The 57,671-nt window shown below is 46.5% G+C and carries 43 protein-coding genes (2 of these 43 cut by a window edge); 22 read left to right on the top strand and 21 right to left on the bottom strand.

What is annotated here, in order from left to right; translation table 11 throughout:
• A protein-coding gene (locus tag C9991_RS10955; RefSeq protein ID WP_106812824.1) for a hypothetical protein crosses the window boundary here: on the top strand, positions 1-393 show its final stretch. Its footprint begins 423 nt before the window's first position; only the last 393 of its 816 coding nucleotides appear in the window; the start codon falls outside the window, past its left edge; its stop codon occupies positions 391-393.
• 283 nt (positions 394-676) lie between these two features.
• Here C9991_RS10955 and C9991_RS10950 read toward each other — a convergent pair whose 3' ends face one another.
• The 6 genes from C9991_RS10950 to dnaN all read right to left on the bottom strand — a co-directional run bounded on the left by C9991_RS10950 (position 677) and on the right by dnaN (position 9,038).
• Positions 677-2,341 carry a tetratricopeptide repeat protein gene (locus tag C9991_RS10950; protein WP_106812539.1) on the bottom strand — a complete coding sequence of 555 codons (1,665 nt, stop codon included), beginning with the start codon at positions 2,339-2,341 and terminating at the stop codon, positions 677-679.
• A 77-nt stretch (positions 2,342-2,418) separates the two neighbouring features.
• A complete protein-coding gene (recN, locus tag C9991_RS10945) occupies positions 2,419-4,089 on the bottom strand; it encodes a DNA repair protein RecN (protein WP_106812538.1) in 1,671 nt (556 codons plus the stop codon).
• Between the two features lie 6 nt (positions 4,090-4,095).
• On the bottom strand, positions 4,096-4,974 hold the full coding sequence (porD, locus tag C9991_RS10940) for a type IX secretion system protein PorD (protein ID WP_106812823.1): 879 nt from the start codon (positions 4,972-4,974) through the stop codon (positions 4,096-4,098).
• 112 nt (positions 4,975-5,086) lie between these two features.
• Positions 5,087-6,295, bottom strand: a complete 1,209-nt coding sequence (gene coaBC / locus C9991_RS10935; protein WP_106812537.1) for a bifunctional phosphopantothenoylcysteine decarboxylase/phosphopantothenate--cysteine ligase CoaBC — start codon at positions 6,293-6,295, stop codon at positions 5,087-5,089.
• A gap of 100 nt (positions 6,296-6,395) precedes the next feature.
• A complete protein-coding gene (locus C9991_RS10930; protein WP_106812536.1) occupies positions 6,396-7,250 on the bottom strand; it encodes a 3'-5' exonuclease in 855 nt (284 codons plus the stop codon).
• 660 nt (positions 7,251-7,910) lie between these two features.
• Positions 7,911-9,038: a DNA polymerase III subunit beta gene (gene dnaN, locus C9991_RS10925; RefSeq protein WP_106812535.1), complete on the bottom strand. Its 1,128-nt coding sequence runs from the start codon at positions 9,036-9,038 to the stop codon at positions 7,911-7,913.
• Between the two features lie 232 nt (positions 9,039-9,270).
• On the opposite strand from dnaN, the gene C9991_RS10920 reads away from it, so the two are divergent.
• Complete coding sequence (locus tag C9991_RS10920) at positions 9,271-9,669, top strand: DUF3127 domain-containing protein (RefSeq protein ID WP_106812534.1); 399 nt, start codon at positions 9,271-9,273, stop codon at positions 9,667-9,669.
• 217 nt (positions 9,670-9,886) lie between these two features.
• On the opposite strand, the gene C9991_RS10915 is transcribed toward C9991_RS10920, so the two are convergent.
• The 3 genes from C9991_RS10915 to C9991_RS10905 form a co-directional block, all read right to left on the bottom strand.
• On the bottom strand, positions 9,887-10,918 hold the full coding sequence (locus C9991_RS10915; protein WP_106812533.1) for an alcohol dehydrogenase: 1,032 nt from the start codon (positions 10,916-10,918) through the stop codon (positions 9,887-9,889).
• Between the two features lie 111 nt (positions 10,919-11,029).
• Positions 11,030-13,300, bottom strand: coding sequence for a TerD family protein (locus C9991_RS10910; protein WP_106812532.1), 2,271 nt, complete (start codon positions 13,298-13,300; stop codon positions 11,030-11,032).
• A 2,233-nt stretch (positions 13,301-15,533) separates the two neighbouring features.
• Positions 15,534-15,923 carry a rhodanese-like domain-containing protein gene (locus tag C9991_RS10905; protein WP_106812531.1) on the bottom strand — a complete coding sequence of 130 codons (390 nt, stop codon included), beginning with the start codon at positions 15,921-15,923 and terminating at the stop codon, positions 15,534-15,536.
• A gap of 156 nt (positions 15,924-16,079) precedes the next feature.
• Between C9991_RS10905 and tamL the strand changes: the two genes are divergently transcribed.
• The 4 genes from tamL (at position 16,080) to C9991_RS10885 (ending at position 25,396) form a co-directional block, all read left to right on the top strand.
• Complete coding sequence (tamL, locus tag C9991_RS10900; RefSeq protein WP_106812530.1) at positions 16,080-18,335, top strand: translocation and assembly module lipoprotein TamL; 2,256 nt, start codon at positions 16,080-16,082, stop codon at positions 18,333-18,335.
• Positions 18,336-18,475: 140 nt separating this feature from the next.
• Positions 18,476-22,378, top strand: a complete 3,903-nt coding sequence (locus C9991_RS10895; protein ID WP_232823314.1) for a glycoside hydrolase family 31 family protein — start codon at positions 18,476-18,478, stop codon at positions 22,376-22,378.
• Positions 22,379-22,542: 164 nt separating this feature from the next.
• Entirely contained in the window at positions 22,543-23,748 is a 1,206-nt protein-coding gene (locus C9991_RS10890; protein ID WP_106812529.1) for a DUF4421 family protein, read from the top strand.
• A 205-nt stretch (positions 23,749-23,953) separates the two neighbouring features.
• Positions 23,954-25,396 carry an alanine/glycine:cation symporter family protein gene (locus C9991_RS10885; RefSeq protein ID WP_106812528.1) on the top strand — a complete coding sequence of 481 codons (1,443 nt, stop codon included), beginning with the start codon at positions 23,954-23,956 and terminating at the stop codon, positions 25,394-25,396.
• Positions 25,397-25,440: 44 nt separating this feature from the next.
• Here C9991_RS10885 and C9991_RS10880 read toward each other — a convergent pair whose 3' ends face one another.
• The 7 genes from C9991_RS10880 to C9991_RS10850 form a co-directional block, all read right to left on the bottom strand.
• Positions 25,441-26,232: a ZIP family metal transporter gene (locus C9991_RS10880; protein WP_438269200.1), complete on the bottom strand. Its 792-nt coding sequence runs from the start codon at positions 26,230-26,232 to the stop codon at positions 25,441-25,443.
• A 77-nt stretch (positions 26,233-26,309) separates the two neighbouring features.
• Positions 26,310-26,696 (bottom strand): SMU1112c/YaeR family gloxylase I-like metalloprotein, encoded by a 387-nt coding sequence (gloA2, locus tag C9991_RS10875; protein ID WP_106812527.1) that lies wholly within the window; start codon positions 26,694-26,696, stop codon positions 26,310-26,312.
• Positions 26,697-26,703: 7 nt separating this feature from the next.
• Positions 26,704-27,258 (bottom strand): YaaA family protein, encoded by a 555-nt coding sequence (locus C9991_RS10870; protein ID WP_255414800.1) that lies wholly within the window; start codon positions 27,256-27,258, stop codon positions 26,704-26,706.
• A 39-nt stretch (positions 27,259-27,297) separates the two neighbouring features.
• Positions 27,298-29,268, bottom strand: a complete 1,971-nt coding sequence (locus tag C9991_RS10865; RefSeq protein ID WP_106812526.1) for a KUP/HAK/KT family potassium transporter — start codon at positions 29,266-29,268, stop codon at positions 27,298-27,300.
• A gap of 132 nt (positions 29,269-29,400) precedes the next feature.
• Positions 29,401-30,654: an MFS transporter gene (locus C9991_RS10860; RefSeq protein ID WP_198643791.1), complete on the bottom strand. Its 1,254-nt coding sequence runs from the start codon at positions 30,652-30,654 to the stop codon at positions 29,401-29,403.
• Between the two features lies 1 nt (position 30,655).
• A complete protein-coding gene (locus C9991_RS10855) occupies positions 30,656-31,960 on the bottom strand; it encodes a Y-family DNA polymerase (RefSeq protein ID WP_368356633.1) in 1,305 nt (434 codons plus the stop codon).
• On the bottom strand, positions 31,957-32,400 hold the full coding sequence (locus C9991_RS10850) for a LexA family protein (protein WP_106812525.1): 444 nt from the start codon (positions 32,398-32,400) through the stop codon (positions 31,957-31,959). The genes C9991_RS10855 and C9991_RS10850 overlap by 4 nt, the downstream gene beginning before the upstream one ends.
• 673 nt (positions 32,401-33,073) lie before the next feature.
• Between C9991_RS10850 and C9991_RS10840 the strand changes: the two genes are divergently transcribed.
• From C9991_RS10840 to C9991_RS16900, 10 genes are all read left to right on the top strand, one after another.
• Positions 33,074-33,526, top strand: a complete 453-nt coding sequence (locus tag C9991_RS10840; RefSeq protein ID WP_106812524.1) for a Fur family transcriptional regulator — start codon at positions 33,074-33,076, stop codon at positions 33,524-33,526.
• A 50-nt stretch (positions 33,527-33,576) separates the two neighbouring features.
• Positions 33,577-34,137 carry an NADH peroxidase gene (locus C9991_RS10835; protein WP_106812523.1) on the top strand — a complete coding sequence of 187 codons (561 nt, stop codon included), beginning with the start codon at positions 33,577-33,579 and terminating at the stop codon, positions 34,135-34,137.
• A gap of 206 nt (positions 34,138-34,343) precedes the next feature.
• Entirely contained in the window at positions 34,344-37,676 is a 3,333-nt protein-coding gene (locus C9991_RS10830; RefSeq protein WP_106812522.1) for a glycosyltransferase family 117 protein, read from the top strand.
• Positions 37,673-38,284: a polysaccharide deacetylase family protein gene (locus C9991_RS10825; RefSeq protein WP_106812521.1), complete on the top strand. Its 612-nt coding sequence runs from the start codon at positions 37,673-37,675 to the stop codon at positions 38,282-38,284. The genes C9991_RS10830 and C9991_RS10825 overlap by 4 nt, the downstream gene beginning before the upstream one ends.
• 47 nt (positions 38,285-38,331) lie before the next feature.
• On the top strand, positions 38,332-39,258 hold the full coding sequence (gene queG, locus C9991_RS10820; RefSeq protein ID WP_106812520.1) for a tRNA epoxyqueuosine(34) reductase QueG: 927 nt from the start codon (positions 38,332-38,334) through the stop codon (positions 39,256-39,258).
• Between the two features lie 486 nt (positions 39,259-39,744).
• Positions 39,745-41,778, top strand: a complete 2,034-nt coding sequence (locus C9991_RS10810; RefSeq protein WP_106812519.1) for a site-specific DNA-methyltransferase — start codon at positions 39,745-39,747, stop codon at positions 41,776-41,778.
• A 15-nt stretch (positions 41,779-41,793) separates the two neighbouring features.
• Positions 41,794-43,131 carry an AAA family ATPase gene (locus C9991_RS10805; RefSeq protein ID WP_106812518.1) on the top strand — a complete coding sequence of 446 codons (1,338 nt, stop codon included), beginning with the start codon at positions 41,794-41,796 and terminating at the stop codon, positions 43,129-43,131.
• 1 nt (position 43,132) lies between these two features.
• A complete protein-coding gene (locus C9991_RS10800) occupies positions 43,133-43,909 on the top strand; it encodes a hypothetical protein (RefSeq protein WP_106812517.1) in 777 nt (258 codons plus the stop codon).
• A gap of 4 nt (positions 43,910-43,913) precedes the next feature.
• Complete coding sequence (locus tag C9991_RS10795; RefSeq protein ID WP_106812516.1) at positions 43,914-46,931, top strand: type III restriction-modification system endonuclease; 3,018 nt, start codon at positions 43,914-43,916, stop codon at positions 46,929-46,931.
• A gap of 63 nt (positions 46,932-46,994) precedes the next feature.
• Complete coding sequence (locus C9991_RS16900) at positions 46,995-47,147, top strand: C-GCAxxG-C-C family protein (protein WP_198643790.1); 153 nt, start codon at positions 46,995-46,997, stop codon at positions 47,145-47,147.
• A 57-nt stretch (positions 47,148-47,204) separates the two neighbouring features.
• On the opposite strand, the gene C9991_RS10790 is transcribed toward C9991_RS16900, so the two are convergent.
• From C9991_RS10790 to nudC, 5 genes are all read right to left on the bottom strand, one after another.
• Positions 47,205-47,537, bottom strand: coding sequence for a hypothetical protein (locus C9991_RS10790; RefSeq protein WP_106812515.1), 333 nt, complete (start codon positions 47,535-47,537; stop codon positions 47,205-47,207).
• A gap of 48 nt (positions 47,538-47,585) precedes the next feature.
• A complete protein-coding gene (locus tag C9991_RS10785) occupies positions 47,586-48,542 on the bottom strand; it encodes an N-acetylmuramoyl-L-alanine amidase-like domain-containing protein (RefSeq protein WP_106812514.1) in 957 nt (318 codons plus the stop codon).
• Between the two features lie 25 nt (positions 48,543-48,567).
• Positions 48,568-49,533, bottom strand: coding sequence for a DUF4421 domain-containing protein (locus tag C9991_RS10780; protein ID WP_368356632.1), 966 nt, complete (start codon positions 49,531-49,533; stop codon positions 48,568-48,570).
• Positions 49,534-49,814: 281 nt separating this feature from the next.
• Positions 49,815-50,798, bottom strand: coding sequence for a Gfo/Idh/MocA family protein (locus C9991_RS10770; protein ID WP_106812511.1), 984 nt, complete (start codon positions 50,796-50,798; stop codon positions 49,815-49,817).
• A gap of 108 nt (positions 50,799-50,906) precedes the next feature.
• Positions 50,907-51,692, bottom strand: a complete 786-nt coding sequence (nudC, locus tag C9991_RS10765; protein ID WP_198643812.1) for an NAD(+) diphosphatase — start codon at positions 51,690-51,692, stop codon at positions 50,907-50,909.
• Positions 51,693-51,940: 248 nt separating this feature from the next.
• Between nudC and C9991_RS10760 the strand changes: the two genes are divergently transcribed.
• From C9991_RS10760 to atpB, 6 genes are all read left to right on the top strand, one after another.
• Positions 51,941-53,335: an SLC13 family permease gene (locus C9991_RS10760; RefSeq protein WP_106812509.1), complete on the top strand. Its 1,395-nt coding sequence runs from the start codon at positions 51,941-51,943 to the stop codon at positions 53,333-53,335.
• Between the two features lie 38 nt (positions 53,336-53,373).
• Entirely contained in the window at positions 53,374-54,351 is a 978-nt protein-coding gene (gene pfkA / locus C9991_RS10755) for a 6-phosphofructokinase (RefSeq protein ID WP_106812508.1), read from the top strand.
• 152 nt (positions 54,352-54,503) lie between these two features.
• On the top strand, positions 54,504-56,030 hold the full coding sequence (gene atpD, locus C9991_RS10750) for a F0F1 ATP synthase subunit beta (protein ID WP_106812507.1): 1,527 nt from the start codon (positions 54,504-54,506) through the stop codon (positions 56,028-56,030).
• A 29-nt stretch (positions 56,031-56,059) separates the two neighbouring features.
• Complete coding sequence (gene atpC, locus C9991_RS10745) at positions 56,060-56,302, top strand: ATP synthase F1 subunit epsilon (protein ID WP_106812506.1); 243 nt, start codon at positions 56,060-56,062, stop codon at positions 56,300-56,302.
• A gap of 15 nt (positions 56,303-56,317) precedes the next feature.
• Positions 56,318-56,746, top strand: a complete 429-nt coding sequence (locus tag C9991_RS10740; RefSeq protein WP_106812505.1) for a hypothetical protein — start codon at positions 56,318-56,320, stop codon at positions 56,744-56,746.
• A gap of 6 nt (positions 56,747-56,752) precedes the next feature.
• On the top strand, positions 56,753-57,671 hold the 5' portion of the coding sequence (gene atpB / locus C9991_RS10735; RefSeq protein WP_106812504.1) for a F0F1 ATP synthase subunit A. 137 nt of this gene lie beyond the right edge of the window; only the first 919 of its 1,056 coding nucleotides appear in the window; it begins with the start codon at positions 56,753-56,755; its stop codon lies beyond the right edge, outside the window.

Raw genomic sequence — 57,671 nt, 5'->3', positions numbered from 1 at the left:
TTCGACATCAGCACAACAACACTTCCTAAGGACCGTCTGCACAAGCCAGGCGGCATGTACGAGAAGAAGGTGAATGATGGTTTCGAGGTGCTGGAGATTACTAAGGGCGCTTGGGTTGAGGCTATCTTTGCCAAGGAGAAGCCTGAGGTAGAGAAGCCAGTGGCCAAGGTTGACGACGACGATTTCCGCGACAAATACGACCGTGAGGACGACGAGGAGGACGACGAAGAAGAGGACTTGCCAGACGACAAGTATGGCGACGACGATGACGACGACGATACCTTCGACGAGGACAAGCTCACGGAGGAAAGTTATCGTACAACATTCGATACAGATCCAGAAGACCTTAACCTTGAGGCGGAGGATGTTACGGATGATGACGATAATTATTAAATTAGGATTGTAATCATGCCTTAAGGTGGTGGCCTTAAGGATATAAGGTTGGGCGCTTGGAGGGAGTGATCTTTCCAAGCGTTTTTTTTGTTGTTCTGTAGGATTGTTACTTTTATTTTTGAATACGAGTTATCGTAAATTTTCCACGAATAGAACACGAGTTATCGTAAATTAATCACGAATAGAACACGAGTTATCGTAAATTAACCACGAATTAACCATAAAACCAAATGGCTATTAACGATCACAATAAGTGATGATTAATAGCCATGAAAAATGTTGCTTATTTGCTTGAGTACTTCTTGATGTATTCGTCGCCACGCTTGTCGCCCAGTTCGGCAGCCTTCTTCAGGCACTCTATTGCTTCGGCCTTGCGCTTAAGAGCGTTTAGCGCCACACCCTTTATAACAAGAGCGTCGGTAGACTTTGGGTCCAGGTTAAGACATAGGTCGGCCGTCTTGACAGCATCCTCGAGCTTGTTGACGCGCAACTGAAGCGAAGCCAGCTCGGCAAGATAAGGCGGACGCATGTCTGGTTGGGCCACAACAGCAGCATGGGCTATGTCGTTAAGGGCCTGCTGATATTGGCGCAGATTAACCTCGCATGTGTAGCGAGTGTAGTAGAAGTCGGCAGACGCACGGCCTAACATCAGGGTGTCGTAGGTGTTGTAGTCGGCCAGGGCACCACGATAATCCTTCATGGCATCGCGCAAGTGGCCTCGTGTGAGGATGTAGGGAGCCGAAATCGTGGTAAGAGGTTGTGGACAACGTGCCACGCAACTATCGAGCAACACTAAAACCTGCTCGTTGGGCGCTCCAAGCTGGGTTTTGCATTGGGCAGCCTCGAAGAATATCTCGCTGTTGCAGATTGGCGTCTTTGTAAGAGCATCGAACATGTCGTAAGCCTTCTGATACTCGCCCTTGGTGTAAAGAATCTGTGCCATGCGATGCTGGTAGGCAGGTTGGGCGTCGAGCTTGTAAGCCTTTTCGGCCTCGTTGTAGGCGCGGTCTAATGTCCAGTCGTTGTAGAGCGAGTCGTTGCTGTAGACCAGTTTCTGATACATAACGCGCGAATATTCCGAGTGAGCCTCGGCCTTGTTGGTGGCCTGCTTCAAGGCAGTCTGCATTTGGCTGTCGGCTCCGGCATAGTCGCCATAATTCACGCGGCGCAAGGCGTCCATCGAATAGCCGTCCACATCGTGTGGAAACTGCGAGATGTAGTCGGAAATATAGCCGGCATACTTTGCCGAATCGCCCTTGTCGGCTGCAAACATCACCATAAGCTGAGCGTCCTTTTTATCGGCAGGTAGCTGCAAACGAATGCCCGAGCTGGTGTAGAGAGGGTTGTTGATGGTAAGCGCGTCGAACTTGAGCTGGGCTGCATAGCGGGCATCTACGGCGCTTGGGGCCGACTGGAACAATCCTACCAGCTCGCCGTTAGCATTTACCATAGCGCTACCCGGAATGCCCTGGCTGTCGCGGAAGGCAAGCACATAGTAGCCATACTTGTCCATAAATGTTTCCTGGCGCTCAATCTCGTATTGGGCTGCTGTAGGTTTCTTCTGCTCCGAGCCTACAAGCCAAAGCTTTGAGTCCTTGGGCATTAAGGCCTTGGCAAGGGTTGCGGCCTGAGCCTTCTGGGTGCCAACCTTAAAGCGGCAAACGTCGTAAATCTCGTTGGCTCCTATAAGTTTTTGTACGGGATAAGTCTTGCCGTTGAAGTCGGTTACTACAGCCGAGGCAGCCGACGATAAAGCCGACCACGAACCGATGGCCTCGCCGTCGGCCGTTACAAACACGCCACAAGTAGAACTCGTAGCGTTGCCGTTAGAGTCGTAGGCGGTAAGCTTGAAGGTCGATTTTGCCGCTTTCTTAACTTGTGCCGACTGGGCATTAACACTACACGCAGCAAGCAATAGAACGCATACTGATGTTAAAAAACGATTCATTTGTTTTTATTTGTTACTATTATTTTCTTTTTCTAAGGATTTTGTTTGAGGTTTCTTTTCTTTCCTTCTAAAAGTCTCTATTTCATTTTAAGCAACGTTTTGGCGTTGTCAATGGCAGCTTGCGAGATGTCGCTACCGCTAAGCATCTGCGCGATTTCGTTAACGCGTTGCTCGTCGTCAAGCTTGGTCATCGTGCTAACCGTTCCTTCGGCTGTCTCGTGCTTTGCCACCTTGTAATGGGTTGAGCCGAAAGCCGCAATCTGTGGCAGGTGAGTTATGCAGATTACTTGGCGATGAGCGTCGCCCATGTCGCGCATGATGTAAGCCATTTGCTCGGCCACACGTCCGCTTACGCCTGTGTCTATCTCGTCGAAGATGATTGTGGGCAGACCAATAGCCTTGCTTATCATGGCCTTAAGCGAGAGCATTACGCGGGCAATCTCGCCGCCCGATGCCACTTGAGCCACGGGCTGCATCTCTGTGCTTGAGTTGGCGCTAAACAAAAACAGCACCTTGTCGCCACCCGTTGGTCCGAGTGTGCCCTTCTTGATGTCCACCTTGAAGCGCACCTTAGGAATGCCCAGCGGTACAAGCAACTTGGACAGTTCGCCCTCAACCTCTATTGCCGCCTTTTGGCGCAGACTGGTCAAGACAGCGGCCTTCTGCTCGCATTTGGCCTTTAGAAGCTCCACTTGTTGTTCGAGTTCCTTAAGATGTTCGTCGCCATTGTCGATGTTGCTCAGCAGAGAGTCCAGCTCGTCGAGCTTCTCAATCAGTCCGCCAATATCGCTCACATGAAACTTCTGCTGCAAGGTATAGATAGTGTCCAGTCGCTCGGTAATCTCGTTAAAGCGTTGCGGGTCGAACTCAATGTCGTCCATCTTCGACGAAATCTCCTGGGCGATGTCCTTCAGCTCGATAAAGCAATTGTCAAGGCGTTCGGCCAGCTCGTTTGCGTCGGGATATATTTCCTCTATACCATGCAATTGCGAGGCCAGGCTGCGCGTTTCGTCAACTATGCCGTTGTCCTCGCCATCGAGCCGTTGGTCGGCCTCGTGCAGCACGCGCTTGATGTCCTCGGCATGGCTCATTATCTCGGCAGTCTGTTCAAGGGTCTCTTGCTCGTCGGCTTGCAGATTGGCGTCCTTCAGTTCCTTGTGCTGGAATCGCAGAAAGTCCTCGTTCTCGCGGTTGCGCTCTATTTGCAGCTTCAGGTCGTCAAGTTGTTTCTCGGCCTTGCGCCATTCGTCGTAGGCCAGCTTATAGTCGGCCATTTGTTGCTTGTCGCGTGCTATTATGTCCACCACGTTAAGCTGGAAGTCCTCCTTGTTTAGCAGCAGGTTCTGGTGCTGGCTGTGCACATCGATAAGCTGCTCGCCAAGTTCGCGTATTGTGGCAAGGTTCACAGGCGTGTCGTTAACGAAGGCTCGGCTCTTGCCGCTGGCGTTAAGCTCGCGTCGCAAGATGCACTCGTTGGGCTCGTAGTCGAGATCGTTGTTCACGAAGAAGTCCTTAAGCACGTCCGAGTGGTAGATGCTAAGGTCGAAGGTTGCCTCTATAATGCATTTGTCCTTGCCCTTCTTCACCTGCCTGGCGTCGGCTCGGTTGCCCAGCAACAGACCGATGGCACCAATGACAATACTCTTTCCGGCACCCGTCTCGCCCGTTATGACCGAGAACCCCGGGTAGAACTGCATTTGCAGATGGTCGATAAGAGTGAAATTCTTTATGTCGAGTGTTTTAAGCATATCAGTTTATTCTTTGATTTTATCCCATGCCGCATTTTGGCTTGCGTTAATGGCAAACAATATCTCGTAAACCTTTTCCTTCTCCTTTTGCGTGCCCTTACCTTTATATATATTGGCAAGCTCGTCGCGTTTGTAGTCGGTCCAAATCTGCGGCAGCAAGCTAAGGGGGCGGTCGTCGTGACATTTCTTCAGGTCGTTCTCTATGGCCGTAGACACGTTGGTACGTCCACGGTCCACGTTGGTCGACATCTCGTCCAGTCCCGTGCGATAGTAGTCGTACTGCAACTGTCTGAAGGGCTTCATGGCTCCGTCAAGATAGTCGTTGATGATGGCAAACCTGTTGCGGCTGTTGTCGAAGGCTTTCCATCCTGGGTAGTTCAGGTTCTGGGCGTTGTTGGTAAGGTTCATGCATTGTTGCAGCACGTCCTCGCCACCCATAGGCGCAAACGAGTCGAGGTTGATGCCTATGATCAGGTAGGCGTAGTAGCCAATGAGCGCCATAAGCTGGTTGTCAATCTGTTCCTCGTTGAACTGCAGCTGTTGAAACTGAGCGTACTCAAAGTTGAAGTCGTTGTCGGTATTGTTGTACAGCGTAGTGGTGTACGACGAGCCGTAAACGGGGCGGTTGGCCTGCACCACAGCCTTGCACGTGAAGACGTTGGTAGAGTTGTCGTACTTTGTAACCGTGATGTTGAAGTTGCAAGGTATGCGCTCGTTCTTCTGAAACTGCAGACTGGTCCATTGGTGCTCGTTGATAAATCGTGTCAGATTCTGCTCTATTTCTTCAAACACGCTGGCGTCTGTGCCCTGTATCTGCGAGTGGTTGATGGTTACCTTGGCGTTAAGCTCTTGTGCACGCACCTTGGTTATGCCCACCCAAGCCATTAGGGCAGGCACGATGACAGCAGCTTTAAGAAGTCGGTTTGTCATAATCAGTTAAGTTATTGAACCTTATTTTACTTCTACAATTTTATAAGAAAAAATCGGTTTTTTAAAATTATTTGCTTGAAACCACACGCTCCAGCTCGTCTACAATGTAGACAGCCGTTTGGGCCTTCGAACATTTTGGATATTCCTTCTTGTCGGAACGACTGATAATCTCAATCTGGTTGTCGTCGGTACGGAAGCATGTGCCCTTGTTCTGCAAGCTGTTCAGCACGATGAAGTCGGCATTCTTCTTTTCAAGTTTTCTCTGTGCGTTTGCCTCCTCGTCGTTGGTTTCCAGGGCAAAAGCCACAATTGTCTGCTCTGTGGTCTTAGCCTTGCCCAGGGCGGCAGCAATGTCGTGTGTTGGCGACAGGCGTATCACCATATCGTCGTCGCCACGCTTAATCTTCTTGTCGGCCACGTCGGCAGGGCGGAAGTCGGCAACGGCAGCCGACAGAATGGCTACGTCGCTTTGGGCGAATGTTGATGTTGCTGCGTTGTACATGTCCTCGCAACTCTCCACGTCGATACGGTTTACGCCCAGAGGAGTTTTAAGACTAACAGGACCAGCTACTAACGTTACGTTGGCGCCACGCTTCTGGCATTCCTCAGCAATGGCAAACCCCATCTTACCACTTGAATAGTTGCCTATAAAGCGCACGGGGTCAATCTTCTCGTATGTTGGGCCAGCCGTAATCATGATGTTCTTGCCCGAAAGGGGAGACGTGGCTGAGGCCTTGTCGAAGAAATCACTCACGTATTGGGCTATTACTGCCGGCTCCTCCATGCGTCCCTTGCCCTCGAGTCCGCTGGCAAGAAAACCGCTTGCCGGCTCAACAATATGGTTGCCGTACGACTGCAATGTGCGCAGATTGGCCTGTGTAGACGGATGTCGGTACATGTCGAGGTCCATAGCCGGAGCTATGAACACGGGCGCCTTCATCGACAGATAGGTTGTGATGAGCATGTTGTCGGCTATTCCGTGCGCCATCTTGCCTATTGTGCTTGCTGTACATGGAGCTACAACCATAGCGTCGGCCCACAATCCCAGGTCAACATGCGAGTTCCATGTGCCGTCGCGTTGCGAGAAAAACTCGCTCACCACGGGCTTGTGCGTAAGGGCCGAGAGCGTGATAGGAGTGATAAACTCCTTGCCAGCAGGCGTTATTACAACCTGAACCTCGGCTCCTTGCTTTACAAACTCGCGAATGAGTAGACACGACTTGTAGGCGGCTATTGAGCCTGTAATGCCTAATACAATTTTCTTGCCTTTTAGCATATAATAATATGTTTAGGCTGAAGACAAAATAAAAAGTCTCAGTTGAAAACAAAAAATATCCCAGTTGATAATTTACAGATTGTCCCCAGCCTCAATAATTTTACTGTTTGTTGAATCCTCTCAAGCGTATGCGCGTAAGCACCTGCTTGGTGTTGAAGGTAAAGTCGCCCGACATCATCCAGCTGTAGTAGCCTGGGTCCACGCGTAGCACCTCGTCCACGGCGCGTCCCTTGTACTTGCCAAAGTTGAATGCCTCGAATCGGCGTTCCTTGCCGTCCTTGTCGAGCAATGGTTTGCCGTCGGCACCTAACAAAGGTCGCCAAACAATACGTCCGGCAAAGTCTACATTGTCGTTCTGCTTGGAGAATTCGGCCAGGAAGTCCATGTCGTTCTCCAGCACGCGGTCGGGTTCTTCCTGCACGCCCGGTGCATACTTGTCGAGCTCGCCCATCAGCACTCTGTACGTTGCCTCAGTATCCTCGTCGGCACGATGTGCTGTAAAGTCTTCCTCCATCTTGCGTCCGCAATAGAATTTGTATGCGGCAGCCAGATTGCGTCGTTCCATCTTGTGGAAGATGGTTTGGGCGTCGATAAGTCGGCACTTCGAGAAGTCGAAGTCGATGCCTGCGCGCAGAAACTCCTCGGCAAGCATAGGGATGTCGAAATGGTTGGAGTTGTATCCGGCAAAGTCGCAATCCTTCATCTTCTCGCTAAGCTGCTGGGCCACATCCTTGAACGAAGGCGCGTCCTTCACGTCGTCGTTCGAGATGCCTGTCAGCTCAGTCACTTCTTGCGGAATGGGTTTGCAAGGGTTGATTAGTAGATTCTCGCGTTGCTCTTTGCCTCCGGGCAGCACCTTAATATACGAAATCTGTATAATGCGGTCGCGCACAAGGTCGAGTCCGGTAGTTTCGAGGTCGAAAACAATAAGGGGGCGTGTAATATTAAGTTTCATTTTTCGTTTTCGTTTTTAAACGATTTTTCGTGAGAGAGTGTCGACCGCCAGCCTTTTATAGTCAGCCCCGTCTAACACGCCCTCACGAAAAGATATAAATATTCTAATAATCCTTATTCTCTATTTATAGAATATAGATTTATCTGATAATTCTGATTCTTTCTCTTAGCAGCGTAGCCTCAGTAGAATCAGCATAATCCTTATTCTCTATTTATAGAATATAGATTTATCTGATAATTCTGATTCTTCCTCTTAGCAGCATAGCCTCAGTAAAATCAGCATAATCCTTATTCTCTATTTATAGAATATAGATTTATCTGATAATTCTGATTCTTCCTCTTAGCAGCGTAGCCTCAGTAAAATCAGCACAATCCTTATTCTCTATTTTTTATAGAATATAGATTTATCTGATAATTCTGATTCTCCTCTTAGCAGCGTAGCCTCAGTAAAATCAGCATAATCCTTATTCTCTATTTATAGAATATAGATTTATCTGATGATTCTGATTCTTCCTCTTAGCAGCGTAGCCTTAGTAAAATCAGCATAATCCTTATTCTCTATTTATAGAATATAGATTTATCTAATTATTTTTATTGTCAGTCAATCAGCATAATGTTGATTGTTGTCAAGCGCATGTGGCTTTTTTTGACGACAATTGTATTAGTCGTTCAGCAACATTGGCATAATAAGCATCAGGATGTCTTGCTCGTCGGGCTGTGTAGAAGGAACAATCACGCCAGCGCGACTTGGATCGGCAAGCTGAATTGTAACCTCGTCGCTCGCGAGGCTGTTCAGAATCTCGTAGATGGCGCTTCCCTTGAAACCAATGTCCATAGTGGCTCCTGCATAGTCGCAAGAGATACTCTCCTTGGCGCTTGTGGCAAAGTCGATGTCCTCGGCTGTAAGACGCAGCAATCCCTTTTCGATGTGGAAACGAACAAGCTGGCTGCTCTCGCTAGCAAATGGCAACACGCGCTTAAGGGCGCCCATAAGCGACTTGCGGTCGATGGTAAGGCAGTTGGTGTTGTTGTTTGGGATAACCGAGTTGTAGTTGGGGTAGCGACCCTCTATTAGGCGACATCTCAGCATTCCGTCGGCGTAGCGAATCTCGGCGCTGCGGGCGTCGAACTTTATTACCACGTCGCCCGAGTTTTTTGCCAGCACGCCCTTAAGCAGCTGGGCTGGTTTCTGTGGCAGAATGAACGATGCTGAGTTCTCATCGGCTGCGATAGAGAGTATGCGGTTGCGTACAAGCTTGTGGCCGTCGGTAGCCACAATAGTAAGGCTGTCGGCAGTAAGGTCGAAGTAGATGCCTCCCATTACCGGGCGAATCTCGTCCTGGGCTGTGGCAAACAGCGAGCGCGATATGTTGTCGGCCAGTAGGGTAGAGTCGATGCTTATGGATGTAAGGTTGTCCTCCATCTCGGCAGCCACGGGATAATCCTCGGCCGACTGAGCTGTGAAGTTGAACGAGCCGTTCTGGTAGTCAATCTCCAAGGCCAGGTCGTCCTCGTTTACGTTGAAGTTCAGGGGCTGTTCGGGCAGCTCTTTCACGGCATTAAGGATAATGCGGTTGGAGATGGCAAAGCGTCCCTCGCCGTTGCACTCGTCAAGCTCGATGGTCGACTGCATGACATTCTCGTTGTCGCTGGCTGTAACCGTGAGCACGTTGTTGGCCACCTCGAAGAGGAAGCAGTCCAATATACTGATTGAATTCTTGCTGTTTATAACTCTTGCAAGAGTCTGAAGGCGCGCGTTGAGCGTTCCGCTGGATAATGTGAATTGCATTATATTCTGATTTTAACGTTACTATATGCAAAGTTAGTTATTTTCGTGACTAAAACAACCAACTCTCTCACAAAAATACTAAAAAAACTTTGTGGCACACAAAAAGGCGGTTAAAAGTTTCTGATTTTAATACAAATTTATTAATTTCGCACATTGGTTCCGTTGCCTGAGCAATAAGGGGCGGAAGCACAATAAGTATTTATCACACTTTTAAATATACAATATTCAAGCAATGGAATTACAAGGAAAGATTATTGCCGTTTTGCCAGAAAGAAGCGGAGTATCCGCACGTGGCGAGTGGAAAACACAGGACTATGTCCTCGAGACTCACGACGCTTATCCTAAGAAGATGGTGTTTAATGTTTTTGGCGCCGACCGCATTAGCCGTTTCAATATACAGGCAGGCCAGGAAGTAACTGTGTCGTTCGATATCGATGCTCACGAGTATCAGGGCCGCTGGTACAACAGCATCCGCGCATTCGACGTGCGCTTGGTTGATCCAGCAACTGTTGGTGCCCAGCCTGGTGTTGTGCCTGGTAGCGCCTTTGGACCGGCTCCCGAGGCTCCTGCACAGCCAGCTGCCCAGCCAGCCGCTGCTGCTGAGGACAAGGTTGACGACCTGCCATTCTAAGCCCCATAACGGCCAAGAACAAACAACGGCCTCGAAGAATGCTTGCCTCTTAAGGTACAAGCATTTTTCGAGGCCGTTTTTTTAGCAAAAGAGTAAAAAGTTCCCTTAACATATGGATTTTTCACTTTTCCCTTTTCACTCTTCACTTTTCTCTCTTCACTCTTCACTCTTCCCTTAACACATGGATTTTTCACTCTTCACTTTTCACTTTTCCCTTTTAATAAATCGCAATCTTTATTACTCCATCCTCCTTGTTCTCAAATATGCGGTAGGCCTCCTCAATCTGGCTTAGCGGAAATCTGTGTGTGATTAGTGGGGTAGTGTCTATCTTGTCTTGTTCAATAAGGTGCAGCACCTCCTCGCAGTCGCATCCGTCCACTCCGCCCGTCTTGAACGTAAGGTTCTTGCCGTACATGTCGGGTAGGGGCAATACTTGGGGCTCGTTGTACAGGGCCACAACCGTAACTATGGCATTAGGGCGTGCACATTGCCAAGCCAGCTGGAATGTGTCCTTGGCTCCAGCCACCTCAATCACGCGGTCGGCCCCGCCATGGTCGCTGTGGCTCACAACAAAGTCGCGGCACTCGTTGGGTGTGGTAGTCAGCACATCGGGATAATGTTCGTTAACAAAGTTGCGTCGCTCCTCCGATGGCTCGCACACGATGATGCGCTTGGGTTGCTTAAGCATAACGCACAGCAGAGTGCAGATGCCCGTAGGACCGGCGCCAATAATCAAAACCGTGTCCTCCTCGGTTATCTCGCTTATGCGTGCAGCCCAAAAGCCCGTGGCAAGCACATCGCCCACAAACAGAGCCTGCTCGTCGGTAACGCGGTCTGGAATGTGGTTTAGGCCTTGCGTAGCCAGCGGCACACGCACATACTCGGTCTGTCCGCCGTCGATGCGGCAGCCCAGCGCCCAACCACCATCAGCCGACGTGCAGTTGTTCACGTAGCCATGCTTGCAGTAGAAGCACTCACCGCAGAATGTCTCCACGTTTACGGTAACGCGGTCGCCCGGCTTTACGCCCCTCACGTCGCTTCCCGTTTGTTCCACCACGCCCACCATCTCGTGTCCCACCGTAATACCCGGCACAGCCCTGGGCACGCTGCCATGCTTGATGTGCAGGTCGCTTGTGCATATGCTGCTAAGTGTCACGCGCACAATGGCGTCGGTCGTTTCCTTCAACTCAGGCTTCGGCTTGTCTGTCAAGGCAAACTTGCCCTTCTCGATGTATGTGTAAGCTTTCATATGTTGTTGATTTGTTTTAGTTTTCATTCTTCTAATGACAGCTCGTTTATCTCTTTTGTTTTCATCTTTCTTAATCCACAAAAACTGAGTTAATGATATTTCTATCTCGATTCATCCCTCCTGGTTCAGCAGTCTCGTCACATCAGCCGGGTTCAACGCCCATTCGTATGTGTACGCCTCGTCGGCCTCTTGGGCCGTAGCTGCTGGTTCCAGATTCTGTGCCATAGCCTTCCAGTCGAGTAGCTCGCCTATTGTCAGCTTTGCCTCAAGCTTGCTTAGCAAGGCCTCTACCGACATGCTGTCGGCTCCTCGTATAGTCTGCGATGTGAACGGCATTTCCAGCCAAACAATCTCGCGTTTCTCTACGTCGAGCACGCCAAACACCAATCCTTTGCTCAGGTTGCTCTCGCTTATCCTTACCATGTGCTGCACACACGAGGGGTCGTAGGCCACGCCCGTCTCCTCGGAAAGTTGCATGGGGTAGGCCGAGTCCATCCATCCCACCACAAGATTGGGCGAGAGCGTGCCGCACGAGTAGGCGTTGCACGTGAACATAACGTACTTGGCTTTGGCCGCCAACAGATCGGGCATTGACAGCTCTATGTATTCTGCCGTGCCCACCATCTCGGGTATCGAGCGAATGTCGCCCGAATGTTTTGCGCCTACGCAACTAAGGTTGTAAAAGGCGCACTCGGCCGTAGTGTAGTTGTCAAATGTTATGCGGCAACTCAAGTCCATGTCGAGCGGTTGGGCGTGCAATCCCTTACCCCATTGCAAGAAGAGGCGCACGGCGTCGCCCTCCACCTTGAATCGTGTTCCCATCAAGGCGCACGACGTGTCTTGTATTGTCGTGGCTCTGTCGCCCACGCCAACGGGTATTTTGTACAAGGCGGGGTCGATGTATATGGTCTTGGCTTCCGTCTTCTTGGCTGCAAATCTTCTCACCATCGACTCCTTGTATACGTCCATCACGTCGCTTGCCATCTTCTGTCTTTCCGTCTCGTTGTACAGAGCAAGCAGCTTGTTGGGCTCAATGCTTACGGCTCCGCCCGTGATGGGTCGGGCCAGGCGCGTTGCGTTTAAATCGAAGTAGCTCTCGGCAGCATTGCCCAGCGACAGCAGCAGACGGGCAGGCAACTTGTCGGCAACCTCGTCGAATGCTGCCAGCACCCTCTTGCTGCCAAAGCGCAGCATTGTTGCAAACAGACTGCGTGCAAACAGTCCAGGGCGCTCCTTTAGCAAGTCAAGCGTCTTGTCGGCGTCGTTCTCTATACGAGCTTTGTCCACACGTCCCTGCCATGTAGAATAGCTCTGGTTGTAGAACACGTTTATTATCTCGGCAAGATGCTCCATGCCCTTCTTGCGCGAGTATTCGCCCATGCGCAAGGCTCTAATCATGCGCACCCACATGCCTCGCTTGGGGTTCATGTTTTCGGCAGCCTGACGGGCTGTCATGGGCAGCGAGTTCATCCAAAGTGCCACGCGCAAGCAAGCCTTGCGGTTGTACTTCAGTTTCAGCTTCTGCTTCATTTTCACGGCAGCGTCGGCACCCATGTTCAGCGGACCAAATACGTGGTAGTACATCCTTCTGGCGTGGGCCACGAGCGTCTTGGGTTCGACAATCTGCACCAGCCCCGTCTTCTCGTACCACAGATAACGCAGAATATCGGTAGGAGTCTTGAGCAAGGCAGCAGCCTCCTTAGTCTTGTCGTGGCTTATTAGGGTCTTAACCACGAGCATGGCGGTTTCCTTCATCGCCACCTGCACATCCTCGGGCAGAGAGAATTCTGTGAGCAGCTTTTCGAGCGAGTCCTTTTGGGTGGCGTCCAATGGTGTGGGCGACGCGAGTAGCGACGCAAACACGTTCTGCATGTCCTTGTTGGTAAACAGACGCAGCTCCTTCAGCTTGCTGCCCTGACCCTTGTACACAAAGTTGGCTGTACGAAACGGGGTTCCGCAGAACGGACAACCGTTGTATCGTTCCAGGGGGAAAGTGCCTTCTGGGATAAAGTGGCAGCATCTTAATGTTGTGCCCTTGAATCCCGCCTTCTTGCCTCCCAGCAGATTGGTGAACAACGTAAGCAGATGGTCGACTCTATTCTCGCCCGTGGGCACGTTCCACTTCTTTACCAGCGGAGCCCAATTTAGGTTTACGCCCATCACGTTGTTGATGCACTTTGTTATTTCGGCAAGTGTGTCGGCAGACACGTTGTTGAGCGCATGCAGCAGTTCCTCGCTCAGGCTGAACCCGTTCTCCTTCAGTCGGGCCACAAGTGCCATAACCGGAGCCGTAGCTTCAGAGTTTAGGTTGATGTCCTCGCGGCGGATGTCGAGGTACAGAGCGCGGTAACGCAGGGCAACAGTTGTTAAAGTATTGTTCATATCGAGTAATGATTTAGAAGGTAATTGAGATACTTTTTGTGATAATTCGGCTTAGCACAAAAGCTAGCCGCAGATTGATCTTGAAGTAAGCATCTCTTGGACCTTTTTTGGGGGGAGAAGAAGGAAATTACAATCCTCTGCTACACCTATCGGCACGTACCTCCACGGTTGTGGGTTTTCAGGTACGTTATGCTCTTTGGAGTAAGGACTGTTTGGTCCTTCTTCTTTTGCAAAGTTATAAATTTACTGTGCATTCTATCTTCATAATTGGAAAAATTTTTTAAGTTAAACGATATTTTCTTTGTCAAAGGCCAGTCTAAAGGCTGTATCTCTTGTCTTTCGTGCGGCAATTGGCTTCGGCAGATTCGAATATTCGTGTGGCGGCTCTCGAATATTCGTTAAGTGAAAAGTGAAGAGTGAAGAATCCATGTGTTAAGGGAAAAGTGAGGTTTTGGAGGCTATGGCGCCCTCGCCATAGCATAATCTGCACAAGTATGTTGGCTTTGGAGGCTATGTGCCTCGCTATAGCATAAGCAGCATGTCGTCATGAATATGTGAGTAAGAGTGGCTGCTTAGGGTAAGGCAGAGCGTGGTAGGGCGGGGCGCCCTACCCTCCAAATTGTGTTACCTAAATCTTTTAGTGACGAACCAAGATCGTTGTTAAGCGAAGGGTTAAGAGCGAAGATTGAAGAATCCATGTGCTAAAAGTTTTAAAAGTGAAAAATTCATTTGTTGAGTTATGATTTAATCAAGAAGCAAGCGGATTATTCAAATTCTTCACTTTCAAAAACATCACTTTCCACCTTCTGATTCCACTTGCTTGAAATCTATTGCAAAGATACAAAAAATTATGGCAACAACAAAATAGTTAAGAGAAAAAAGGTTCATCACTCCATATTCCGTATGAACCTATAAGTAGCGGAGGTCTCCGGCCTCCGCAGTACCAAGTCGAATACAAATCATCATTACACTAATAATAGAGTTTTTATCATTGATTGCTGCGGAGGCCGGAGACCTCCGCTACTATACTCACTCCAAATTCCGGATGAACCTAAATTCAGTCATTTTCAGTCATTAGTCATTTAGTCATTTTCAAAAAAATAGTGTGTCACAACCTCTATATAATTATATATATAATTATATAGGCATAATTTCACACTTTCAAAATCGAAAATGACTAAATGACTAATGACTGAAAATGACTACTTGGTAAGTGGGTTTTTATTGTAACTTATTGCTTTACTGTAAGTTAGATATCATTCCAAGTCTCGTTCCACAGCTCGCCAACTCACTTTTCTTCTCCATTATCGCTCCGCCAACAAGGAATTATGCCTAAAAAGTGCCGATTTTGGGCGATTTTTACAGCTAAAAATTGGGGAATATGAGGGAAAATATACCATTTGTAGGGTACTTGTAATACAAAAATAACGACTAAAACATGCTAAAAAAACAATTTTCCATAAATAAAATCGGGGTGGAAAATTGAGGAATAAGATTTAATCAAGTCTCATAATGTGCTGATTAAAGGGCTGTTATCGTTGTCCGTAGCAGCAATGATGGCTGTCCTTTTCGTGTGTTCTATCGTGGGTTGCACAACGGATTTTGCTGCTGAACACCCCCCAAAAACGCCTGACGATGCTGCAAAATTGACAAATTCTCGCATCGATTCCACCAAAAATAAGGGTGGAAACGGCAATCTCCGGCCTCCGCAGCACCAAGTCGAATACAAATCATCATTAATAGTTTGTATAATTGATTGCTGCGGAGGCCGGAGACCTCCGCTACTTATAGGTTCATGACGACGCTAAACAACATGCTACTGCAAGCCCAGAATTACAACAACATTATAATAATAAATTATTATTATCACTCCATATTCCGGATGAACCAAATTTTTTTATCGAGGACCTCAGTTCAACAGAGCCCCTCTCCGTGTTTGTAATAAGTGAAATTGCAGATGGAGTCAGTTGAACCGACCCCATCTCAACCATACAACGTTCTTCTGTGTTACGGACGATTGTTATGGAGAATTAAGTCTTAGATTGGGTAGGTTTAATCCTCCAAATGTTGAAAGGAGTTGGTTTCAACCCAACCCCTTATATATTGAGGTGTCCATTCAATGTGCATCCCTCAGGACAGGCTACAGGTTCATGGCCTTGCCTTCCATTATCTTTATGGTTTCTACAAACTGATGGCTCATGATGTTTTCTTTATTAAAAAAACTGCCGCAAGCTTATTTTACCACCTTCTTGCCGGCAGCCACCCATCCCTGGTATCCGTTGTCCAGCTCCACTACCTTGTAGCCGTTGTGTACCAGTATGTTGGCGGCATTCTTGCTGCGCTTTCCGCTACGGCAATTCACGGCTATCAGTCTGTTCTTTGGCAGCGAGGCTACGGCCTTTTGCTCAAAGTCGGGCTTAAGCACGTCGATGTTCACGGCCTTGTAGATGTGGCCCTCGGCAAACTCGGCCGCGGTACGCACGTCGAGACGTACAACCGAGGTGTCGGCAATCGTTTGCTCGTAGGCTTCTACCGACAGACTCTCGTAGCTGTTGGTTTGGGCGTGGCACGCTAATAGGCCACAGAGCATGGTGGCGATGCACAGAATTCTATTTTTCTTCATTTGTTTTCTTGTTTTTTGTGATACAATGGGCGGGCAGACCCACCCGGAAATAATTAAAAAACAAAGGTACACATTTTATGTGAAACGTTAGTATGTTTGATAAAAAATGTGTATCTTTGCATAAACTTAAGATAAGCTTAGTCTAAAGAATTATCAATGGGTATAATAAATAAAACAAATTACAAAATACTTACATTTCGACATCTGTGTACTGTTGTTCTGGTGGGATTGGTGGCCATAAACTTGTCATGCTCGTCGACAAAGTGTGTTCCCGAGGGACAGCATCTGTTGAAGGGCAACAGCGTGGTGAATATGGAGGCTCAAGACGGCAAGGGCTTCAAGGCTTCGCAGCTTGTGCCTTACATGCGGCAGAATCCTAATTCGCGCTGGTTCTCGGTGCTTAACATTCCGCTTTACATATACAACCTTTCGGGTAGCGACTCTACGAAATGGTCGAACAGAATGTTGCGCCGATTGGGCGAGGCGCCCGTTGTGTACGACTCCTTGGAAATGCGAAAGACGTGCCTGGAGATGCAGAACGCCATGCACTCGTTTGGATATTTCGACGCATCGGTAACGAGCGAGGCCAAGACCAAGGGCAAGAAGTGCGTGGTGGAGTATAAAGTGTGGCCGGGCAGAAAGTATAAAATCGATTCGGTTAGATATGATATCGAGGACGACTCGATACGTGTGCTGCTCGACGAGAGGATGCACAGACGCAGGGGTCTGAAGAGGGGAATGGACTTCTCGTCGGCCAACCTTGACGCCGAGCGCAAGCGGATATCGCAAACGCTGAACGACCTGGGCTACTACAAGTTCAACAAGGACTTTATCCACTACGAGGCCGACTCAACGGGCAAGCAAGGTAGCGTGGACGTGGTGCTGCACCTGATGAAGTACAGGGCATCGAACAACAGCCAGGAAACCAACCACAAGAAGTACATTGTTAGCGACATTTCGTACAGAAGCAACGACGGGACCACAATCCCCATACGTCCCAAGGTGCTCGAGAACAACACTTCGATAAAGAAGGGCAAGCCCTTTAGCTCGGCCGACTTGCAGAAAACCTACAACAATTTCTCGCAGCTGCAGGCCGTGAGGTTTACAAGTATAAGGTTTGACGAGCGACCCGACACGTCGCTACTCGACTGCAACGTGTTTGTGAGCACACGCAAGCCCAACACCATATCGTTTCAGCCAGAGGGTACCAACACGGCTGGCGACTTTGGAGCGGCTGCCTCGCTAACCTTTACCAACAACAACATCTTCCGCGGTAGCGAGCAGCTGAGCATACAGCTGCGTGGAGCCTACGAGGCCATAACGGGCCTGGAGGGCTACCAGAACAAGAACTACAACGAGTACAACGTTGAGGCCAAGCTCTCGTTTCCGCGCATCATAGCCCCGTTTGTGTCGGGCAGACTCAACAAGATTGCAAGCATGCGCTCGGAGCTGTTGGTGAGCTACAATCTGCAGAATCGCCCCGAGTTTCACCGCCGTGTGTTTACATCGGCGTGGCGATACTACTGGAAGTCGACAAACGGACGCTACTCGTACCGATTCGACTTTATGGACCTTAACTATGTTCATATGCCATGGATTTCGGCTACGTTCAAGAAGGAGTATCTGGACGATGTGTCCAACCGCAACTCTATCCTAAGGTACAACTACGAGGACTTGTTTATACTTAAGACGGGTCTTAACTTTGCCTACACCAAGAGCAGCCATGCTGTACGCGCCAATTTTGAGCTAGGAGGCAATCTGCTTAACGGCATCTCGCGCGTGCTGAACCTTAAGAAGAACGCCGACGGACAGTACACGCTCTTCAATATAGCTTACGCCCAATACGTAAAGGGCGACTTCGACTTTACACAACTGGTGGAGTTTGACAGCAAGAACACGCTTGCCCTACATTTCGGTATGGGTATTGCCTATCCATACGGCAACAGCAATATTCTGCCCTTCGAGAAGCGATATTTCTCGGGTGGAGCCAACTCGGTTAGAGGATGGAACGTGCGCGAACTGGGACCAGGAACGTTTAAGGGAACTGACGGACGCATTGACTTTATCAACCAGACGGGCGACATGAAGCTGGACCTGAACATGGAGCTTAGAACTTATCTGTTCTGGAAGTTTAATGGAGCCCTGTTTGTTGATGCTGGCAATATATGGACGCTCAAGAACTATAAGGACCAACCGGGCGGACAGTTCAAGATAGACGAGTTTTACAAGCAGATTGCCGTGGCTTATGGTCTGGGCCTAAGATTGAACTTCGACTACTTTGTTATGCGATTCGACTTGGGCATGAAGGCTATAAACCCCGCCTACTATAACAAAAGGGACCATTTCCCTATCGCCAACCCGAGGTTCGGACGCGATAGCTCGTTCCACTTTGCCGTGGGATTGCCGTTCTAATTATCTGACATTAATGATTTAGGAACACGAATTAATTATGAGATTTAAGAATTCAAAATAATATGTTCTTCTTTTGTATGGTCTGAAATTACCAAACCAACTATAAGCATAAAATCAACTAACAACAACAAATTAACTATATGCAGAAACACAACAAATCGAAGCAAACCCGATATTCGACGGTTGCTTTTGTCATGCCTATCGCCTTGGCTGGAATGACGCTCATGCCACAAGGCATCAAGGCTGTTCCATTGCGCTCGGGATTGACTGTGGAACAGACGGCAATTGAGCCCAACGAGACCTTTGCCGTGAAGAACGTGGCACAGATTAATCCGCACACAATTGAGGTTAACTATACCGACGGACGACAGCTTACCATCGACTTTTATGGCGACAATATCATGCGCCTGTTCCGCGACGACAAGGGTGGGGTGGTGCGCGACCCCGTGGCTACGCCTCCGGCCAAGATTCTTACCGAGTTTGCCCGCCGCCTGACGGGAAACATCAGCGCCGTTGATGTGGACGGAACGTTGCAAATCACAACGCCTGCCATCAGCCTGAACATCGACAAGCATACGGGCAACATGAACATTGTGGACCTGCGATCGGGCAAGACGGTTGTGGAGAACCTTACGCCTGCCAAGATTGACAAGGGCAACACATCGGTAAGCCTTACTCAGCACGAGGGTGAGTACTTTTATGGCGGAGGCGTGCAGAACGGACGTTTCTCGCATAGAGGCGAGAGTATTGCCATAGAGAACACAAACAGCTGGGTTGATGGAGGCGTGGCTTCGCCTACTCCTTTCTACTGGAGCACGGGCGGATATGGCGTGATGTGGAACACGTTCCGTCCGGGACGCTACGACTTTGGACACGACAAGCCGGGCGAGGTGCGCCTGCAGCACTCGGAGGATTATCTCGACATGTTCGTCATGCTCGACCAGACGCCCGTGCAGCTGCTCAACGACTTCTATCAGCTTACGGGCCATCCAGTACTTATGCCTAAGTTCGGATTCTACGAGGGTCATCTCAACGCCTACAACCGCGACTACTGGAAGGAGGACAAGAACGGCGCCATGGTGTTTGAGGACGGCAAGATGTACAAGGAGAGCCAGAAGGACAACGGAGGCACGAAGGAGAGCCTTAACGGCGAGAAGAACAACTACCAGTTCTCGGCGCGTGCCGCCATCGACCGCTACGTGGACAACGACATGCCTCTGGGATGGTTTCTGCCTAACGACGGCTATGGAGCGGGTTACGGACAGACGGGCTCGCTCGACGGCAATATAGAAAACCTGCGACAGCTTGGCGACTACGCCCGCTCTAAGGGCGTGGAGATAGGATTGTGGACACAGAGCGACCTGCATCCCAAGCCTGGAGTGGAGCCTCTGCTACAACGCGACATCGTGAAGGAGGTGCGCGACGCTGGCGTGCGTGTGCTAAAGACAGATGTGGCGTGGGTGGGCTACGGCTATTCGTTCGGACTGAACGGTGTGGCCGATGTGGCTCAGGTAATGCCTTATTATGGTTCGGACGCGCGTCCATTCATCATCACGCTCGACGGATGGGCCGGAACCCAACGCTATGCTACGGTTTGGAGCGGCGACCAAACGGGTGGCGATTGGGAATACATACGCTTTCACATCCCAACGTTCATTGGTTCGGGCTTGTCGGGTCAGCCCAACATCACGAGCGACATGGATGGAATATTTGGAGGCAAGAACGTTCCGGTAAACGTGCGCGAGTTTCAATGGAAGACCTTCACGCCCATGCAGCTCAACATGGACGGATGGGGAGCCAACCCCAAGTATCCGCACATCCTGGGCGAGCCTGCAACAAGCATCAACCGCTCGTACCTCAAGCTTAAGTCGATGCTCATGCCCTATGCCTACACCTTGGCCCACGAGGCTATTGACGGCAAGCCGATGATACGAGCCATGTTCCTTGACTATCCCAACGACTACACGCATGGCACAAAGACCGAGTATCAGTTTATGTTCGGTCCGTCGTTGCTCGTGGCGCCTATCTACAAGGAGACGCGTGTGGACAAGGAGGGCAACGACATTCGCAACGGAATTTATCTGCCTGAGGGCACTTGGATAGACTATTGGAACGGCGACGCTTACGAGGGCGGACGCATCGTGAACGAGTATGACACGCCGTTGTGGAAGATTCCGGTATTTGTAAAGGCCGACGCCATTATACCGATGACCAATCCCAACAACAATCCGTCGGAGATTAGACCTGGCTATCGCGTCTACGAAATATACGCCTCGGCTAACGGAACGGCTTCGTTCAGAGAGTACGACGACGACGGAGCCACAACACAATATCTGCATGGCGACGGCGTGAGTACAGACGTGAGCGTGTGTACCGACGGCAAGGGACGCATGCATGTGGACATCGAGCGCTCGCTGGGAATGTACAACGGATACGAACCCGAGAAGCAGACCGAGTTGCACATAAACGTGACCCGTGCCCCGAAGAAGGTTATGGCCATGGTGGGCAAGGACAAGATTAAGTTGACGTCTGTGCAGACGCTTGCCGAGTTTGAGAAGGGCGACAACGTCTATTTCTACAACGCCGAGCCTAACCTTAACAGATTCTCTACACCAGGATCGGAGGCCGAGAAGGTTGTGATAAAGAAGAATCCGCAGCTGATGGTAAAGATAGCGAAGACCAACGTTAAGGACAACGCCGTGGCTGTGGAGATTGAGGGTTTTGAGTTTAACACAGACGGACGCTTGCTGACGCACAACGGAGTGCTTACGGCACCTGAGGCGCAGATAAAGAAGGACGGTTGCGGCGTGTTCGACCTTACACCGTCGTGGAAGGCTCAGTCAAATGCCGACTATTACGAGATTGAATACGACGGCATGGTGTACTCTACAATCCACGGAACGCAGTTTGCAATAGACCAACTACAGCCCGAAACCGAGTACAGCATGAGGGTGCGTGCCGTAAACCGCGACGGAGCCTCGGAATGGACCACCGTAAAGGGCAAGACTCTTAACAATCCGCTCGAGTTTGCCATTAAGGGCATCAAGGCACAGACCTCGTTCCAGGACCAGCCTGGACAGAGAATCTCGAAGATGTTCGACTTTGACAAGAAGACCTCTTGGCACTCGCAATGGGGCAAAGGCGAGGCAATTCCTGGCGATGTGACGATAGACCTGCGCTCGGTTAACAAGCTCGACCGCATGGAATACATCCCGCGCGAGGATGCCGGCAACGGCACCCTGATGGAGGGAACCATAGCTTACAGCAAGGACAGACAGAAGTGGTCTTCTCCGGTGCCCTTTGCCTGGAAGGCCGACAATAGCACCAAGACATTCGCCTTTGAGGGCAACCCAGAGGCTCGCTACGTGCAGATGCACCTGACCAAGGCTGTTGGCAACTTTGCCTCGGGCAGAGCTATGTACATATATAAGGTGGCCGGAAGCCAGAGCATGCTGCAAGGCGACATCAACCACGACAACCGCATAGACGAGAACGACCTGACGTCGTATATGAACTATACGGGACTACGTCGTGGCGACAGCGACTTCGACTATGTGAGCGCGGGCGACATCAACCAGAACGGCCTGATTGACGCTTACGATATTTCGTGCGTGTCGAACGAGCTCGATGGAGGCGTTTATCCCAAGAACGACCATTGTTCGGGTACGCTGCTGATGACACCAAGCAGAACGACGTTTGCGGCTGGCGACATCATTGAGCTGAAGGTTCAAGGCAAGGATCTGCATTGGGTCAACGCGTTAAGCTTCGCCTTGCCTTACAACACCGACCAACTGGAGTACGTGGGCATCGAGCTGCTGAACATGAAGGACATGGTGAACCTGACATACGACCGTCTGCACACCAACGGACAGAAGGAACTGCTGCCAACATTTGTAAACCGTGGCAACAACTTCTTGCTGGACGAGGGCGACAGCGACCTGTTTGTGCTGAAGTTCAAGGCCAAGAAGGCTGGAAAACTTGCGCTGAAGATGAAGGACGGAATGCTGGTGGACAGAAACCTCGGAACAACTGAGGTGAAGTAGTTTGCGGCGGCACACGACACTAGATAGAAGTTAAGGAATTAAGGAGTCTTTTTGCGACCCAAGGGAGTAACGTTCTCTTGAGCTTTGCCAAAAACTCTTTAACTCCTTAACTTTTTTTCGCTTGCGAAACCTGAGTAAAAATATAGTGAATACGGATTTTTTGTATGATGTTGAAAGTTTCATTACTTGCGTTGGTATTGTCTGTTGGAATGCTTGCTCCCGCCAGCGCCCAAAGCAAGAAACCCCGCAAGACGTTTAAGCAAATCCTTTTAATGGCGGATAGTTTGCGACTACAATTGCGCCATTCTGCCGACAATGGATGCATGCTGCAATGGGGCGACTCTATCCTGATGGCCGAATTGGGCAAAAGCAAGATGAACGAGAAGAAAAAGCAACGGTTTATGAAGCATTATGCCAAGATTCAACGGCGCTTAAAAATGTACGACCGCCACTTGTTTATTGGAGACTCGCTGTTGGCTGCTAATTATAATAAGGTGAAGTACGACACCAACTACATCGCCCGTCCTAATGCCCGATGGACCATTAAACTGAGAGGCAATCTGTCGGGTGCCGACCTGCTGACTACAGCCAAGACGAATGGATTGGAATCAAAAACCAAGGTGATGGCCGACTGCCGAGGAACGCTTTCCATGGCTGTGGCTTATCGAGGCGTGGGGCTTGGACTGGCCGTAAACCCAGCCAAGTTGGCTGGCAAAAACCGCGACTATGAGTTCAACCTCAACTCTTACAGCAATCGCTATGGCTTTGATGTGGTTTATCTCTCGTCTAAAACATTCCATGGCCATCAGCAAGTGGGCGGCAACGCGACTGACGTGCATAAGGGCGACATCTCGCAGCAAGCGCTCAACCTTAACTTCTACTATGCCTTCAATCATCGCAAGTTCTCGTTTCCGGCAGCCTTTAGCCAGAGTTACATTCAGAAGCGAAGCGCAGGAAGCTTTATGGTAGGCGCCAGCTTTGACGGTTCAAAGACCAAAGTAAAGGGCATGACCATACGCCTGAACGAGTTGGCCGTTGGTGCCGGCTATGCTTACAACCTTGTTCCGTCCTCTCATTTGCTGTTTCACCTCTCGGCCCTGCCCACAATCACGGTTTATTCGCACGACTACACCAAGATGAAGGCAGAAACCGTTGAGAGCGAGGCCGAAAGCCCAACCATCCGTAACAGCATGAAGTATCACTTCCCCTCTGCCATCATTACAAGTCGAGCAGCTACGGTATATTCATGGCGCAACAAGTTTGCCGGAGCCACGGCTGTATACAACTATTCTGTGGCTGGAGACGAGGATCATTTGCAGGTGAGACGAAACAAATGGCGAGTAAGAATGTTCTTCGGATTCAGGTTCTAAGCCAGAACCGCCTTGTAATGACAATGGTGTGGACGCCTTTGCTGGCAGTCTGCACTTTTTTTATTTTCGCTATATTCTTATAATAATCATGTAGCATATTCCTCAGATTTAGCTTGTTATTGTGGATTATTGCCAATTTATTGACAGGAAATTTGTAATTTTGCAGTCTGAAAGTGTAGATTTACAGATTTTTTAGTAGATAAGGATGATAGATTTAGTACAGAATGTTTTAGTTCAGGTTAGCGATTTTCTTTGGTCGTACATCATTATCGCCGTTTTGATATGTTGTGCCGTGTTTTTCACCTTGCGTACCCGTTTTGTTCAGTTCCGTCTCGTAAGAGAGATGGTAAGGCTGCTGCTTAATCCCGACAAGGTTCAGCCTCAGGAGATAGGACATGACGAGTTGTCGATGGATGTAAGGGTGGATGGCGAGATGAAGCACATTTCCTCGTTTCAGGCATTCGTTGTGGCATTGGCAAGCAGAATAGGTACGGGCAATCTTGCAGGCGTAGCCACAGCCATAAGCATAGGCGGACCAGGAGCCGTGTTTTGGATGTGGATGCTGGCCTTGCTGGGTTCGTCGTCGGCATTTATTGAGTCTACACTTGCCCAATTGTACAAGCGCAAGGGCAAGACCTCCTTTTATGGCGGACCAGCCTATTACATGAAGTATGGACTTGGCAAGGGATGGATGGGCATCCTATTTGCCGTATTGATGATTATCACGTTCGGCTTTGCCTATAATTCTGTGCAGAGCAACACCATCTGCCTGGCTTGGCAGAAGGCTTTCGGCATAGAGCCAGCCACTATGGGCATTGTGCTTACGGCGCTCACCTTGCTCATCATTTTCGGAGGAATACATAGAGTGGCAAAATTTTCTTCCACGGTGGTTCCCGTAATGGCTGTTGTCTATCTTCTGGTGGCCGTAGGCGTAGTTATATGGAACATAACCTGTCTGCCTAAGGTGCTGATAACTATTGTGGAGAATGCTTTCGGATTCAACCAGGCAGCAGGCGGAGTACTTGGCATAACTGTGATACAAGGCATAAAGCGAGGCTTGTTTAGCAACGAGGCTGGTGAGGGTAGCGCGCCTAATGCGGCTGCTGTGGCTACGGTTAGCCATCCCGTAAAGCAAGGATTGATTCAAGCCTTGGGTGTGTTTACCGATACCTTGGTGGTTTGTTCATGCACGGCTTTCATTATTCTTGTTAGTGGGGTGGACGTAACGGCCTCCAACGGCATTCAGCTTACTCAGGACGCCTTGACCCACGAAATAGGAAGCATAGGCAATCCATTTGTGGCTGTGATGATATGGCTCTTTGCTTTCAGTAGCATTATCGGCAATTATTATTATGGCGAGACCAACGTTAGGTACATAAAGGATTCCAAACTGGGTGTGTTTGTCTACCGCCTTGCCGTGGCGGCTATGGTGATGACGGGAGCTGTTGTGTCGCTTGATTTTGCGTGGAGCTTTGCCGACATCACGATGGCGCTTCTAACTCTCTGCAATCTTGTGGCAATAGTATTGCTCTCGCGCCAAGCCGTGTTCTTGCTGCAGGATTATCGCCAACAGAAGAAGGAAGGTCGAAATCCGGTGTTCAGCAAGGACAAGATGCCGGAGATTGCCGACAAGTTGGAGGCATGGTAGATAGATGTTTACAGAAAAGATATTTGAGAATGATTTGGCAACACTCATCCCATCACAACATCAAGCACCATCATCAGTACGAAACCTATGGCGAAACCGATGGTGCTGAGATTACTGTGCTTACCGTTGGAGGCTTCTGGTATCAGTTCTTCAACCACTACGTAGAACATGGCGCCAGCCGCAAAGGCGAGCATGTAGGGTAGGACGGGTATAATGATTGAGGCAAGCAACAGTACGGCTATGGCTCCTATAGGCTCTACCACTCCGCTAAGCGAGCCTAACACGAAGGATTTCCATCGGCTATTGCCTGCTACTCGCATTGGCATGGAGATGATGGCACCTTCGGGGATGTTTTGAATGGCAATGCCCAATGATACGGAAATGGCAGCGGCTAAGGATATGTGTGAAGCACCGTTTTCGGCTCCTGCAAACACCACGCCCACAGCCATTCCTTCGGGTAGGTTGTGGATGGTTACAGCAAGGGCAAGCATAGCTGTTTTAGAGAGATGCGACTTGATGCCCTCGGGCTTGTCGGTTCCGATATGGAGGTGGGGCGTAAGTTCGTCTATAAGCAGTAGGAAGCCTATGCCTAACAGAAATCCTACAGCTACTGGCAATACCGACCATTTGCCGCTGTCAGCCTCCATCTCCATAGCCGGAATGAGCAACGACCATACGGCAGCTGCTACCATTACACCTGAGGCAAAGCCCAATAACGACTTCTGCAACCGCTCCGACATTTCGTTTTTCATAAAAAAGACGAAAGCCGAACCAAGCATCGTCCCAAATAACGGAATAAGAAGTCCAATGATTATTGTTGTTGTCATTTCTGTCATAATCTGTTATCTGTTAGTTACGATGCAAATATACAATTTATTTGTGAGTCGGGCAATACCTATAAGTGATGTTTTTTTTACTTCTCGTACAGTTCTATCGGCAGTCCGTCCGGGTCGCAGAAGAATACAAACTGCTTGCCTGTATATTCGTCCATGCGTATTGGTTCGTGCTTTACGCCCTTGCTGTCGAGTTCGCTGACAGCAGCCGCAAGATTGTCCACCTCGAATGCAAGGTGACGCAGACCGGCAGCTTCGGGATAGGAAGGACGTTCAGGAGGATTGGGGAAGGAGAATAGCTCCACGACGTATGTGTCGCCCATCCAGCAGTCTGCCTTCCAAGAATCGCGTTCCTCACGATAATATTCGCTCGCAATCTTCAAGCCCAGCACTTCTGTATAGAAACGCTTTGACCGGTTATAGTCAGAGCAAATCACGGCTACATGATGTATCTTGTTTAGTTTCATAATCTTTTTACTTAATAAATTCTCTTACGAAATGCGGATAATTTGCATCGCCTAATTGCGGAGCGTATTCAAAGTCTTCGTAGCTGAAAGCTGAGAGTTCTTCGGGAGCGACGATGCGGTTGTTCAGAATGAAACGGAACATTGCTCCACGGCACGACTTTGCCCATACAGCCTGCATCTTCAGTCTGCCGTCCTTCTGACGGACGTAGAAGAGAGGCTGGACGACCGTCACTTCCTTGCATACCCTCTTCCAGTCGAACAGATGTTCATATTCCTCGGTGGAGAGATGCAGGAGGATGCCGTCGTCAGCTTGCACGCTTCTGATGAGCACCTCTGTCAGCCGGTCCTTCCAGAACTGATTGATGGGCTTGTCGTTTGTGGTTTCGAGCGTGACGCAATGCTCCATACGATAGGGCACTATGCCATCCATAGGGCGGAGCAGACCATATAGGAAACACGTTATCCAAAGATGCTTCTGGGCATACTCCAATGCTCGGTCGCTCAAGGTGTCGGCACGCAGATGCTTGTATGCCTGACATTTCCCATAAAAAAACGTTGCAATATAAGATAGGCTGCGCCTAATGTCACTCGGTTTTTTGTTTTATTCTTCCATGATTTGCGTGATGCGCCTGATACTTCCTCTACGTTGGTTGATGATGAGAGGTACACGTTCCACCACAACCATAGAAGTGTCGAGACCCAAAGCCTTAGGCTCGTCGATGCCTATCTTGCTGATAAGAGCGTAGAAAGTCATCAGCAGGTTCTGCTGACGGTTGGCGGAACTCTCTGGATAATATACACGATGAATGATGATGAATCGGAAATCGCCAGGTATTCCGTTCTTGCGAAGCGAAGGATAGGTGCTTCTTAAATCTACCTTCTTGCTTGCCACAAGGTCTTCCACCACTTGTCGCAGATATAGACTCACACGTGGTTCTATGCGGAAACCTATGTGCATCGTTATGCTGTAGAGGGTGTTTGGAATCAGAGTCTCGCAACTGTACTCGAGCGTGTCTGGAGTATCAACAAACTCCATATTTATAAACCAGTAATGATCGGCACGCTTAGGCTGCTTGTTGATTATGGAATAGAGCAGCTTGTCGTCTACGGCACCTTCCTTGTTGGCATGGTTTACATAGACAAGATTGGAGGCGTACTTGGGAATGCTCTCGTCGGCTTTGATGTCGGAAATAATCTGATAATAGTCATCCAGCGGTTTGGTGCTGACATAATGTCGGCGTATCTTCATGGCTCTAACCCATACATACATCATCAGGAACAGGATTCCGCCAATGAGCATCGTACACCATCCTCCAGCGAGAAACTTTGACAGGTTGGCTGCCAGGAAGATGGCTTCGATGGTGCAGTAGGCACCCATAAACAACATAGTGAAGACTCGAGCCACACCCTTGCTGTGTAGGTAGAAACCGAGCAGAAGGGTGGTCATCAGCATGGTGATGGTGATGGCGAGACCGTAGGCTGCCTCCATGTGTGAGGAGTCGCGAAAGAGAAGGATAATAAGAACCACGCCGATGTACATGGCAAAGTTGATCATCGGGATATAGAGCTGTCCCTTTACATGGGTAGGATGCTTGATTCGCATACGCGGCCAGAAGTGCAGGTTCATGGCTTCGCTCAATATGGAGAAGGTTCCGCTGATTAGTGCCTGACTTGCAACGATAGCCGCACCCGTGGCCATGATGATGGCGAAGATCAGCATGCTCTGCGGCATAATGGAAAAGAACGGATTCACGGATAATGCCGTATCCACATGGTTAAGCACCCATGCTCCCTGTCCCAGATAGTTAAGAATGAGCATGGTCTTTACAAAGGCCCAGCTTATGGTGATGTTCTTCCTGCCACAATGTCCCAAGTCTGAGTAGAGAGCCTCAGCACCAGTGGTACAAAGAAATACGGCGCCTAAGATTAAGAACCATTCAGGTGATTGTGCCAGCAGAGCAATAGCGTAATAGGGGTTGAAAGCCTTCAATATCATCGGATAAGATGTTATGCTGAAGGCTCCCGTCACGCCTAACAGTAGAAACCATAGCAGCATGAACACTCCAAACGACTTGCCTATGCTTTCTGTTCCAAACCGCTGTACGAAGAATATGATGGTGATGATGGCAAGCGTGATTGGGATGACAGGTAGGTTGGGACTGATGCTCTCGAGTCCTTCGATGGCTGTAGTAACCGTAATGGCAGGGGTGATGATTCCGTCTGCCAGCAAAGTACTTGCACCGATAATAGCCAATATGTAAATCCACTTACTCTTGAGTCGGCGCAGCAGAGCGTAGAGGGCGAGAATGCCTCCTTCGCCATTGTTGTCGGCTCGCAGAGCTACACATACATATTTAATGGTGGTTTGTAGGGTGAGTGTCCAGATGATGCAGGACAATGCCCCAAGGATAGTGTTCTCGTTGATGGTTTCGCCTGTATGGAGTATGGCCTTCATCACATATAGAGGTGATGTTCCGATGTCGCCAAACACGATGCCCAGAGTGACGAGCAGTCCCAAGAGGCCTACTTGATGATGATTGAAGGATACCGATTTTCCTGTCTCTTCTCTCATTTTAATTTTCTTTTTAATTAAACAATGTTATCCTTTAGATTATTAAATTTGCGTGCAAAGGTATAAACATGAGAGGTAAGATATGATTTGTTTAACAAGATTTATCGGATTTAACACCTGGTAAAGGCATAATTAACCTTTTTTGCCCGTATCTTTTGCAACAATGTTCTTTGTCTTTTGCGTATTAGGCAGAAATCCCGCTATTATTCCCAACAAGGGCAATAACGAGCTCACCTGAAATATATACTCTATGCTTGTTTTGTCGGCAAGCCATCCGAAGAAAGCCGAGCCAAGTCCGCCCAAGCCAAACATCAGTCCGAAGAATATACCGGCTATCATTCCCACCTTGTCTGGCATAAGGTCGGTGGCATAAACCACTATCGACGAGAATGCCGAGGCTATGATTAGTCCTGATAGAAAACAGCAGATGATAGTCCATGTTAGGTTTACATATGGCATTGCTAATGCGAATGGTGCTGCTCCCAGTATTGAGAACCATATAACATATTTTCTTCCGAACTTGTCGCCCAGCATTCCTCCTGCCACCGTTCCTATAGCGAAGGCTGCAAGGAAAACAAATAGGAACAACTGTGATGCCTTTACCGACACACCGAACTTGTCTATAAGGAAGAAGGTGAAGTAGCTTGTGATGCACGAAGTATAGAAATACTTCGAGAATACAAGTAATATAAGTATTGCCAAGGCGCCGTATTTGGCTCGCTTTGAGATGTTGTTGTTCAGTCCTGCTGTCTTTTGTGGATGATTAACGACATATTGCAGTTTTGCTTTGTACCATGCTCCAAGTCTTACCATTATCAATGCTGCAAGCATGGCAGCTATGGCAAACCATGATATTGAATGCTGACCGTATGGCAGCACAATAAGAGCTGCAAGCAGAGGACCCAAAGCCGAGCCTCCGTTGCCACCTACCTGAAATATAGATTGTGCCAAACTCTTTTTGCCACCTGATGCAAGCTGCGTAACACGCGATGCTGTAGGATGGAACACGGATGAGCCAAAGCCTACAACGCTTACTGCTATAAGTATAGCCCAGTAATATTCGGCAAATGCAAGCACCAATAATCCTGTCAAGGTAAAGCACATGCCTATCGACAAGGCATAAGGCCGTGGATGCTTGTCGGCATATAGTCCTGTGAATGGCTGCAATATAGACGATGTCATCTGAAAGACAAGTGTTATGATACCAATCTGCGCAAACGAAAAGTCGAACTTGTCTTTCAGTATAGGGTATATCGACGGGATTATCGACTGTATCATATCGTTAAGAAAATGCGAAATGCCGCATATCACGAGTATCGAATATACTGTTCCCTCTGTCATTGTAGGGTTGCCTTTAATTTTGTTGCTTATTGATTTCAGTTTCATATTATTTTAGTTTAATAATGTCGCTCCACCTTGTTGTAGGGTTTAAACTCTTGTGGTCGTGCTTTATGGCGTCCGCAAACTTCTTTCCCTTTGGATATTGCTGTGCCGATAGTATAACGGTCTCGCTTCCGTCCACTTTATTTATTTTGTCCACGGCATTGTCGAGTTGCGTCATATGCCTGTGTCTATCCACATCAAAGTTGAACAGATCGGTTTGTATAGCCGTGTTTGTAACTACCTCCATCATTATCACCCCCGCCCGTTTATAGTATATTCCTTGTCGGTATATGCGTTTTAGGCACGCAGTGGCTGCCTTTACAATATCTATTGTGGCCGATGTAGGTGTTGCGAATGTCTTCTCCGTCATATTGCTGTATTGCTCAAGCTCTGGCCTGAAGTGGTTTGAGTCGATAAATACGCCAATTATATTAGCCGCCGACTGTTGTTTGCGTAGCTTCTCGGCACATCTCGCAGCAAAGTTTGCCACATGTGTACGCAGAGTGTCAAAGTCGTTTACCATACCCTCAAAGCTTCGGCTTGTGCAAATGCTCTTCTTTCTTTTAGGTATGTCGTCGGGTATACAGTCGGTTCCGTTAAGTTCTGCCCATGTGCGTTCTATCACTACTGTCTTAAACGTGGACCTTACCCATGATGCCGAATGGCTTGCAAAGTCGTGTGCCGTCCTTATGCCCATAGCCTCAAGTCGTGCCTGATATCTTCTTCCAATACCCCATATTTCGCCAATAGGGTATAGTTTTGCAGCCTTTAATCGTTGTTCTTCCGAGTCGATAATGCATACGTGGTTGTATCCAGGATATTTCTTTGCAAAATACGACGCCATCTTTGCCAATGTCTTTGTTCTTGCAATACCTATGCTTATGGGCATGCCTACCGACATCTGTATGCGGTCGTGCAGTTGCTTGCCCCAATCTCTTAGCTGTTCTGTAGAGAAACCATCCAACACGGCAAAGGCTTCGTCTATTGAGTAGCGAAAACATCTTGGTGTCATGTCGCGTATAATGGTCATCACGCGTCCTGTTATCTCGCCATATAGTTCATAGTTTGACGAGAAAGCCTCTATCTTGGTATTGGGATACAGTTGCTTTAGCTGAAAGTATGGTGTGCCAGCCTTTATGCCCAATTGCTTTGCCTCCTTGCTTCTTGCCACTACGCATCCGTCGTTGTTGGACAGCACAACAACGGGCTTCATTTCCAAATCTGGACGGAAAACACGTTCACAACTTACGTAGCAGTTGTCGCAATCGCATATAGCATACCATTTCATAGTCTTTCTTTTCTTGTTCAATGTCTCCATTGTTTTATGGTCCACACCACAACGCCCCACACCCTGAAGTTGTCTTCCACGTCTATACGTATTGGCGAGTAGTTGGGGTTGGCTGGCTTCAGTTCTATATATCCTTCCTCCTTGTGTTTAAGGTCAAGGTATTTTATTGTGAACTCTCCATTTACAAATGCTACAATCACGTTGCCGTCCATTGGTTGCAACGATCGGTCTATCACGGCTATGTCGCCGTCGCATATTCCTGCATCTATCATCGAGTCTCCCGACACTCTTCCATAGAATGTCGCTTCCGGATTCTTTATCATGTCACGGTTGAAGTCGAGACTATCATGCAGATAGTCGTCTGCCGGACTTGGAAATCCTGCTTTTATCGTTGGGGCGAGTGCAAGCGCAAGCTTACTCTCAAAGTCGCCTTTTATACATTTTATATTTGTATTTTTCATCTTTCTGTCGCTTTCAAGTGCAAAGGTATACATTATTTATTACTTTTGACATAAGTAGGTGTTCTTAATTATTTTTATAAGTATGTGTTCATATTTATCTTTATCTTTATATATGAGCGGCAATCAGTAGGAGGGTATGGCATCCCTGCCATACCCACTCTGCCATGATTGTACAGCCAATTTAGTGGGTATGGCAAGGATGCCATACCCTCCTACNAGACAGTAGGTACAGTCACCTCAAGCATTTCTGCTATTTTGGGAGCTGATTTACCTTCTGACTTCAGCAATATGGATTTGCATCTGATACGAAAACTATGAGTAGGGCCATTATGATAGCCTTTCTCTAATTTGAGGCGATCAACCTCTGATAATTCAAGTACTTTTATTGGTTTCATAATCTACTTTTTCTATAAAACGGAAAATGAACCATATTAGTACTGATATATATAAATAATTTAGATCACTTACTTAATCAATTAATTTTTATATATTATATGTATAAGTGTAGTTTCGACACGGTATATTCGTTTAATGATTTAAAATAAGTAAACTTCTGATTAAAAAAAATAAAACATTGGAAAATTTCCAATTTTGTTTTGCTCGTATCAATATCTTTTGTATCTTTGCATTGTGAATAAGAAAAACAGGTAAATGTAATAAAGATAAACAAGAAATGAACAACAAAGAAGCAATAGCACGACTTACTGAGCATGGCATAAAGCCATCGGTACAACGCATAGCTATAATGCACTACCTGCTCACACACTTCACCCATCCAACGGTGGATGATGTTTATCGCGGACTTTTCTCCAAGATACCCACGCTCAGTCGAACTACGGTATACAATACGTTGCGTATGTTTTCCGAGAACAACGCGGCACAGATGATTACTATAGACGACCATCGGGTGTGCTACGATGGAAACATCAACGCTCATGCTCATTTCTATTGCAATCGCTGCCGACGTGTATACGACATCTTCGACGAGGTTTCTCCTTTGTTGTCGTGCAAGGAGATAGGCGGACATCAGGTTAGCGACGTGCAACTCTACTATAAAGGCATTTGCAAAGAGTGTCTTGAAAAGGATAATCAGAATATGGAGGAATGCTCAAGTCAAATTAGCTAACCTCCTGACAAACAACAACATTATACAATAACTTAAAAAACAATAGCATTATGAAGAAGAAGTTTATTTGCACAGTATGTGGTTATATTTATGAAGGTACAGAGGCTCCTGAGAAGTGCCCGGTTTGCAAGGCTCCTGCAAGCAAGTTTAAGGAACTTGACGACCCTACAGAAGGTCCTGCATTCGCTACAGTACACACTCTTGGCGCTGCACGTAAGGAAGATGCCAATGCCGAGATGATTAAGGATCTTGAGACTCACTTTAATGGTGAGTGCGGCGAGGTTGGTATGTATCTTGCAATGAGCCGTCAGGCCGATCGCGAGGGATATCCAGAAATTGCTGAGGCTTTCAAGCGCTATGCTTTCGAGGAGGCAGAACACGCAAGCAAGTTTGCTGAGCTCCTTGGCGATGTATTAAAGGATACAAAGAGCAACCTTGAGGCTCGTATCGCTGCCGAGCGTGGCGCTTGCGAGGATAAGTTCCGCATTGCTAAGAACGCTAAGGCTGCTGGCATGGACGCAACACACGATACCGTTCATGAAATGGCTAAGGACGAGGCTCGCCACTGCGCTGGCTTCATGGGCTTGTACAAGCGTTACTTCGGTAAGTAAATGATACTTTAAAAGGTATATATAACTGGTTGGGGAGACAGACTTCAATTTGGAGTTTGGCTCCCTTTTTTTGATTTCTAAGGTTTTATCATGCTTAATTTTTATTAACTACTAACATAAATCGCTCATACTAACAAAATTTTTGTAACTTTGCATTCTATATGTATCTTGTAGCAGAATTAAAACAAGTTTATATAATTAATTAAATGAAACAGTACAAATTAGTGAACAATGTGCTTGGCTGGCTTACCTTCTTGGTTGCAGCCTTCGTGTATTGTTCGACAATTGAACCGACAGCCAGCTTTTGGGACTGTCCTGAATTCATTACTACCGGCTATAAGCTGGAAGTAGGTCATCCGCCTGGAGCGCCATTTTTTATGCTCACGGCCAATCTATTCTCTCAGTTTGCTAGCGATCCGTCTCAGGTAGCTCGCATGGTTAACACAATGAGTGCGTTGCTTAGTGCTACCACCATTCTGTTTTTGTTCTGGAGCATAACGCACCTCGCACGCAAGCTCATTGTTAAGGATTGGAACGAGATGACCACCGGCAAGATGATTGCTATACAGGCATCTGGCTTGGTAGGCGCACTTATCTATACCTTCTCCGACACCTTCTGGTTCTCGGCTGTAGAAGGCGAGGTTTATGCCTATTCATCGGCATTCACAGCCATTGTATTCTGGCTTATCCTTAAGTGGGAAGACCATGCCGACGAGCCTCACAGCGACCGTTGGCTTGTGCTTATTGCCTATATGACCGGTCTTTCTATTGGTGTTCACCTTCTCAACTTGCTTTGTATTCCGGCTATAGTGCTTGTCTATTGCTATCGCCGCTATCCACACATCGAGCTTAAGGGTTCGCTCTTGGCATTGGTTGGCTCTTTTGTCATCGTTGCAGGCGTTCTCTATGGTGTAGTACCTGGAATCATTACTGTAGCCGGATGGTTTGAACTGCTGTTTGTCAATCAGTTAGGTTGTCCGTTCAATACAGGCGAGATCATTTATATAATTCTGCTTGTAGCCATCGTTATATGGGCTATTTACGAGTCGTATGTCGATCGCAACTTCAAGCGTCAGAACATCTCGTTCACTCTCTCGGTAGGTATGCTTGGCATTCCATTCCGTGGAACAGAGTGGGGTGCTGCTATCATTGGCATCATCATCCTTGTGGCTATCTATTTTGGCTTAAGCTATCGCCGCAAGGTAGAGAAGCAGCTTGTGCCGGTCATTTCGGCCCGCTTCAAGAATACAGCCCTCTTGTGTATGCTTATGCTTATGATTGGCTATTCAAGCTATGCGGTTATCGTTATCCGTTCGGCAGCCAACCCGCCTATGGATCAGAATTCGCCCGAGGACGTCTTCACCCTTGGTTCATATCTTAGCCGCGACCAGTATGGCGACTCGCCTTTGGTTTACGGTCAGGCATACACATCGCAGGTGGCTTTCGATGTCGATGGCAACATGTGCATTCCTAAGCGCAAGGAAGGTGCTCCTATATGGCAGCGCAAGGAGAAGGCTTCGCAAGACGAGAAGGATTCTTACTTCGTGGTTTCTCACAAGGACAAGCTGGTATATGCTCAGAATATGCTGTTCCCACGTATGCACTCTTCGGCTCACGCACAGGCATATGAGAGTTGGCTTGGAGGTGTTCAGGGCAACGAGGTACCTTACGACCGTTGCGGCGAGATGGTTACTGTCAAGATGCCTTCACAGTGGGACAACATACGTTTCTTCCTTTCTTACCAATGCAACTTCATGTATTGGCGCTACTTTATGTGGAACTTCGCCGGACGCCAAAACGATATGCAGGGCAATGGCGAGCCTGAGCATGGCAACTGGATTACCGGTATCTCGTTTATCGACAACTGGATGCTGGGCGACCAAAGCAAGATGCCTCAGGAACTTAAGGACAACAAGGGACACAACGTGTTCTATTGCTTGCCGCTTTTGCTTGGTCTCATCGGACTCTTCTGGCAGGCTTGGCGCGGACAACGTGGCATACGCCAGTTCTGGGTGGTATTCTTCCTGTTCTTTATGACGGGTCTTGCCATCGTGCTATACCTTAATCAGACTCCGCAGCAGCCACGTGAGCGCGACTACGCTTATGCCGGTTCGTTCTACGCATACGCTATTTGGTGCGGTTTGGGCGTGCTTGCTATCTACGATATGCTTAAGAAGCGCGTCAAGGGCAACGAGGTTGCACTTGCAGGTATTGTAGGTGTTGTGTGCCTGCTTGTACCTATTCAGATGGCATCGCAGACATGGGACGACCACGACCGTAGTGGACGTTATACATGCCGCGACTTTGGTCAGAACTACCTGATGACTCTTCAGGACAAGGGCAATCCTATCATCTTCACCAATGGTGATAACGATACCTTCCCGCTCTGGTACAATCAGGAGACTGAGGGTGTGCGTACCGACGCTCGTGTATGCAACCTTTCTTACCTGCAGACCGACTGGTACATCGACCAGATGAAGCGTCCTGCCTACGATTCACCTTCGGTTCCTATCTCATGGCCACGTCTCGACTTCTGCTCTGGTACTAACGATTATGTCCAGGTAGACCCGTCTCTCAAGCAGCAGGTACTCGATTTCTATGCTAAGCATCCTGCTGAAGCTAAGGCTCAGCTTGGCGACAATCCGTTCGAGCTCAAGAATGTGCTTAAGTATTGGGTACGCTCTAAGGATGACGAAACACATGTTATACCTACCGACACTCTGTATCTCACCATCGACAAGGAGGCTGTTAAGAAGAGTGGTATGCTTATGGCAAGCGACACAATACCCGACCATATGATTATCTCGCTCGCTGGCAAGCGTGCCCTTTACAAGAACGACCTCATGATGCTCGAGATGCTTGCTCAATGCAATTGGACTCGTCCTCTGTATGTGGCTACAACCGTAGGTTCTGAAAACTATATGAACCTTGGCGACAACTTCGTTCAGGAGGGTCTGGCCTACCGCATCACTCCGTTCACAACCAACAAGAATGGAGCCAAGAACTTTGATACGGAGAAGACATATAACAATGTAATGAACCGTTATAAGTTTGGTGGACTCGAAACTCCTGGTCTATATCTCGACGAGACAGTTATGCGTATGTGCTTCACCCATCGTCATCTCTTTGCCCAGCTTGCTTTGCAACTCATCCAGGAGGGCAAGAACGACAAGGCTCTTAATGCTCTGCGCAAGTGCGAGAAAGTGCTGCCCAACTATAATGTGCCTTATACATTCATGTCTGGCTCTGCCGATATTGCCCGCGCTTATGCTATGTTGGGCAAGAAAGCCGATGCTAAGCGTGTGCTGATGCAGGTTTGGGACAACGCCAAGGGATATGCCGACTATTATGTTCAGCTTACTGGCTCGCGTTTCGACCTTTGCCAGAACGACCTTATGCGCCAGCTCTACATCATGCAGAGCATATCAGACATTATGCAGCTTGCTGATACAAAGCAGGCTGAAAAATGGTCTGGCGTGGCCAATGCAATATATAGAATGTATCAAGCAAAAGGCGGACAGCCGTTCGAAGAAAGATGATAATTGAACAACCCGCTATGTGGTTGCGATGGTTATTTCCAAGCGCAACCTGGAGAATGGATCATACAGAGCGCTCGGTATACATTACATTTGACGATGGACCTATACCCGAGTCTACTCCTTTCATTCTCCAAACACTGGCGGAGTTTGGTGTTCGTGCCACGTTCTTTATGGTGGGCGACAATGTGCGCAAGTATCCCGAGCTGTATAAGCAGATAGTTGCAGCCGGTCATCAAGTAGGTAATCATACCTATCACCACCTTGGCGGATTCAAACATCTTACCAAGACGTATATAGATGATGTGGAACGGGCCAGCGACCTTATAGGCTCGCACCTGTTTCGACCGCCTCATGGATGTATGACACATACAGAGTTTCTTTGGCTTAAGCGTAAGTATCGCATCGTGATGTGGGATCTTGTGACACGCGACTATTCTAAGTGGCTCACCGCCGACGAGGTTTACGACAATGTGCGCAAGTATGCACGCAACGGTTCAATCATTACTTTTCACGATTCGCTAAGGAGTATAGGCAAACTCCGCATGGCACTTCCACGTTCGTTGAAATGGCTCAAGGACCAGGGCTTTGAGTTTAAGACATTCGAATAAGAGTGTGCCAAAACAAGAATGTACAGATAACCAGTAATTGTCTTCGTATGGATAAGAAACAATTATCTCTAAAAATAAAAGCCGAGGCTAAGAACCTCGGCTTTTTTGCATGTGGCATAGCTAAAGCCAATGCCGTTGACCCAGATGTTGTGGCTTCGTACAAGAAGTGGATAGGCCAGGGTGGGCATGCCACTATGGCATATCTCGAGAACTATCCCGACAAGCGTTTTGATCCACGCTTGCTTATGGATGGCCTGCAGAGCATAGTGTCGGTGGCGCTGAACTATGCGCCTGCCAATACCTTGCCGCAGGGTGAACCACAGTTTGCTGCTTACGCTCTTGGCAAAGACTATCACGATGTAGTTAAGGGCAAGTTGCGTCAGTTGGCCGAGATACTTGGCTTCGATACGTATCGTGCCTTCTGCGACTCGGCTCCAGTACTTGAGCGTTATTGGGCTGTTAAGGCAGGTCTGGGTTGGACAGGTCGCAACCATCAGCTCATAATCCCACATGCCGGTAGCATGTTCTTCCTTGGCGAGCTGTTTTTGCCTATAGAACTATGCTATGACGAGCCAATGCCATCGCGTTGTGGCAAATGTCATGCGTGTGTGGATGCGTGCCCTACCCATGCTTTATCTTTTGTTGACAACACAGCAAAGACTCAGTTCGACGCCCGCAACTGTCTTAGTTATCAAACCATCGAGAATCGTGGCGACATCCCTTCCGACCTATCCGACAAGATGGGCGATACTATCTACGGTTGCGACCGTTGTCAAACGGCCTGCCCATGGAATCGCTTCTCCCAACCCACCGATATTCCCGAGCTACAGCCTACTGACGAACTCCTCAACATGAAGCGAGAGGATTGGCTCTTGCTTACCGAAGAAGACTACCGCCGACTGTTTAAAGGTAGTGCCGTTAAAAGGGCAAAATACTCGGGTCTGATGAGGAACATTCACGAGGCACTCGACTAAGTCCTCAACCGCTTCCTAAATCCCCTTTCCAAGCATTATATATTACTTGCCATTTTAATATAATATAAATGGGCATTTAATATTATATAAATTGGCATTTAATATTATATAAATTGGCATTTAATATTATATAAATTGGCAAGTAATATATATTAAATGACAAGAGAATATATATTACTTGGGGATTACTTTTACATTGCCTTTCAACTTGAAGATATCCGTTACCCATTTCTTTCTGGCTTGCTCCATCATATAGAAAGCAAAGTCTTCAAAGATACGGTAGGTACGATTCTGATTGGCAGAAGCAAATTATAAATTAAATCTAAACAACAGTTTGTATCACTCCAAATACAGGATGAACCTCATTTTTATTGCGAATTGTTTACGTTCTTCGAAGGAATTAACTATATTTGCATAATTAATATTATTTATTAAAGACGTGTCACGAAGTACTGCAGTGAACGTTAATGATAAGAATACTTGAATATGATAAAAGATATAATGAATCACAACGCTAATGCAGTAGCGGGACAGAAGGAAATGGATGTGCTGAAGAAGTACTTCCCTCAGTGCTTCCATGCTGATGGCGTATTTGACATAGAGGCTTTCAAGGCTGCATTGCCTGGAGGTACTACTATCACCGACGAAACAAGCGGTTTCAACTGGTTGGGCAAGAACTATGCCCGTATGCTTACTAATATGGACACTACCACACTTATTCGTCCCGATGAGGAGCATAATGCAAAGCCTGAGAACAAGGACAGTCAGAATGTTTATATCAGCGGTGATAATCTGGATGCGCTGCAGCATTTGGTGAAATCGTATAGCGGCAAGGTGAAAGTGATTTATATCGACCCTCCTTACAACACAGGCTCTGACGGCTTTGTGTATAATGACAAGTTCAATTTTACTGCCGAGGATCTTGCCAAACGCTTGGATGTAAGTCCTGAGCGTGCCGAGCGTATTCTTTCTATGACTCGTCGTGGAAGTGCCAGCCATGCGGCTTGGCTCACTTTCATGTTGCCTCGTCTGTCATTCGCACGCGATTTGCTGACTGACGATGGAGTGATTTTTATTTCTATTGATGATAATGAGCAGGCGAATCTGAAGAGGCTGTGCGATGAGGTGTTTGGTGAGGAGTGCTTTGTGGCAAATATTTCTTGGCAAAAGACTTATTCTCCTCGAAACGACTCGAAGGGTGTACCTAGTGAAGTAGAGCATTTATTGGTATATGGTAAGAACCCCGAATGGACTCCTAAGAAATTGCCAAGAACGAAGGAAATGGATGCTAAATATAGCAACCCTGATAATGATGTCATGCCGTGGACGAGTAGTGATCCATGTGCACCAGGAGCTAAGACACACCAAGGTATGGTCTATGCTATACAACATCCATTTACCGGCGAAATGTTGTATCCTGCCATTTCTTCATGCTGGCGATATGACCAAGGTACAATGTTGGAATATATGTGTGGCTGGTGCGAATATGAGTTACGAGATTTATGTGATGAGGAACAGCGATCAAAAATCTGTGGCGTTGATGCGAATGAAGTCAGAAAGGGTGTAAAAGCAATTGTTTTGAAAAACAGTTTGGAGGATTCTAAGAAACAGGCAGAAGCTGTCTTGAAAAGAGGGCAATGGCCACGTTTCTATTTTACGAAAAGTGGAAAGGGAGGCATACGTCGAAAAACATACCTTGATAATGTAGAAGGCAAGATGGTAACAAATCTTTGGCCATATGCAGAGGTTGGGCATACAGACGAAGCCAAAAAAGAATTAAAGGCTTTGTTTGATGGAGAAATTCCATTTGATACACCAAAGCCTACAAGACTGTTGTTGCGTATTTTGCAAATAGCTTCAAACGAAGGTGATATTGTACTTGATTTCTTCTCTGGTTCTGCGACAACAGCACATGCTGTGATGCAATATAATGCTCAAGCAGATGATGGAAACAAGCGTAAATTTATATTAGTGCAGATTCCAGAAAAAGTAAAAAATAAATGGGGAAATCTTTGCAAGATAGGCATGGAGCGCATCAAGCGAGCCGCCAAGAAGATAAAGGAAGACAATCCACTCTTTGCTGGCGACCTTGGCTTCAAGCATTACATATTGGAGGAACCAAAAGAGGACGCATTGCTGCTGATGGAACAGTTTGATCCTATATCCAATAATATCACAACCTTGAATATGGATGACTTTGGTATTGAGACCGTTCTTCGCACATGGCTCGTCGCTGACGGCTATGGTTTGACCGAGGATGCAGAGGAAGTGATGCTCGGTAATTACAAGTCTTACTGGAAGGACGATCACCTCTATATGATAAATCCAGACCACGACTTCGACGAAAGTAGCATCGCAGCCTTGATGGATAAGTATAATGGTGAGCCGTTCTCTCCTCACAACATTGTGATCTTCGGCTACAGCTTCGGCTTCACCCATCGTGAGGAACTGCAGAAGAACCTCCGCACGCTAAAGGAGGGCAACAAGACTTTAACAGTGAACATAGATGTAAGATATTAAATAGAGAATGCAATTATGAAATTAACAGTATCTGGTTTTAAATCAATTAGCCGTGTGGAAAATTTCGATTTTCGAAAGTTTACATTGCTTGCTGGTATTAATAGTAGTGGTAAATCATCACTTATTCAGGCATTGCTGTTACTCAAACAGACATTTGAATCAAATTCTATTGATGTACTCAATTTTACGGGAGATTATATTCATGCCAATGAACCTTTAGACCTGATTCATAATAAAGACAAGAGCAAAAGACTTCATTATGTACTTAGTTTAGAAAAAAGGGAGATAGAGAATGTTGATTCTTATAGTCAGTATATTCCTAATGGAGAATTGCTCAATAAGTTAGACATTACATTGGATTTCTCAATCAATAAATCGTTTAAACTTGATAGTCTTCAACTGGATCTATGGTATGGCGAAGAAGGTCGCAAGGATAGTTTCCGCGTGTATAGTCCATCTACAAAAGATACACATAGTGTGACTTTCTCAAAAGCTACAATGGTTAATAATAATGGAGTAAAAGATAAAAATATCAGCACAGGTTATACTCTTTCTTACAAATATGGATTTTTACCATTCTATGGTGAACGAAAAGATGAATTTATATCTTTAACGATTATAAAAGATATAAGTGACACTCTTGAAACACTCTTTAAAAGAATTAGCTATATTGGTCCGCAAAGAGTTAAGCCTGTTTTGGCAAGAACATATTCAAGATTATCCTACGATAATGTGGGCATTGATGGCGAGTATTCAAGATTCCTAATCAATGAGCATAAAAATGAAATTGTTGAAGGGTATGACCAGAAGTTGATATCACTTCTTACATATTGGATTGTTGAACGTATGCACTTGGCTCAGGAACTCAGTGTAGAACGCGATGCAAATAAGCGTTATCGTGTTATAGTTCGTAATGAATCTAAGGTAAAAGTCGACTTGGATCAAACGGGATTTGGATTAAGCCAAATTTTGCCTATCATTACACAAGGTTTGCTGACTCCAAAGAATGGAGTTTTGATAGTGGAAGATCCTGATGCACACATGCACCCAAGTGTCCAGGCTGAGCTTGTCAATTTTTTTGCGGACTTGATTGCGCATGGGAGAAAAGTAATCATTGAAACTCATAGCGACCATATTGTGACCCGTATGCGTCTGTTATTGGTAAAGCATGAGTTTATCCAAACAGGAGATGTCAATGTTTGTTTTGTCAGCAATCAAGAAGGACATAGTGAATACCTTTCGTGTGCATTGACAGAAAAAGGAATGTTCTCAGAACCATTGCCTGCAGGATTCATGGACAGCCAAGAGAGTGATTTTAAAGATATAATTCATCTGCAAATGAAAAACAGATAGCATGGACTGGCAAGTAGCTATAGATATTAAAGCATGGGAAAGTGATTCTTCAATGCTTATTGATTCACTTGATTTCGCAAAGAACAGAATAGACCTGAAAGTGCTATTTGCTGATCATATTTATAATATAATCAGCTCTAACCATCAAAATTCATGGCTCATCTGTTATTTATTGGGAAATGTTCAAAAGGTTTCTTATCATGAGAGACCAGTAGGTGTGCATATTACTTTCTCACCAAATATTTCAGAAGGACTTAACCTCAACGAAGAGGATGAAACGGAAAATGTAACTTATTCAATGTTGCAATTGGCTGAACCTCCCCATAAAATATATGAGATGGCTATTGCCCGACCCAATGGCACTACAGAAAAGGATTTGACCATAACAGACGGAAGTTCATCAAAGAATGTGAGTCTGATTATTACATCTAATGGTCAAAGTCTCAAACATTTTTTCTCTCATAATCATCCTGAATTGAGACAAGCAAAGCATATATCTCAGCAAACAAGAAATATAGGTGGTGGTAAGATTGCATCCACCTTTAAGGCGTGGAACCCAAATGATGAAAGTTATGCGATAGAACTTCTGAACAAAGCCTTTGGAGATTCTGGTTCTCCAACTTTGCCTCCAACTCCTATCTATACATGGGATTCTCGGAATGAGAACTATGTAAAATTTATGCATAGTGGAAATTGGGAGTATCATGGGTATGATCTTGAGGATTTTAATGAAGTTCCTCATGAGATAAAGGAGCGTTACAATCACTGGAAAAAGTAATTGCATGGAATTAAAACTTGAAAACAATCTCGCACATCAGACAATGCCTGTTGATGGCGTTGCTGTTGTGGTGGAGGCCTCTATACAAGAACCTGCTAAGCAGAGCCATCAGAATCCACTGTTGAAACGACAGCTCGATGGTGAGGCTCTACGCTTGGTGCGTAAGAAAGGCAATATATTGGATAAAGCCACCAAGCAAAGAGTGACGCACTATATGCTGTCGGATAAGATTAAAAACTTGCCTTACCATCGTCTTCTCGATGTCAAGATGGAGACAGGTACTGGCAAGACATACGTCTATACCCGAACCATGTTTGAGTTGCATAAGCGTTGTGGATTCAACAAGTTCATTATTGCCGTTCCTACCTTGCCTATTAAGGCAGGAACTGCTGCTTTCTTGAAGGAACAGGAGGTGAAGCGCCATTTTGAGATGGTATGCAACTACAATGCAGAGATAGAGTTGTGCCTACTGGAACCTCAGAAGCAACAGAAGAAGGGGCGTCTGAATATGCCTTCTGCCGTAGGACATTTCTTTTATGGCACTCACCATGCCAAGCATAAGATATACGTGCTGTTGCTTAATACGCAACTCATTACTAATGGTAAGTTGCTTACCCGTGAGGACTATGACCAGATGCTGGGCGAATTCCATCGTCCAGTGGATGCTATTGCAGATACTAAGCCTGTGTTGATTATCGACGAGCCGCATCGTGTGGAGCGTGGTAGCAAATCATATGCTGCACTTATTGAGAACTTCCGACCTCAGTTGGTGTTGCGTTATGGTGCTACATTCCCAGAGCTTACGGTAGGTAAAGGTAAGAACAAACATGCGGTAAAGGACTATCAAGAACTAATTTATGACTTGAATGCAGCAGATTCTTTCAATCAAGGACTCATAAAGGGCGTTGCAAAAGAGCATCTGGAGTTGCCTGGAGGTAAGAAGGCTGAAAAGAAGGTGAAGGTGTTATCGACTGTGAAAGGTGATAGCGCCAACATGAAGCTGACAAGTGCTGACAATGCGGGTAAGACTTTCACGCTTCATGTGGGTGAGAGTCTTGGCTCTATTGATAATGATTTGGATGGCGTTGTCGTAGAGGCTATCAGCAAAAACAGCGTCAGCCTGAGCAATGGTCAGGAGAAGCAGACTGGCGAAGAGTTTTTCCCTGATCAGTTTGGCGTATCCTATCAGGAGGGTATGATAGAACTTGCCTTGATGCGTCATTTTGAGACAGAGCGCGAGAACTTCTGTCGTGAAGGATTGCCAATCAAGACACTGGCTCTGTTCTTTATTGACAGTATTGAAAGTTTCCGCGGACCTGAGGGCAAGAATGACGGTTGGCTGAGAAAGAAGTTCATTGATATGCTGGAGGCAAGAGTGAAGAAGGAACTGACATGTCAGAACACTCCTGAATACGAGGCATATCTGAGAGCCACTCTTGAAAATATAGATGCTTCATGTGCAGGATACTTCTCACAAGACAATAACGACTCGGATGAGAATATTGCCAACGAGGTGAAGGTGATTCTTCATGGCAAGAAAGAACTCTTAAGCTTTACGGATGAGGAGGGCAAGCCAAACGTCCTGCGATTCCTGTTCTCTAAATGGACATTGAAAGAAGGATGGGATAACCCGAATGTGTTTACCATCTGCAAGCTCCGCTCAAGTGGTTCAGAGATCAGCAAGCTGCAAGAAGTGGGTCGTGGACTGCGTCTGCCCGTTGATAGTGCAGGAAACCGCATCAGCGATTCTTCCTTCATGCTCAATTACATCGTAGACTTCACAGAGAAGGACTTTGCCAATAAACTGGTGGCTGAAATCAATGGTGAACTTGACGCTGATCAGAAGAGTCCGCTTTCTATCACCGCAGAAGATATCATTAAGGTTGCTGAGAAGCGCAATATCGAAGTCAATAAGTTCTTTATTGAACTGATGACTAAAGGTTATGTCGACTTTGATAAGAAGGTGGTGCCAGAGAAGTTTGATGATATGTTGATTGAATATCCTGAGTTTAAGGATGTTACAAGTGGTGTGAATACCAATCGTATCATCAACCGTAACAGCAGTCGTAATGATAAGATTCATATCCGTAAGGCAAGATTTGAGGAACTGCGAGAGCTGTGGGCACAACTGAATAGAAAGTACGTTCTGTACTTTGATAAGGCGATAGACAAGAAGATAGAAGCCGAACTGCCTTCAATCATCAAGGATAAGCACGTATTCTCTCTTCAGACCGTAGAGTCATCTCGTAAAGTCTTAGAATTCGAAGGAAACGTAGCAGTTGCCAATGAAGGAACTCATGCAGAATTGACATTGCATGACCGCCATTATGGCTATAATGAGTTCCTAAAGCGAGCATCAAGATACACCAACATTCCGGTTCATATTCTGCATAAGGCTATATGTGATGCAGCAAATGGTGGCTATCATCTCTCCAACGAAATGTTCAACGATAGTTCGTTGACTAGATTGATAGGTGCTGTAGATGATTGGAAATGTGACCAGCTCGTAGGTTTTGTGCGCTATAAGCAAGCCAACTATACAGTGAAGGAAACCAAGCTCACCAATGCTGATGGTACAGTGAAGGATGAAGTTGTTCAGGCATACATTGGCAATAAGAGTGTGCCAGGCGAACCACCTATCAAGTATCTCTATGATGCTTATGCTCATGACTCAGGTTTGGAATTACAGAATATCAAGACAGAGATAGATGAAGTCATCGTATATGGCAAGATTCCATCACACAGCATCTGTATTCCTACTGTGGCATCAAGCAACTACAGTCCTGACTTCATGTATGTGGTCAAGAAGGCTGATGGAACCAAGGAACTGAACATCGTGATAGAGACGAAGGCTTACGATAAGGAGTCACATATCTCACCTGATGAGGACACCAAGATTTCATGTGCTGAGGAGTTCTTCAAAGCTATGACTGCAAATGGTTATACTGTCCACTTCCGAAAGCAGATCAACAGCACAGGTGTTAAGAACATAATTGATGAGTTGACCAGGGTGACGCAATGACGAAGTCAGGAAAAAGAAAACAAAGAAAAGATAAATGTATGGGAGTCCTATGTAAGCCATAGTATGGATAAATTCAAGCAACGCAATGGTACCACACAATGCAAATTGCTAAAAGGTGTGGGCACAGGAAAGATGCTTCGCGAATGCCCTCTTTGCGTGGCAGATGCTTCTGAATTTCTGGAAGAAATCCTGGAAAAGGAAGGCGTACAGAAGTAAGTTGTAGAATTATACTTTGGTTCGCATTGTAGATATATCGTCATATTAGCAGAATCGTTAAGATTCTGCTAATTTCTTCTTCTCCTTTTCCTTAATCCTTGCTTCCACTTCATCGGGTGAACCGCTGCCTGTAATGAGACTCTTTATCCATACGCATATAGCGAAGCAGACAATGGTGACGGCTGCACTGGCTATCCAATTAAGAAGTTCGTTGCCGAGATGCACGTTGTTCATAAATACTATGCCGGCAACTATAGGAAGACCAAATAGCAGCATGTCGGAACCATTGCTCATCTTGAAGTTATCTTTAGCGCGTCGGTATTCTTCGTCTTTTGAAAGGATAGACTCACGGTTTGCCTTCCAGTATTCTTCAAATTCTTTTTCTGTCATTTTTGTTTAAATAAAATGAGGTTCTTACTTGGGTTTCTTGTACACGCCTTACTTTACACGCACAATCCTTATTCCTGTCTGTGACGGATGCTTCTGCATGTATTGATAGAGGGTCATGGGTTCTTCTAATACCTTCTTGTGTATCTGCGAGGCATTGAGCATGTGCAGTCCGTCTTTATGCCATATTGCTATGCCTATGTGCGAAGTATCGAGTCCGGCTTTGGATGTGGTGATAGCTATAATGTCGCCATCGTGGATGGTAGAACGGAACAGTTTGGTATTGGCTATTGACGCTTTTGGGATAAAGCGATAGGTATTGCCTGACAAGCGTGACTCCATCTGGGCTATTGGTTTTACCAACTCGGGATTGTTTTTTAGCATTGGATAGAGCGACGTGTGCTTGCTCATAAAGTTGATGCGCAGATATTGAGTGGCTGTAAATGGTGGATTAGGCGACTGAAGTTCATCTACAAAACCATCTTTGGTATTCTCGTCAATCCACTCTGTGAAGTAATGCTGGCGGGTAGGGTAGCTTACCTTTCCGCCTACATAGCGTATCTGGCGCAGATAGGAGCAATAATCGGTGAATGAGAGTTTCTGGTTTTTTATGCAAAGATATATGGCAAGCACATTCTCGACATAAGTGGTGCAGTCGAGCTGGCGTGTGTTTACGACAAGGTTTTCTATTGAGTCGTTCTCAAGAGTCTTTGCCACGTAAGGCACTCCTTTAAACTCGCGTGCCAATGCTATGATGAGGCTTGAGGCAGATGTGTCGTGCTTGGCATATTTGGAAAGAATTGTTTCTATACGTTTCTGGTCTTCGCTGTTAGACACAATAGCAAAATCGTTGTGCTGAGGTTCAGCATTCTGTATGTTTGTTGTTGACAAGGAGTCAGCTGAACTGTTGGTTTTGTTGGCAACATATTTTTTAGTGTTGCTGTCGGCAGAGTTCTTTGCTGTAGAGCATTGGGATAGCAATGCCAATGCTATTAATAGGGTTTTCATATACAAAGAGACTATTTATGAGTTGTTATTTTTGACGTCCGAAGTTTACACCTATATATATATTAAGGCTTCCGAACATATTGTTAGTTGAGAATTTGGGCTTGTGATAGTTGTATGTATGTACAATGCAGTTGGCTCCATAGTACCAGCGCATATTGTTCCATACAATACCGAAGCGTCCCACACCATCGATGTTGAAGTTTTGGAAAGTGAAATCCTTTAATGTGAAACCTTCGTGGTCGGAGTCGTCCCATGCTCTTTTGTAGCCTAAAGCTACCGACAAGGAGGCTGCCGCGAGCCAGTTATGAGCAAATACCCAATTGTATGCATAGCCACCCGAGAAGGCAATGTCGGTATATTTCACCTTCTTCATCTTAAGGTCGGTATCCATATACTTGTCTGCCACATCTTTTCCTAAACGGTCAGCCACAAGCGAGTTGAGCTTCTCCCAATCGATACTAAGCGTATGCTGAGTGTAGCCTATGCCACAAAGGGCAGAGCCACATGAGCGTCGCTGTATGGTAGACTGGCTGAAGGCAGCCGGATAGGAGAACCGTTTGTGATTGAAGATGTAATAGAGATTGAAGCCCTTGATGCTGACATCAATGCCGTCGTAGTCGACACCACGCATAGGACGTGTATCGACATTGTGAACGTTGTCGAAGCGCATACTGGATATTTTGTAGTCGGTACCAGTCTTGCGATAGAAAAGATCGACACCTATCTGCGAACTGTAGAGTGACAGGTCGAACTCCTTCTTCTTGTCGCCGTTGCTGATATGCTTAAGGTCGAATGTATAGCCAAGGAATACCCATCGCCAGCCTAAGTAAGGTCCGAGTTTGATGGACGGTAGGGGAGCGAAGGTGAAGTTATTGCCCTTTGATGATGTTATACGATAAAGCTCGTAAGTGTAGGTGTTTTGCATCATTACGGTATAGTTGAAGGCTTGTGGCTCGATGTAGTCCTTGTCCACTCGACTAAAATCCTTCACAAACTCGTACATGGTGCCTATAAGTCTTTTGAAAAAAGACTTTTTCTTCTTCTCAGGTTTCAGTAGGCAGGTATCGGCAATAGCTACAACATCTTTATGTTCTACCGTGTCGGCAATGGCAGCTACGTCTTTGCATACAATAGTGTCGGCAATATTCTGTGCTGTTGCAGTTGCCGACGCTATTGTAGATACTATATATATAATGTATANGTTGCCGACGCTATTGTAGATACTATATATATAATGTATAGACGTAGATTCATTGCTTAGTTGGTATTATTTTATAGTTTGCCAAGTATACGGTCTAACACCCAGTTGACTGGTGTGGCGCTTACGCTTGTGCATGTGCATGTACCAATGCCTTGCAGATGTTCGATAACGCTACGTATGATAGGGAGTTGCACATATGGAGGGTTGGGCACAACGATACTTGTTCGTCCCTCGCTTGTAACAAGTTGTATAGGGTCGTAATTATATACAGAGAACGAGAGCATGCCTTTTTCGCCAATAACCTCGATGCAGTCTTCCTTAGCACTCTTATGTCCTACAAAGCACCACGAACCACTACCAGGGAGTCCGTTCTCGAAGAAGAAACATGCACTAATAGTATCTTCGGCCTTGTATAGATGGGCACGGTTGGAGCAATAGCCGTGGGCACGGGTTATTACACCAAATATGTCTTGCAGTAGGTCGAGCTGGTGCGGAGCAAGATCGTAGAAGTAGCCACCACCTGATATATCGGGTTGCAGTCGCCATGGAAGGTTTTGCGCATCCTGATAGTCGAGGTCGCGAGGAGGAACGGAAAAGCGAATCTGCACGTTTGTGATAGTGCCGATAGTTCCAGAGTTTATAATCTGTTTTACTTTCTGAAAGTAAGGTAGGTATCTACGATAGTAAGCCACGAAGCAAGGTACGCCGGTTATCTCGCTTATGCGGTTGATACGAGCGCAGTCTTCATAACTTGCTGCAAGAGGTTTCTCTATGTATACTGGTTTGCCAGCCTTCATGGCCATTATGGCAAATGTGGCATGGCTTGACGGAGGAGTTGCAATATATATGGCTGTAACATCCGGGTCGTCGATAAGTTCTTGTGGGTCGGTGTACCATCTTTTAATGCCATGACGTTTGGCGTATGACTTAGCCTTGGCCTCGTTGCGGCTCATTACAGCCACAACATGCGAGCCTTCAACCTCGTTGAAGGCAGGTCCCGACTTCTTTTCGGTAACCTCGCCACATCCTATAAATCCCCATCCTATTTGTTTCATATGTATCTGTTCAAATTAAAATTCAAGAGATTAGCTATTGGATTCTTCACTTTTCACTTTTCCCTTTTCCCTCTTCGTTTCACTATTGGATTCTTCACTCTTCACTCTTCACTTTTCCCTTTCCTCGTGTTCCTCCATCCACTTGTCTATCAGCATACGTGCCAGACTAAGTTTTTCGGGAATAGTAGGAAGAGAGTTCTTATTAAACCAATTGCCACGTGAGAGTTCGGATTCTTGCAACTTAAGTTCACCACTTTCGTATTCGGCAAAGAAGCCAACCATGAGTCCACATGGATAAGGCCAAGGCTGCGATTTGAAGTAACGTAAGTTCTTGATAGTTAATGATGTCTCTTCCATTACTTCACGTTTTACTGCTTCTTCGAGCGATTCGCCGGTTTCAACAAAGCCTGCTATGCATCCATAGAAATCAGTCTTGAAATTTTTGGCATGAACAAGCAGCAAGTCATCACCACGATTAATCAGAACTATTATGGCAGTAGCAAGCATAGGCCATACGGTCTTGCCACAGTTTGGACAACGTTTGGAGATATCGGTGTCCATGTTCATAGGCGAACCACATACACCACAGTATTGTGTATTGCGGTCCCAATAAAGCAGCTCGTTGCATTTGCCAGCTTTGAGATACAACTCTTGCGACAGTTTGTAGAAAGACTGGCGCAGACCGCACATCTCGAAATTCGCTTCGTTGACGGGCTTGTCTATACGAAAAGCCTTAACTTCTGTGCCGTTGTCCATAGGCGACACGTTTAGAACGTGAGTGTCTGCTTTAATAGGCAGCGGTGCATTGTCGCCTTGCGGAATGGTATAGGTGCCGTCATCAAGCTTCTGCAACATTATGTCGCCACCATTGAAAATAAACCAATATGCCATAATATTAAAGATGTTACTTGTTGGTTGTGTGTGTTTATATAATACACAAAATTACAAATAAGATTTGACATATGTACAAGTTTTATGCTTATTTTGTATAAAACCCTTATTTTCTCTACCTACTATAAGGTATATGTTTGTTTACGTTTGAATTAAAACTCTGTTAATCGGGTGTAAAAAAAACTGGTTAAATGTTGGTTGATTAGGATATTTTTGTACCTTTGCAATTGTTAAATCTCAGTACGTTGTATATGACAATTGTAATTGCTACCATACTTATTTTGGGGTATTTCTTGATAGCAACCGAGAAATACACCAACGTGAACAAAGCTGCAGTAGCCATCTTTGTAGGAACTCTTGGCTGGATATTGTATATATGTTATGGTACTGATTTTGTAATGAGTCAGCACGCCAACGAGTATCTGACATTCTTGAATGGAGCCGAATCAACCTCTGCTTTGGTTAAGCAATTTATTGCTCAGAACGTTTTCTTGAAATATGTAGGCAAGGCATCAGAGATAGTGTTGTTTCTTCTTGCTACAATGACTATTGTAGAGATTCTACAGAATAATGGTTGTCTTGACTTTATTTCCCAACTACTTCGCACACGCAGCAGTCAAAAAATGTTGTGGATGTTGTCGATAACAACCTTTGTGTTGTCGGCAAATCTTGACAATCTTACAACCACAGTTATGATGCTTACTATTATGCATGGAATTGTGAGTAGACAGCGTCCACGCATTATATATGGTTGTGCTATAGTGTTATCGGCCAATTGTGGAGGAGCCTTGACCGTTATTGGCGACCCAACAGGCTTATTGTTATGGAATACCGGTGCAGTTACCGCAACCAATTATTCGGCAACACTTGCATTGCCATGTCTTGTGGCTTGGGCATTGCCCGTGTGGTGGATAGGAAGAGGATTGCCCTCACGTATAGAGACAGAAAGAATAACCTTGCCATATAGAGGCGATGACACACGCTTGAATGTATGGCAACGTATGCTAATGCTTTTTGTGGGTATTGGCGGTCTGTGGTTTATCCCTACATTCCATACAATTACAAAGCTTAGTCCGTTCCTTGGAGCCCTTTGTGTGCTTGCCGTTTTGTGGATAGTAAACGAGATGGTAAACCGCAAACTGATGAATGCCGACCAAATGATACAGCGCCGTGTACCAAGAGTGTTGCAGTATGGCGTTATACAAATGATATTGTTTGTATTGGGCATTATGCTTGCGGTAGGTGTGGTTAAGGAAACAGGAGTCGGCGTAACAGTATGCAACTTTATGGCCAATTATACAGACAATCTATTTGTTGTTGGTTTCCTAACACAAATCGTTAGCGCATTTGTAGACAACTTTGCTACGGCGATGCCAATGATTTCGCTGCATGATGCCAATCTTGTAGCTGCAACCGGAGACTGTTGCTCATCATCATTACAGTATATGCAGAATGGAGCCTACTGGAAAATGATAGCTTTTGCAGCTGGAGTTGGCGGAAATATACTGTGTACGGGTTCGGTAAGTGGCTTGGCTTTGATGAAGATGGAGCGTATACGCCTGTCATGGTATTTCAGGATTGTAGGATGGAAGGCACTTGTGGGATCAACAATAGGTCTTGCAATAATGTATATGATATTATATTAAATAGGTAATTAATCAAATAATGTAAAATATAGGGTATTATGTCAAGAATTAAGACAATTGGAATACTTACCTCGGGTGGAGACGCTCCTGGTATGAATGCAGCAATTCGTGCTGTCACTCGCGCAGGCATTTGTAATGGCTTCAACATTAAGGGTATATACCGTGGCTATGATGGCTTGATTAATGGTGAGATAGAAGACTTTACAACAGAAAATGTAAGTGGTATCATCATGTCTGGCGGTACCATACTTAAGACTGCGCGCAGTAAGGAGTTCATGACAGACGAGGGTAAGGAGAAGGCTTATGAGCAGATTCAGGCTAATGGCATTGACGCTCTTGTTGTAATTGGGGGTAATGGTTCGTTGACTGGTGCAATGGAGTTTGCAAAGAAATATGACATTTGTTGTATTGGTTTGCCGGGAACTATCGATAATGATCTCTATGGTACCGACTCTACTATTGGTTATGACACTACCATGAACACAATTGTTGAGTGTGTAGACCGCATCCGTGATACAGCACAAAGCCACGAGCGCATCTTCTTTATTGAGGTTATGGGACGTGATGCTGGTTTCCTTGCACAGAACTCGGCTATTGCCAGTGGTGCTGAAGCTGCAATCATTCCAGAAGATTCTACAGACGTTGACCAGTTGGCACGTTTCATGGAACGTGGTATACGTAAGTCGAAGAAGAGTTGTATTGTAATCGTATCAGAGAGTCCTAAGTGTGGCGCCATGTATTATGCTGAGCGTGTAAAGAACGAGTTCCCGCAGTATGACGTGCGTGTGTCTATACTTGGTCACTTGCAGCGTGGTGGACGTCCAAGTGCTCATGACCGAATACTTGCATCTCGTACTGGTGTAGGAGCTATTGAGGCTATCCAGCAGGGACAACGCAATGTTATGATAGGTGTGCGCAACAACGAGATTGTATATGTTCCGTTGAGTGAGGCTATACGTAGCGACAAGCCATTTGACCGCAAGCTTATCAAGGTACTTGATGAATTGAGCATCTAAAAATATTGTCGATTCAGAACTTCTGATGTTCTGAATCGACAAAGAAAATGTACTATTTGGTGCTTTTATGTACAATAATGTTTAAATATTTTTTTTAAATAAATTATTGTTGTTATATTTGCATCAGATTATAAAATTTAAACAAATATACTATGTCACAAATCAACGGGCGCATCTCGCAGATTATTGGCCCGGTAATCGACGTTTACTTCGATACCGCTGGCAAGAACCCTGAAGAGGTGTTGCCTAAAATCCACGAAGCTCTTAAGCTTAAGCGTCCTAACGGACAGGAGCTTATCATTGAGGTGCAGCAGCATATCGGTGAAGATACCGTACGTTGTGTCGCAATGGACAACACTGACGGATTGCAGCGCGGCTTAGAGGTAGTTCCTACTGGCAACGCTATCATGATGCCAGCAGGTGAACAGATCAAGGGCCGTATGATGAATGTTATCGGTCAGCCTATTGATGGTATGAGCACACTCAATATGGAGGGAGCTTATCCTATCCATCGTGAGGCACCTAAGTTTGAAGACTTGTCTACCCACAAGGAGATGCTTGCTACTGGTATCAAGGTGATTGACCTCTTGGAGCCTTATATGAAAGGTGGTAAGATTGGTCTGTTCGGAGGTGCCGGTGTAGGTAAGACTGTGCTTATCATGGAGCTTATCAACAACATTGCCAAGGGACACAATGGCTATTCGGTATTTGCTGGAGTAGGCGAGCGTACACGTGAGGGTAACGACCTTATCCGCGATATGCTTGAGTCTGGAGTTATCCGCTACGGCGAGAAATTCAAGAAGGCAATGGAGGAAGGCAAGTGGGATCTATCGCTTGTTGACCCAGAAGAACTTAAGAAGAGCCAAGCAACTCTTGTATATGGACAGATGAATGAGCCGCCAGGAGCACGTGCTTCAGTGGCATTATCTGGTTTGACTGTAGCCGAGGAGTTCCGTGACCATGGAGGCAAAGATGGCGAGGCTGCTGATATTATGTTCTTCATCGACAACATATTCCGTTTTACTCAGGCAGGTTCTGAGGTTTCGGCCCTTCTTGGTCGTATGCCTTCAGCCGTAGGTTATCAGCCTACACTTGCAAGTGAGATGGGACAGATGCAAGAGCGTATTACTTCTACAAAGAAAGGATCTATTACCTCAGTACAGGCTGTATATGTGCCTGCCGACGACCTAACCGACCCTGCACCAGCAACTACCTTTACTCACCTTGACGCTACAACGGAGCTTTCGCGTAAGATAACCGAGCTTGGTATCTATCCTGCCGTTGATCCTCTGGGCTCTACATCTCGTATTCTTGACCCGCTGATTGTTGGTAAGGAACATTATGAGTGCGCTCAGCGTGTAAAGCAGATTCTTCAGCGTTATAAGGAACTTCAGGACATTATCGCTATCCTTGGTATGGACGAGCTTTCTGACGAGGACAAACTGACTGTGAACCGTGCACGTCGTGTGCAGCGTTTCCTTTCTCAGCCGTTCGCAGTTGCAGAGCAGTTCACAGGTGTTAAGGGTGTGATGGTATCTATAGAGGACACCATTAAGGGCTTTAATATGATTCTTGACGGTGAGGTAGACGACCTACCAGAGCAGGCATTCCTTAACGTTGGTACCATAGAGGACGCTATTGCGAAGGGTAAGAAACTTCTTGAGGCTGCTAAGGGTTAATCCACTCAAACACTAAATTCTTGTGAATTATGAGTTTAAATCTAAGAATCGTCTCTCCTGAGAAAGTGGAGTTCGTAGGACAGGTAGACCGTGTTGTTGTACCTGGCACAAGTGGCGAGTTTGAGATACTTGCCAACCATGCACCTATCATTTCCACACTCAATAACGGACGTATTGCTTTTTTTGACTCAGAAGGCGAGCATGAGGTGAAGACAACGGGTGGTTTTGTTGAAGTACAGAAAAACAACGTTAATGTTTGTGTTGAACTTTAATGAAACAATGTTGACATGCTGAAAAATACAGAGACAACAAGATTAAGCCGACGCTATGCTTTGCAGACAGTAGTGGCTGTAACAGTGTTGTCGTTGGGTGTTATCTCCATGCACATGTTTGCTCATGTTGACGGACTTGTCTCTCCTCTAGTTGTAAGTGTGGTTTTTGCCCTTGTGGTGGAGCTGATTGACATCTATTTATGGAAGAGAATTGCAGACGCAAATGAAAAGATGCTTCCTACATATTTCTCGGCTGTATCAGGATTCAGAATGCTGTTGGCTCTATTCACTCTCTTGGGTTGCTACATTGCTGTTGGTCGCGACGCCATGCTTGAATATTGTTTGGTGTTTATGGTCTTCTATCTATGGATGATCGTACATCACTCTTTGTTCTTCTCGCGCCTAACCAATTCGCATACTGAGTGTGACAAAGAAAATAAATAAACGATAATGAAACAGATCAAGTCATTATTACTCCTCTTGGTATTGGCATTGATGCCTACCTTCGCCTTTGCGGAAGAAGCGGGTCATGACGGAAAGTCGCTTGATATACCTACAACGGTACTTGAGCATCTGTCCGATTCATATGAGTGGCATATAGCCTCTTACGAGGGCAAGAGTTTGAGCATACCGTTGCCAATAATAGTTAGAAGCTCAAATACCGGTGAATGGTCGTTCTGTACAGAAAGCACTTTGCCGAAGAATTTCTTCTTCGACGCAGAGCATCATGGCAAAATATATGAAAATATGCCTGATGGTTCGAAGGTGCGTCCACTTGACCTTAGCATTACGAAGACCGTTGCTCAGATATGGATTGTAGTGTTCATATTGATAGCAGTATTCCTCTCTTGCGCACACTGGTATAAAGGTAAAGACGAGAGAAGTGAGGCTCCTGGCGGATTTGTTGGAATGATGGAGATGTTCGTCATGACTATTTATGACGACGTGATAAAGGCGTCAATAGGCGAGAAGCATTTCAAGCCGTTCGCTCCTTATTTGCTCACGGTATTCTTCTTTATCTTTACGACAAACATTCTTGGTTTGCTGCCAATATTCCCAGGTGGTGCCAATGTGACGGGAAACATCAATGTGACGTTCTTCCTTGCCATCTGCACTATGATTGCCATAAACCTCTTTGGCAATAAGGAGTATTGGAAAGATATCTTTTGGCCACATGTGCCGGTATTCCTTAAGGCTTATCCGGTGCCATTGATGCCAGTTATCGAATTCTTCGGTGTTTTCACCAAGCCGTTCGCTCTTATGGTTCGTCTCTTTGCCAATATGATGGCAGGTCACGCAATTATATTGAGTTTCACATGCGTTATCTTCCTTGGATGGTCGATGGGCGTGGGTTACGGTATCGGTTTGA

Source organism: Prevotella merdae, from assembly GCF_900290275.1.
GTDB classification, from domain to species: domain Bacteria; phylum Bacteroidota; class Bacteroidia; order Bacteroidales; family Bacteroidaceae; genus Prevotella; species Prevotella merdae.
The sequence above is the reverse complement of the archived record's forward strand: the minus strand, read 5'-3'. Positions and strand labels throughout refer to the sequence as shown.

Coding starts and splice junctions, on each gene's coding strand:
- C9991_RS10825 (WP_106812521.1), top strand. CDS start 37,673: ATGATAATTGAACAACCCGCTATGTGGTTGCGATGGTTATTTCCAAGC.
- C9991_RS10850 (WP_106812525.1), bottom strand. CDS start 32,400: ATGAAAAATACAAATATAAAATGTATAAAAGGCGACTTTGAGAGTAAG.
- C9991_RS10810 (WP_106812519.1), top strand. CDS start 39,745: ATGATAAAAGATATAATGAATCACAACGCTAATGCAGTAGCGGGACAG.
- C9991_RS10795 (WP_106812516.1), top strand. CDS start 43,914: ATGGAATTAAAACTTGAAAACAATCTCGCACATCAGACAATGCCTGTT.
- C9991_RS10930 (WP_106812536.1), bottom strand. CDS start 7,250: ATGAAACTTAATATTACACGCCCCCTTATTGTTTTCGACCTCGAAACT.
- C9991_RS10915 (WP_106812533.1), bottom strand. CDS start 10,918: ATGAAAGCTTACACATACATCGAGAAGGGCAAGTTTGCCTTGACAGAC.
- C9991_RS10830 (WP_106812522.1), top strand. CDS start 34,344: ATGAAACAGTACAAATTAGTGAACAATGTGCTTGGCTGGCTTACCTTC.
- C9991_RS10770 (WP_106812511.1), bottom strand. CDS start 50,798: ATGAAACAAATAGGATGGGGATTTATAGGATGTGGCGAGGTTACCGAA.
- C9991_RS10890 (WP_106812529.1), top strand. CDS start 22,543: ATGATGTTGAAAGTTTCATTACTTGCGTTGGTATTGTCTGTTGGAATG.
- C9991_RS10885 (WP_106812528.1), top strand. CDS start 23,954: ATGATAGATTTAGTACAGAATGTTTTAGTTCAGGTTAGCGATTTTCTT.
- C9991_RS10865 (WP_106812526.1), bottom strand. CDS start 29,268: ATGAGAGAAGAGACAGGAAAATCGGTATCCTTCAATCATCATCAAGTA.
- C9991_RS10760 (WP_106812509.1), top strand. CDS start 51,941: ATGACAATTGTAATTGCTACCATACTTATTTTGGGGTATTTCTTGATA.
- C9991_RS10805 (WP_106812518.1), top strand. CDS start 41,794: ATGAAATTAACAGTATCTGGTTTTAAATCAATTAGCCGTGTGGAAAAT.
- dnaN (WP_106812535.1), bottom strand. CDS start 9,038: ATGCAATTCACATTATCCAGCGGAACGCTCAACGCGCGCCTTCAGACT.
- tamL (WP_106812530.1), top strand. CDS start 16,080: ATGGGTATAATAAATAAAACAAATTACAAAATACTTACATTTCGACAT.
- C9991_RS10835 (WP_106812523.1), top strand. CDS start 33,577: ATGAAGAAGAAGTTTATTTGCACAGTATGTGGTTATATTTATGAAGGT.
- C9991_RS10920 (WP_106812534.1), top strand. CDS start 9,271: ATGGAATTACAAGGAAAGATTATTGCCGTTTTGCCAGAAAGAAGCGGA.
- C9991_RS10910 (WP_106812532.1), bottom strand. CDS start 13,300: ATGAACAATACTTTAACAACTGTTGCCCTGCGTTACCGCGCTCTGTAC.
- atpC (WP_106812506.1), top strand. CDS start 56,060: ATGAGTTTAAATCTAAGAATCGTCTCTCCTGAGAAAGTGGAGTTCGTA.
- C9991_RS10790 (WP_106812515.1), bottom strand. CDS start 47,537: ATGACAGAAAAAGAATTTGAAGAATACTGGAAGGCAAACCGTGAGTCT.
- C9991_RS16900 (WP_198643790.1), top strand. CDS start 46,995: ATGGATAAATTCAAGCAACGCAATGGTACCACACAATGCAAATTGCTA.
- porD (WP_106812823.1), bottom strand. CDS start 4,974: ATGGCTTGGGTGGGCATAACCAAGGTGCGTGCACAAGAGCTTAACGCC.
- C9991_RS10880 (WP_438269200.1), bottom strand. CDS start 26,232: ATGACAGAAATGACAACAACAATAATCATTGGACTTCTTATTCCGTTA.
- coaBC (WP_106812537.1), bottom strand. CDS start 6,295: ATGCTAAAAGGCAAGAAAATTGTATTAGGCATTACAGGCTCAATAGCC.
- recN (WP_106812538.1), bottom strand. CDS start 4,089: ATGCTTAAAACACTCGACATAAAGAATTTCACTCTTATCGACCATCTG.
- atpD (WP_106812507.1), top strand. CDS start 54,504: ATGTCACAAATCAACGGGCGCATCTCGCAGATTATTGGCCCGGTAATC.
- C9991_RS10905 (WP_106812531.1), bottom strand. CDS start 15,923: ATGAAGAAAAATAGAATTCTGTGCATCGCCACCATGCTCTGTGGCCTA.
- queG (WP_106812520.1), top strand. CDS start 38,332: ATGGATAAGAAACAATTATCTCTAAAAATAAAAGCCGAGGCTAAGAAC.
- pfkA (WP_106812508.1), top strand. CDS start 53,374: ATGTCAAGAATTAAGACAATTGGAATACTTACCTCGGGTGGAGACGCT.
- C9991_RS10860 (WP_198643791.1), bottom strand. CDS start 30,654: ATGAAACTGAAATCAATAAGCAACAAAATTAAAGGCAACCCTACAATG.
- C9991_RS10950 (WP_106812539.1), bottom strand. CDS start 2,341: ATGAATCGTTTTTTAACATCAGTATGCGTTCTATTGCTTGCTGCGTGT.
- C9991_RS10840 (WP_106812524.1), top strand. CDS start 33,074: ATGAACAACAAAGAAGCAATAGCACGACTTACTGAGCATGGCATAAAG.
- gloA2 (WP_106812527.1), bottom strand. CDS start 26,696: ATGAAACTAAACAAGATACATCATGTAGCCGTGATTTGCTCTGACTAT.
- C9991_RS10740 (WP_106812505.1), top strand. CDS start 56,318: ATGCTGAAAAATACAGAGACAACAAGATTAAGCCGACGCTATGCTTTG.
- C9991_RS10895 (WP_232823314.1), top strand. CDS start 18,476: ATGCAGAAACACAACAAATCGAAGCAAACCCGATATTCGACGGTTGCT.
- C9991_RS10785 (WP_106812514.1), bottom strand. CDS start 48,542: ATGAAAACCCTATTAATAGCATTGGCATTGCTATCCCAATGCTCTACA.
- C9991_RS10800 (WP_106812517.1), top strand. CDS start 43,133: ATGGACTGGCAAGTAGCTATAGATATTAAAGCATGGGAAAGTGATTCT.